The organism is Rhodococcus pseudokoreensis (assembly GCF_017068395.1).
Classification (GTDB): Bacteria; Actinomycetota; Actinomycetes; order Mycobacteriales; family Mycobacteriaceae; genus Rhodococcus_F; species Rhodococcus_F pseudokoreensis.
The window spans coordinates 1,485,364-1,543,034 of the sequence record NZ_CP070619.1 but is presented as its reverse complement, the minus strand read 5'-3'; the positions used below and the strand labels follow the sequence as shown (position 1 = coordinate 1,543,034).

Below are 57,671 nucleotides of genomic sequence, written 5' to 3'. Positions count from 1 at the left end.
ACCATCGTCACCCCGGGACGGTTCGCTGCGGAACTGGCCCGGATCCGCGAGCGCGGAGTGGCCTACGACCTCGAGGAATCGCGGGCCGGTGTCGCCTGTGTGGCCAGCCCGGTCTTCGGATTGGGCGGTCAGGTCGTTGCCGGAATATCGGTGTCCGGGTGGCACACTCGCATCAATCTCGATCATTCGGCGGCCGCCGTGCGGACCGCGGCGCTGAGTCTGTCGCGGTATCTGTCGATGCGGTCGGGCTGAACCTCGCTCAGCTGACGGCGGCGACGGTCGGATCGTCACGTTCGGTCTGTAGCACCGGGTCCGCAGAGTTCGCGATCGCCCGGGAGATCTCGGCGCCCGCGGCGACGACCGCGTTCTTGAATTCCGTTTGCGCAGGGACGAACCGGCTCGCCGGCACACTCATGCTCACCGCAGCGACCACCAGTCCCATCTCGTCTCGGACCGGGGCGGCGACACAGTGCACCTCCGGTACCGCCTCGCCGGCATCGAACGCGCACCCGGACCGCAGAACCGACCGCAATTCCTGCGCCAGGGATGCCGGGTTGATGATCGTCGACGGGGTCAGGCGCCGCAACGGCTTGTTGGTGATGTTGCGCTCGACCTCTCCGGGATCACACTGTGCCAGAAGAACCTTGCCGACGGCGCTGCAATGTGGTTCCAGATGGGCGCCCACCCGGGCGCCGGCCACGTTGATGACGTGATTGCCGAGCACCTTGTCCACATACAGCACCCGGTAGCGTTCCATGACGGCCAGATGTGTGGTCTCACCGTACTTGTGCGCAAGATCCTGGAGAACCGAAGCGGCACAGGAACGCACATCGACGGTGCCCTTGAGGGTCTGACTCAACTCGACCACCCGCCAGCCGATCCGGTAGCGGCCACGGGTGCGGCACTGCAACAGCCCCGTCTCGACGAGCGAGGACAGCAATGCGTGAGCACTCGACCGTGGCACGTCGATGGCCACCGCCACCTCGGACGCGCCCCATTCCGGGCGCGAGACGGTGAACAAATCCAGCACGGGTCCGATCTTCTGAACCGTTTGAAGGGGGGCCACACTACTTCCTTTCACTTCACGACGACCTCGGGCGCCATCGCTCCACGAGTATGTGTGGCAGCTCACAGTGTGGTCCACTTGCTCGTGCCGCTGATCGGCACAAATGCGTATCTCGGTTCGGTCACCGGCCGCCCCGGCGTAGTGTCACCCCAGTTCAACTGGCCATTTCGGACCATCGGTGCGGTGACGTCACCTGCTGTGCGTAATGCCGGAACTCGAGCCACTGCAAGGGGTCGACCGCCGCCCAGGGACCGCGGCAGCGGTCGAGCTGCTTCACGATCTGGTCGGCGAGCAAGTGTGGGGTGAGCGCGTGCAGTTCGGCCGCGGAACCTCGCGGCACCGGTCCGAGTACGAGGTCGTGCGGCGATCCCGAGGGACGCCACACTTCATTGGCGACGAACTCCGACGAACTCGCAGGTAGTCCCGCCAGCACTGTGCGGTCGCGAAACAACTCGAACGTGTAGATCACCGCGTCGTAGCGGGCGAGGAGATCCCCTCGACTCACCGACGCGAGATCGGGAACCACGATGGTACGAACGGTCGATCCCGGCACCCCGTCATTGCGTGCACCGCAGTCACCAGAGGCTTCCTCCAACACATCCACCGACATGTTTGCGCCGCATCGGCGGGTAAGAGCGTCGAGGAGCCCTACCGCTCCATCACCCCCACCCACCATCGCGACGCGTGCCGGCGTCCGCCGCTGCGAACTGCCCCCACTCATCCGAACTACCGAAGCATGTCCCATGACACACACTCTGTTAACTTCGCTGGCCATCGGTGATCTCCATTCGGCTATCCCGGACAAACCGGGACGTAACCACGCCGCAATGCCGGCAAATCCATCTCAGCGTGCCGGTCACCGGTCTGTGTTCATAGCGTGAGGACCTCCGCGACCCACTCGAGGAGGATCAGCCCGTGGAAGCGCACGATGTTCCCGACCGACTGATTCCCCCGCACTGGTCGCCCGCGCAGGTAATCTGTGCAGCCTTTGCAGCGGCAGCCACCGCGGCGGGGCTGCTGGTCGCGGTTGCGGGCGCGACTGTGGCGGGTCTCGGTCTGGTCGTGACCGGCCTGCTCACCTTCGCGGTGATCCCGGTACAGCGAGTGGTAGGGCCGTACCTGGTCGTCAGCGGTGTGATCGAACTCCAGATCAGTCTTCTCGGCAGGTCGGACGCGCAACCGTTCTGGTCGCACGATCACCTGACGGCGGCGACAATCGCCTACGGCGTCGCCGGAATCGCGGCGGTAGCCGTGGGGTGCGGCTTCTGCCGCATCGCCTCGTCTCGATACCGGCGGTCGTTTTTCGGCGACCAGTGACGTCGACGGTACCTAGAATGGTGTCATCGCAGCGCGAGGAGACCGCATGGGCAAGGACTTGGCAGCCCGCACACGGCGCATCGACGAACCGGTCACGGCGCCGTAGGACCTGCCATGCCGGACGAGGCCACGGAAAGCACGCAACGCCAGATCGACGCCGACATTGTCGCCGAGCTATCGGCCGAAGGTTTCGAAGATGCGCGGATTGCAGGCCGCGGCGGGTTCGGCATCGTCTACCGCTGTCGGCAACCATCGCTCGACCGCCTGGTCGCCGTGAAAGTGCTCAGTCCCGAGCCCGACCACACGGACCGGGCACGGTTTCTGCGGGAACAGCAGGCGATGGGCCGATTGTCCGGGCACCCGAACATCGTGCACGTCCTGCAAGGCGGAATTACTTACACCGGACGTCCCTATATCGTGATGCTGTTCCATCGCCGCGATTCCCTCGAATCCTGGATCGCCAAGCACGGGCGGTTGACGGTCGCCGAGACGTTGGCCGTCGGCGCAAAACTGGCCGGCGCTCTCGAAACTGCGCACCGTGGCGGTGTGCTGCACCGCGACATCAAACCCGCCAACATTCTTCTGACCGAGTACGGCGAACCTCAGCTCACCGACTTCGGTATCGCCCGCATCACCGGCGGTGACGACACCACGCAGGGAGTGGTGGCCTGCTCGCCGGCTTATACCGCCCCGGAACTGCTCACTGGTGCGGCCGCGTCCACCGCCACCGATGTCTACGGCCTCGGCGCGACGCTGTTCACCGCCCTCTCGGGGCGACCTGCGTACGCCCGTCGCCGCGGCGAACAGGTCTTCGCCCAGCTTCTGCGGATCGGCACCGAACCGCTTCCCGACCTCCGAAACGAGGGAATCCCCGACCCGGTGTGCGCCGTCATCGAGACAGCCATGGCCCGAGACTCGGCTGACCGCATCACCACGGCCATCGACCTGGGTTCGGCACTGCAAAGAGCCGGCGAGCAGATCGGTATTACTGTGGCAGACCTTCCGCTGCCGCTGGCCGGTGACGACGAGCGCCCCTTCCACCCGCCGGACGAAGTTCCGACGACCGGATTGCCGGACTACCGCCGCGGCACCACGCTTCTCGACACCCCACCACCGCCGCCCAGTGCATCCACGAAATATCGGCCGCCGGTCACCCCGGGGGCAACGGTGGTCCGCGCCCAACTGCTCGACCGACTCAGCCGAGGCGGTCGTCCGCGCCTTGTACTCATCCACGCACCCGCAGGGTTCGGCAAGAGCACACTCGCCGCCCAGCGGACCGACGCCCTCCGGAGCGAGGGTGTGGCGACCGCGTGGCTGTCGATCGACAACGACGACAACACACTGGTCTGGTTCCTCACCCACGTCGTCGAGGCCATTTCCGTGGCACACCCGGCCATCGGCCGAAAACTGGTTCGTGAACTAGAGATCCACGGTGCGAGACTGGAGAGGTACGTGCTGACCTCGCTCATCGACCATCTGCACGCAGCGGACCAACACGTCGCTCTCGTCATAGACGACTGGCACCGTGTGACGAACGAAGACACGCGGTCGGCGCTGGCATTTCTCCTCGAGCACGGCTGTCACCACTTGCACCTGATCGTCACCAGTAGAACTCGACTCGGGCTACCCCTCAGTGAAATGAGCGTCCACAACGAACTACTCGAAATCGATTCGTCAGCAATGCGTTTCGATGTCCGAGAGTCCATGCAGCTCCTCGTCGACCGCACCGGACTCGATCTGCAGGAACCCGACATCATCGAACTCGAACAGTCGACAGACGGATGGGCAGCGGCTTTACAGTTGGTGTCCCTGGCATTACGCGACCACCCGCACCCACGCGAACTGATCGACCACCTCTCCGGAGGAAATCGCGCGATCGGTGAATACCTGGCCGACAACGTGATCAGCAACCTCGACCCTCGAACACTGGACTTCGTCCTTGCCACCTCCGTGACGGAAAAGACCTGCGGCGCACTGGCATGCGTGCTCACCGGCACCCGACAAGGCCAGGCCGCACTCGAAGACATCGAAGCACGTGATCTATTCCTGCGGCGCCTCGACGACGCAGGGGAGTGGTTCCGCTACCACCACATGTTTGCCGAATTCCTCCAACGCCGCCTCGAACGCGACGACCCCGACCGCGTCGTCGAACTCCAACGACGAGCAGCGCAGTGGTTCGCCGACCGACACCTTCTCAGCCAAGCTGTCGACCACTACCTCCGCGCCAGCGACGACGACGCCGCCGTCGCGCTCGTCGAGAACAATGCGATGGACCTACTCGAACAATCGCAGATGGGAACCCTCCTCGGCCTGGCCGAAAAACTGCCCACCAAGAGAACGACCGCACGGCCTCGTTTACCTATCGCGCTCGCGTGGGCACACGCGCTACTACACCATCCCCGCGAAGCCGACCGCTATCTGAACGTCGCCGAGACACTACTGGGTAATGACGAAGGAGACCTCACCACCGCGGACATGCGCGTCGAGGCCGCCTTCATCCGCGCCACCATCACAGTCTTCGACGACAAGAGCGATGGCCTCGACGAGGCCGTAGAGGGATGCGTGGCGCGCGCGGAAACACTACGGCCCTGGGTACTGTCCGGGGCGGCCGACGTCGCGTCGTTCCACGCGATCTGCCGTTTCGATTACGGCGAGGCCCTGCGGTGGCAGAAATGGGCGCTGCCTTTCCACCAGCGATCCAGTGGACCCTTCAGCGTCATCTATGGATATTGCATGGCCGGGATCGCAGCACGAGAGCAACTCGATCTCCCGGCTGCAGAGGAGAGCTTCCGGCACGCCATGCACCTGGCAGAAGAGGCGGAAGACGATCTCGGCTACGGCTCACGACTGACCGCGGCCCTGCTTGGAGACCTGCTGTACGAACAAGGTCTTCTGGTCGAGGCAGATCGACTTCTCGACCGCAGCCATACTCTGGGGGCGGAGGGCGGCACCGTCGATTTCATGTTCGCCACCTACGGAACGGGCGCCCGACTGAAAGAACTCCTCGGGCAGTCGGGCGCGGCGAAGGCGCGACTCGACGAGGGGATTCGGTTGGCGCAACGACTAAATTTGCCTCGACTGGCAGCACGGATCACCAACGAACGAATCCGATCCGCTACCGGCTGGGACCCTTCCAGCGCTCTCGATACCACCAACGATGGGTGGACTCATTGCGACCGAGACAACGGACTAGCCGTCATGACCGCAGAACTCGACGAGGACTCCGCGATCCGCACAGCTCTGAAAACGCACGGACCCGACGATGAAGTCGACGCCATCTGCGCGCGGGCGCACACCCTGGTCGCGTCGATCGACCGCAACGCCCGGCCACGAGCATTCCTCCATGCCGCGTTGCTGGAGGTTGAAACCCTCGCCGCCGCAGGACGAGACGACGATGCTTCGACTGCGCTGGTGCCCCTCGCCGCCCAGTGCGCTCGACTCGGCCTCATCCGACCGATCCTTGACGCCGGTCCTGCGGTGAATCGTCTGGTAGATCGTCTTCGAACACAGGTACCGGGTCACGCGGGCGCGACCACTTTCGCCGGCATGGCCGAATACCTGGCTCAACTCGCGACGCAGCCCACCTGAGGAACCAAACGCTCAACGGAGCGACGTCGCCTTCACCATCTGCAATGCGTACGTGGCGATGTCGAGAAGAGAATTTTTCACCGAGGCGCGGTCACGTGCGTCGAGAGTGATGATGGGTACCTCCGCCGTCACCGCCAAGGCGTCACGAAGTTCCTCGACCGGGTACCGCGGCGCATCATCGAACTCGTCCACGGCCGCGAAGCTGTCGTCGAGGCGTCGGGTGTCGATGAGAACTATCGCGCCGATCGCTCCGCGCACGAGGTCGTCCCACATGAACCAGAACCGTTGCTGGCCCGGTGTTCCGAAGAGGTAGAGGATCAAATCGTCTGCCAGCGTGAGGCGCCCGAAATCCATTGCGACGGTGGTGGTCACCTTCTGCGGGGTTGCCCTGACGCTGTCCACGTCGGTGCTGGCGTCGGTGACCATCGCTTCGGTCCGCAACGGAACGATTTCGGACACCGACCCGACCAGGGTGGTCTTCCCGACACCGAACCCGCCCGCGATGACGATCTTGGCCGACGTGACCCGGTCGTCCGAGAAGTTCGTCCCTTCGGGGCGGGCCGAACGTAACCCTGACGGAATCATGACCGAACTGCCGAACGAGGCATGGCCTCGATTTCGGATCCGACCCGTTCGACCAAAATTGCCATCTCGTAACCAACCTGCCCGATGTCACACTCGGCTGAAGTCAGAGCGGCAAGCTGCGAGCCGTCCCCGACACTCATCAACAGCAGATAACCGTGCTGCATCTCGACGACCGACTGCAAGACACCACCGCCCTCGAACAGCGTCGAAACGCCGGCCGAGAGGCTGGCAAGGCCCGATGTCACCGCGGCGAGCTGTTCGGCCCGATCGAGTGGCAAATGCGCGCTCGCGGCCATCAGCAGGCCATCGGCCGAGACCAGCACGGCATGCGTCACGCGGGGGACGTCGCTGGCGAAATTCGACACCAACCAGTCCAGCGTGCCACGACTCGTCACGACGATTCCTCCTGTTGCCATTGATCCAACGATCCAAGGACTGGACGTGTGCCGGTCCTGCCTGCTCGAACACCGCTCTGATGTCGGGTGAGGCGTGCGCGGACCGCCTCGGGTGTGCGGACGCGAATCGATGCCTGGTCGTCGGCGTTGACACCGCCGGGGACCAGGCGTTGCCCGGGCACGCGTTGCGGAAGACCGCTGTCTGTGACCGGCGCCTGGGGGCCCTGCGCAGCGCGCCGCGCGGCCGACCAGCCGGTATCTGCTCGGGTGACCCACCGCTGCGGAGTATTGGTGGCGGTCTTGGTGGGGTCGGTCAGCCACAGGGGAGCGAGACTGGCGAAGATCGGAGTCTGTGTCGTCGGGTCTTCCGATGCGGCATGCTGGAGCAGTCGTGGCTGGAAGAACGATGCCGTCCGCACCGTGTCCAAGCGATGTCGAGGGGCAGGCTCGTCTCTCCCCGGCGGGCTCGCCGGCGGTGTTGGTTCGGCGTGGGGTTGTGGGGAGGTGACGATTCCGGTCGCACCGGGTCGACGGTGGGGTAGAGCGCCGGGTGCGGGCGTCTCCGATCGTCGCGCATTACTGTCTGCGGGAGGTGTCGGTCTCGGGCTTGAAGGGCGATCCTGGACGGTGGCGGCTCCCACTTCGACAAGAACTGCGGCGTTATCGTGGGCCGTGTGATCGCCATACAGACCAGCAGCCTTGGGCGTGGTGGGGATGGCCTGGACTCGAGGCTCGACAGCAGAAGTCAGTACGTCTCCGGGAACGTGGACCGAGGCGGTGATTCCCGCATTGCGCGGCCGGTCCAGCGTCGGCCGGAGGGTGACGCTGATGTCGTGACGCTTGGCCAATTCGCTGACGACGAACAGGCCCATGTGGCGAGCTGTGTCAGGAGTGACCTCTGGTGTCGAGGCGATTCGATCGTTGAGTTCCCGAAGGTCGTTCGGTGACATGCCGATTCCGCGGTCCACGATCTCGATGACGACACCGCCGTCGATGGTGCGCGCGCAGGTGGTCGTCACCGCACTGTCTGGCGGTGAGAAGTGCAACGAGTTGTCCAATAGCTCGGCCAGGACATGCACGAGGTCCCTGCCCGCAGCGCCGGTCAGGGCCACAGGTGGCGCCGCACCGACGTGAACGCGCTGGTAGTGCTCCACCTCGGAAATGGACGCACGCACCGCATCGCCCAGTTGGATCGGAGTCGGTCGACCGCGGCGGTTGCTGTTGCCTGCCAGGATCAGCAGGTTGTCGCCATTTCGGCGCATCCGTGTGGCGAGGTGGTCGAGCCGGAAGAGATTGTCGAGGCGCTTGGGGTCGCGTTCTTCGAACTCGAGTTGTTCGATCATCTCCAGTTGCAGGTCGATCAGGGACCTGCTGCGGCGAGCGAGCGTTTCGAAGACATTGTTCATCTGCAGCCTCAGGTGCGCCTGTTCGCCGGCGAGCAGGAGGGCTTGGTTGTGGATGTCATCAATGGCGCGGGCGACCTGACCAATCTCTTCGTGGGTGTGGACGTCGATGGGGTCGACTTCCAGCGTTGCAATGTCCGTCCCGGACTTGAGTCGTTCGACTGCGTCCGGAAGGTCTGCGTGAGCCACTTGGAGAGCACCGTGCCGCAGTCGTCGTAGCGGCATGAGCAACGATCGAGCCACGACCACGGCGAGCAGAATCGCGGCGAGCAGCAGCAAGGTCACAACAGTCAGGTCCCGCCACGCGCTGGTCCGCAACGTATCCGATTTGGCCGCAACCGCATCACTGAGACCAGCGGACGCCGTGGCGACTGCGCTGGAGTAATCGTCGATACTGTCGAACAGCGAGTACTTGAGACCGGCCAGGGCCTGATCGGCACTCTCGCGTCGAGTGGCATTCTGCAACAATGCGGTTCGATCGTTGATGCCTCTCCGTAGTGCCGCAACGGTCGGGTCATCGGGCGAATACCTTTGCGCGACCTGGTCGAGAAGTGCGGATTCGGTCCTCAAGTGTGCGAGCAGGTTGGCGCCCTCGGCCTCGAGAGTTCCAGCGGATTCACCGGCAAGAACTGCCGAGGAGGCGACGACAGACAGTCCCTCAGCGGAGATCAGCTTCTGGGCCGACCACAGGTCCTCGATACGCCCGGTCTCGACGACGACCTCGGGGTCGGCGATCGGCTCAGTGATGGCGGACACCACCCTCGACAAGGCAGCGCGGATTGAGGCGAGCTGTTCGGTGAGAGCCGCCGTCGATGTCGATCCCTGCTTGGCCTGCGCGCTCAATGCACGTGCATCGGAGAGGGCGGTCCCGACGTCCGCGGCCGTACCCTCGTCGAGCCCGGCCTCCGGACCTACCTGTTCCACCACTTCGATCGACCTGTCGAGACTGTCGATCATCGCTGGGGTAATCGTGCGCTGTGCCAGCGTTCCCATAACGACGGACGCGTCTCCGTCCAACTCGACCAGAAGCGGGAGCATCTTGACCCGATCGGCGACGGTTGTGAAGTTTGCTGCCGTACGCAGGCTCTGGTCAACGCGAAGACCACCGAGCGCAGCCGCAACAGTGAGTGGAACGATCAACACAACGGCCATCTTCCACCGCAGCGGCCATCCTGCGATCCCCCGTGACCGCCGCCGCTCGTGACGCCGCCGGAAGCCGCCAACGACGGCGGTTGTGCGACTCATCGTGTGCCTCTCGGGTTATGCGCCTTCGGGTACGAGAATGGGGCGCGGGGAAGTGTCGAGGCGCCGGACTGGAGTGCCCAAACAAGTCCTCGGCAGTTGGCCGGAGACTATGCGCGACCGAGTCGAGGGCGGGAACGTTGCCAGGATGTCGGGATACCACCGGCAGTGGGTACGAATGCGTCCGGAAATCCGGGACGGCAAGCGAGTCGAATGGATACGACATCGGTCCCGCCGCCCCAGGTCAGGTGTGCACGTCCTTGGATCGACAGCAAGCGGTCGGTGGGATCTCGCGGGTGTACACGGACGGTTCCGTTTGCTCAGCCTGACGTGGTGCCGGGGGCGGAGACGAGGAGCCGTTTTCCGCTGGTGTCGTTGTCTTCGGCGGCGTCGAGCATGGCTGCGGCCACGGTGGCGCGGGAGATCTTGGGCAGGCCTGACACCTTCGTGACTGTCGCCATGGGTCGGACGGTGGCGTGGGGGTTGAGTGGACCGTCGTCGAGGATGACCGGAAGTAGGCGGGTGACGTCGAGTTCGGTTTTCGGTAGTGCGGTTTCGGAGATTTGTTTGTCCCGGTATGCGGAGGCGACCACGGTTTTGTAGGCGAGCCGAGCCAGGGGTGAGGCGGTGCGCGCGGAGTTGCCGACGCCGTATGCCGACAGCAGTATCAACCGGTCGACGTGGGCGTCTCGCATGGCGGTGGTGATGAGCGGCAGGTTGTCTTGCATCACGGTGACGCCGAACATGCCGGCGAGTCCGCTTCTGGGGCCGAGCGCACACAGAACGGCGTCGGCGCCGGACAGCGCCGAGACGAGGGCGTCGTGGTCGTCGAGGTGGCCGCCGACAATGGTGAGTCCGGGTCGTGGGGTCAGGGCGTCGGGGCGGCGGCAGTAGGCCATGACGTGGTGGCCGCGGTCGATTGCGTGGTCGATGATCTGGAGTCCGGTGCCACCGGTGGCGCCGATCAGTGCGAGTTTCATCGGGAAGGGTTCTTTCGGTTGCGTTGCTGGGCTTCGCGCAGCAGGAACGGGTCGTGGGCGTTGACGAGTAGCAGGTCGGGTTCGGCGGCGGCCCACAGTTCGGTGAGCCGCTGATGGTTGGCTTGGACCTTGGCCCAGTCGTGGGCGATGAGGCGTTCCATTGCGAGGAGCCCTTTGGGTGCCGTGGTGGTGCCGTCGATCTGGCCGTGGTGGTAGAAGGAGTCGCCGACGTGCAGGATCCAAGTCTCGCCCGCGTCGACCGCGACGGCGGCGTGGCCGCGGCTGTGGCCGGGCAGGTCGATCATGACGATGCCGGGGGCGATGTCGGTGAGTTCCTGGGCGCCGGGGAAGCCGCGCCACGTTTCCGATGTGGAGGGGGTGTGTTCGACGAGTACGGGGTTGTGGTCACGTTCGCCGGGTAGGTACCGCTGCTTCTCCGTCAGGGTCCGGGGGTGCAGTGCCGCGAACGCTTCGGCGGCGGTCAGGTGAATCCGTGCCCAGGGGAAGTCGGCCAGGCCGCCGACGTGATCGGCGTCGAAGTGGGTGAGCACGATGTGCCGAACGTCCTTGGGGTCGAACCCGAGTCGGGTGATCTGGCGGGTGGCGGTCTCGTCGGGGTCGTAGGTGGGCCGGACGTAGAATCGGGCCGGGCCGAACCGGTTCGCTCGGTCGTGGGGATCGCGCAGGCCGAGGCCGGAGTCGACCAGGACGAGCCCGGCGTCGGTTTCGAGGAGCAGGACGTGACACACCAGTCCGTCCGGCGTGCCGGGTGGTCGCATCGTGCCGCAGTTGAGGTGGTGAATTCGCATCAGCGGGCTTCGAGCATTGCGGGGTCGATGACCTGAACGGGGTGGGTGCCGTCCCAGTTCTTGGCGGCCAGCTCGACGTATTCGAAGAGTTTCGCCTTCGCGCCGCCGAGGTCGGAGATCTCGATGCAGGTGCCGGGGTGGTGTTCGGTCTGCAGGTATGCGAAGCGTCCGGTGGGGCCGCCGAGTTGTCCTTCCTGGCCGACGGTGAATCCTGCTGCGAGCGCCCGGTCGTACAGGTCCTGGTAGTCGGTGGACCAGTAGGCGAAGTGCTGCAGGCCTTCGTGGCCGGCGTCGAGGAAGTCCCGGTACATCGACGGTTCGTCGTTGACGGGGGTGATGATCTCGATCTGGATGTTGCCGCTGTTGGCGACCGCGACGTCCATGGCCATCCTCGAGGGCTGGCCTCGGTAGGTGAAGTTCTCGGGTTGCACGTTGCGTAGCAGGAACCACGGCCCGATGCCGCACTTGACGAATCCCTCGATGGAGGCGTCGATGTCGTGGACGACGTAGCCGAGCTGGGTGATGCTGCCGAAGAAGTTGGCGACGGGCGCCCGGTCGTCGGGTTCCTCGGCGGGGCCGTCGGCGAACGACAGCAGGATCTTGCCGAGCGCCTCGTTGGAGCGCAGTCGCTCGGCGGCATCGATCGCCTGCTCGAACGGGAAGATTTTGTCGATGCGGGGGCGGATCGTGCCCTCGGCGAGGGCGGGGAGGACGGCGGCGTGTAGTGCGCCGCAGACTTCGCCGAGTTCGTCGGGGGTGCGCACGCTGAAGGTGGTGCCGAGCAGCCGCTGTCGCCGGAACGCCAGCTGGTCGAGGTCGAGGCTGGTGCCGGGTCCGGCGAGGCGGCCGATGTTGACGATGACGCCGCCGACCCGGGTGGCGGCGGGGAGTTGGGCGAAGAGTGCGCCCCCGATGTGGTCGAGGGTGACGTCGACGCCCTGACCGTCGGTCGCGGCGAGGACGGCGGCGGCCAGGTCTTCGGTGGTGGTGTCGATCGTGACGTCGGCGCCGGCGTCGATCAGGGCCTGCTGTTTGTCGGCGCTGGTGGTGGTCGCGATGACCGTGCCTGCGCCGAGTGCCTTGGCCAGTTGAATGGCGATGAGGCCGATGGAGGTGGTGCCCCCGACGATCAGGACCCGGTCACCGGAGGTGAATCCGGCTTGGGTGAGGGCGTCGTTCTCGGTGGCCAGGGCGACGGGCAGGGTGGCGGCCTCCTCGAACGACATGTTCTGAGGGATCGGCAGGACCATGCGCGGGTCGCACAGTGCGTAGTCGGCGAACGCGCCCATGGTGACGCCCATGACCCGGGTGCCGACCGGGTACTGCGGGGCCAGCGGGCTCGAGGTCTCCACGACGCCGGCGAACTCCATGCCCGCGGGGTAGACGTCGCCGGGCTTGAGGTTCGGGCTGTAGGTGCCCTCGAGCATGTAGAGGTCGGCCCGGTTGAGGGCCGCGGCGATGACCCGCACGCGCAGGGCGCCGAGTTTCATGGCGGGTATCTCGGTGTCGTTCTGGGCGACCCAGTCCGGTTCGAGGCCGCCGATGAGTGCACGCATGATGGTTCTCCTTGCCGAGCGAGGGTCAGTGGGTCAGGTCGGGGGCGGTGGTGTCGAGCAGTCGGGGATCGGGTTCGCGGCCGGTCATGGCCAGCAATCCGACGACGGCGCGGCCGAGGGTGAGCAGGTCGCGCGGATTCTTCTTGTCGAGGCTGCCGAGCAGTTGCGAGAGGATCGTGAGCTGGTCGAAGTAGATCCGTTCGGTGACGAGGTTTTCGTCTTCGTCGAAGATGAAGTAGGCGGTCATCCGGGTGCGATGCCGGCCTCCGGTCGGCGGGATCTTGCCGAGGAGGCCGAGATGGGTTCCCATGAGCCAGAATTCGACGATCACCGCGTCGGCGCTGTGGCGTAGCGCGATGATCTCGTGGTCCTGGTCGGGAAAGGCGACCCGGGTGTCGTGGTAGTACCCGCGGACGGGGCCGTCGCCGTCGTGGACGGTCATGCTGGCGATGAGTTCGTAGTGCGGGTGGGGGAATGTGTGGAGGACGTCGTCCCAGTCCTGGCGGACTTCGTCGTGGAAGTGGTCGAGCACGAGCTTCTCCCGTGCCCGCAGGACGTCCTCGGTGGGGATGGTGTGGCGCGACATGGTGGTCTCCTCGGGTGCGGCGCTCAGGACTGGTGGGTGATGGCGTGGTGGCTGAAGGTGGGCCGGGTGCCCGGGTTGGTCCACATCGGCGTCAGCTCGCTGGACGGGAAGAATTGCAGGAACCGTGAGTCGGTCTGGCTGCGGTCGGCGATCGTCTTCTCGAGAACGACCGAATTGTATTGGTCGGCAGTAGTTTCGATCGTGTTCGCATTGAGCACGACTTCCTGTTGCCAGGAGGACGACCATCGGGTCAGGCCGGGCAGTGTGGAGTGTTCCGGTGTGAGGCATTCGGCGGCGATGACATTTTCACTGCTCACCCAGATTCCGGTCGAGGTGTTGAGCACCAGGCTCTGGTTGCCGAACACGTGCCCGGGTGTCTTGATCACGGCGATACCGGGGCCGAGAAGGACGGAGCCGTCGATCGGTGCAAACACCTCGACGGGGATGTCGCGATACGTCTGGGGTTGATACCACGGGGTTTGTAGCGGATGAAGGTCCGACATCCCGATCAGCTCATCCCGCTGGACGATCACCTTCGCGTTCGGGAACACCGCGGTCGGCTGCTCACCCAGGTCCGGCTGGTAGGCCGTCGTCCCGACCCAGTGGCGCAGGTCCTGCGTGTGCAGGTGGTCGAAGACGAGGTAGTCCACATCGGCCGGTGCGATACCCAGGCCTGCGAGGTGGCCCAGCACGCTGCCGTGCTCGATGACCATTCGCTTGATGATGGGCGCCGGTGTGCGGCGGGCGAGTTCGGCGAAGTACGGGGTGTTACGCCCGAGTCCGACGTCGCTCGGTTCGAAAAGCAGCACCCGCTGCCTGCCGTCGACGTCGGTCCAGCGGATCACCAGCATTCGGTTGGTGATGGAGAGGAACGGCGCGATGGCCCGCGATGCACGGAACAGTCCGAATCGCGTCGGGTACGGCAGGGTGACGAGGTCGCACGTGTCGATCCGCTGCGGCATCCCGGTCGCGGCGAACTCCCGGCGGAAGTCTGCACCGGCGGACCGTGCGGCGCGCAGCCGGTCACCCGGTCCTCCCGTGCACTCGCGTTCGAGCACGTCGATGCCGTTTCCGACACTGCTCAGGTCGGACAGATCCTCGGCCGTCCACCGCAACACCATGACGGGTCCCTTCTCTCGGACTAAAACCACACTGTGGATTTATCCATTAATCCACGGTGTGGATTACTGTGTCAAGACATGCGAGGATGGACGTCATGACAGATGCGGTACAGACGAGCACGCGCCGTGGCCGCCCGCCCGCCGGACAGTCCGTGCTGTCCCGCGACGCGATCCTGGAGGCGGCGATGTCCGTCATCGACGACGACGGCGTCGAGACGCTGAGCATGCGCACCGTCGCACGTCGACTTGGGGTCGACCCCAAGAGCCTGTACAACCACGTCGCGAACAAGGACGCTCTGCTCGACGGAATCGCCGGGCTCATCCTGTCCCGGATGGTGGTTCCGGAACCTCTCGGCAGCCTCCGGGAAGACATCACCGCGATCGCGTGGGCGTTCCGGGACGCCGCGCTGGCCGGGCACCCGCGCGCCGCGCGGCTCGTGCTGACCCGTCCCGTCGAATCACTGCTGACCCTCGCGCCCCTCGAGGCGGCGCTCGCCACGTTCATCCGGGCAGGCGCCGCACCCGAGTTTGCCGTTCACGGGCTGCGCACGGTGCTGGCGTTCATCACAGGCACGTTGCTGCGCGAGGTGGAAACCGCGTTGACCTTCGCCCAGAGCGATCCGGCCGAGGCGACGGCACGGCAGCAGGCACTCGAATCCGTCGACCTGCCCTGCGTGAACGAGGCCGCAACGTACCTCGCCACGTGCGACCACGAGCAGGAGTTCGAATTCGGGCTCACGCTCCTCGCCGATGCCTTCGAGCATCGAGTGTGCACGGAACGGAGACGCTGACCAACTTGTTCCCCAGCCGGAGAATTGGTGTGGGGAGTCAGCGCCGATTGGAGCTGCAGAGAAGGACACCGTACCCCGGATTGGTTGCGCAGGAGATGTGCGATGGCGTAGTGGGTGCGGAGGGATCGCGAGATCGTATCGGAATCAACCCGACATCTGGGTGAGTTTCGCGGGTGGGATCGTGGGCCAGCGTCCGCGGACGCTGGCCCACGGCGGTCCGGCGGCGCCGCCACGTTCTCGGAGGAATCGAATCACGCTGTAGGGGGCCTACTTCCGCCAAGCTTCGCGGTGACAGTGTCGGCTGCGGTAAGCAAACGATCTCGACACCGTTCGACCTCCGCGCCGGATAATTGACTGGGAAGCTGATAAAGACTCAACAGGAGCTCCGGCTGAGCGTCTGCACCGAATACCGGTGCACTGATGATTCGGACATCGTATGTGGCAGTACGGTCGATCTCGGCCGGTTCATATCCTTCGAGGCTGAGCGCGCGGGCGGCTGCGGTGACGTCCCCTGCCAGATCGCCCGTAGCGCCGGTCAGCGGAAGCCGGGCAACAGCCCCTTCGAATCGAACCTGAGCATCGCTGCGAAGTACGAGCGACCAGCCACGGTCACGGACGCGGGAGGTTGCATGCATGAGTAGGTCTCGATCGAGGGCCTGTCCGCCGCGTCCGATCCACTTCTCGAATTCGCGTCCTTCAGCCCACGCCACCAGTGGCAGTGCGAGCGGCGGTACGAAGGGCATCCGTTGACCGAGACGAATGTGGGGGGACGTCGGGAGAGTGCTTGCCATGCTGCTCCCTACGAGGACCAATTGGTCCCTGATCGCGACGGAGGCGCAGCATTCGACACCCAGCTCGCGGGCGACGGCTTCCATCTCGGAGCGTGCCTGATCGACGATGCTGAGGGGGCGTAGCAGGTCAGCCTCTCCCGGGGCGGTGAGAGACGTCGACGAGAAGCAGCCGTAGCCGCCCTGGAAGAAGATGAGCGGTGAGGTGGCATCATCGACCTCGAGTGATGCGACACGCCCTATGACCACGAAATGGTCACCGGCCTCGTGGATGGTATCGATTACGCAGTCGATCCACGCGATGGAGTCGTGGATACGCGGATTGCCGTGCTGTGTCGGTGTCCAGTCGATCGACGCGAACTTGTCAGAACCCTTGAGCGCCAGACTTCGGCAGATGTCCTGCTGGCCGGCGCCGAGCACGTTCACGCAGAAACGGCCGCTTTCGCGGATCTTTGGGAAGGTACTGGAGCTCTTGTCTGGAAGGAAGGCGACCAACGCTGGATCGAGCGAGACCGACGTGAAGGAGCCGACGGCCATGCCGACCGGCAGTCCTGCCGAATCGGTCGAGGTAATCGCCACGACGCCGGTCGGGAAGTGGCCGAGAACGGTGCGAAAATGCCCCGGGTCGATCACTGTGCTTGTCTCGGTGAGTGTCATCGGGTCATCCTTCTCGGCGTCAGGGCGCGGGTGCCTGTTCGTCCTCGGTGAACGCTGGTACGGCTCGGGCCGTTTATGCGTTGCCTCCACCGAATTCCGAGCGCCGCCCGACCGCCACGATCCGCCTGAGGTGGAACTGCGTATGTCTACATCACGGTCACGCATGTGACGTGCGTCGCTCTCAAGAGATGGTCGCACCGATCACGAGACTCGTCAACTCTAACGTTGAATTAAATCTACAAGTTCGTTGACAATGGAGCGACGTTCTCAGTCGGTGGATGCCTTGTGAAGTGCTGAGACTGCCCGGATTGGAGGATGTGGCGAGTCGGGATTTGACCGCCCACACATCTACATAACTGCCAATTGTTGATGGAACGTGTCGGTAGTTCGTCGGAGTCCGAGTAACCCGTTCGCCGACCTTGCAGCGGCGATCCCGACCAGGCGCGACCCTGTGAGGGTCCAATGCGCCGCGGCCGGTGTCGCGCTCGATCCCGGACGTGATCGAGCGCGACTCGACCGGGGCTACTACGACCGCGACATCGCTCGCTTCAACGTAAGCCCACCATGTGTCAGCGGACAGCAGCGAAGCCGCCGTCCACAGGTAGGAGCTGGCCTGTGATGAAGTGCGAAGCATCGCTTGCCAGGAAAACCAAGACCGGCGCAAGGTCTTTCTCGGCATCGCCGAATGTTCCTCCGAGAGGGATATCTTTGCGTAGCTGTGCTTGGTATGCCGCCAGCTCATCCGCTCCCAGCGAGCTGGTGTATTTGTCGAACATTGGCGTATTGACATAGGGAAGAACGGCATTGACTCGAATTCCCGACGGCCCCCATTCCCGTGCAACGGTCCGGGTCCACGTGTGTACGGCGCCTTTCGACGAGCCGTACGTCGAGTTGGAGAGCTCACCGGTGAAACCGGACATGGATCCGAAGTTGATGATGGCACCGGTACCAGCATCTTTCATGATCCGGAATGCTGATTGATTCGTGTGGATTGTGCCGAGCACGTTGACGCGGTAGATACTGTTGAACAGCTCGTCGGTGATGTCCTCGGCCATTGCGGATCGCTGGAGACCTGCGATGTTGACGAGGACGTCGACACCTCCTAGATCTTGTGCCGCGTTTCGGAAGAGTGAGTCTGTTGCGGTTCCGTCCGTAATGTCTAGTCTATTGAAGGTGGCGGATCCAGGGCCCGTTTCTGTGGCTTCACTCGCAACGGTCAATCCGTCCTCTTCGTTCAGGTCGAACGAGTAGACCTTTGCGCCTTCTGATACGTAGGCCTTGACTATTGCAGCACCGATGCCTTGGGCGCCGCCGGTGACCAGAATTCGTTTGCCTTCGAGTAACATTCGTTGCTTCCTTCGACTATGTGGTGTGAGCGCGAACATCGCTGATCTGTTTGTGCGGTGTGGTCAGGGAACGGTGAGGACGAGCTTGCCGATCACCTCTCGGGTGTGGATGGCCTTCAACGCTTCGGCGACAGCGTGCATGGGGAACGTGTTCGACACCAGTGGCTGCAGTTTGCCTGCGGCGAAAAGGCGCGCGAGTTCTCTCGAGTTGCGTGCCTTCTCTTCGGTATTCGACTGAACGAAGGTGTTCCAGTAGACACCGACTACGGAGTAGCCCTTCAAGAGCAGAAGGTTGACCGCGACACTGGGGATCGATCCACTTGCAAATCCCACAACCAGAAGTCGCCCCCCTTGCGCCATCTCACGAGAAGCTGCATGAAAGGCGTCTCCGCCGACGGCGTCGACGCAGACATCGACGCCTTTCCCGCGTGTCGCGTCACGGATTGCCTCTCGTAGATCCTGCTTGCGGTAGTCGATCAGTTCGTCCGCGCCGTGCGCTTTCGCCATCGCGAGCTTGTCCGGGCCGCCGGCTGCCGCAATGACATGAGCTCCAAGTGCCTTTCCGATCTCGATTGACGCCAGGCCGATCCCGCCCGCGGCACCGAGTACGAGCAGAGTTTCGCCTGCACGTAGCTGGCCTCGCTGAACGAGAGCATGGAAACTTGTCCCATAGCAGGAGTAGAACGCCGTTGCAGTCGTGTAGTCCATTCCTTCGGGGATCAACTCGGCGGTGTGTTGGTCGGTAACGGCCTCTTCAGCGAATCCGCCGTAGCCCGCGCCGAGCAGGGCCATCACTTTCTGTCCGACCTCGTATTCGGTTACGCCAGAGCCGACCTCCGATACAACTCCGGCGACTTCGAATCCCGGAGTGAAGGGTAGCTCCGGCTGTACCTGGTACTTGCCCTCGACGATCAAGGTGTCGGGAAAGTTCACGCTTGCAGCGCGGACGTCTATGCGAATGTCCGTGTCACCGAGACGGGGCCGGGGCACGTCTTCGATCTTGAGGCTTTCCGGAGAGCCGTGTGATGTGCACAGTACCGCTCGCACTATCGGCTCGATTCTGTCGAGCGGAGGAGGCTGTAGAGGGGGTCGTTGGTGCGGGCTCCCTGTTTGAATCCGTCGAGCGCCATGGGTGGATTGGACGCTCCCCACTGTTCGCACTTGTGCCAGTCCAGCACTACTGTTCTCTCAGCGATCCGCCAGAGGTCTTGTTTGCGGGTGAACACGTCCAGGTAGCGTGCGCCCATCAGGTCTACGGTCTGTGGCCCGTCCCCTTTTCGGATCAGTGTCACCATGACCTGGCTCTCTGCGTGTGCAGTCTCGTCGTCGAGTAGGTCGATGAGTGTGTTGGTGACCGAGTGGGTGGTCGCCGAGTTCGCCTCCGCAAGTCGACCGGCCACGAAGGTGGCGAACTCCTGCCCGTTTCCTTTCCAATAGCCGTGATCGTCGTAGGAGTCCGAGTGGTACACCGATTTGAGGATCTCGACGTCACACCGATCGACTCCGCGGCAGTACCGATGGATGACCTCTGTGATGGCCTGCTTGTCCAGCAGGTTGTTCAGGTCCTCGTTCATGTCCAGCCTGTCTGCAATCGTTGGGCGAGTTCGATCGACGGACGCGTCACAGCTCGAGTTCTTCACGGTGCTGATTTCGCTGCGTTCCTCGAATGGTCAGCAAGGCAACGGCACTGATGGCTGCGCAACCGAGGGTGTAGTAGGCGGCCGAGAGGGGGTCGCCAGTCGCAGAGGCCAACCATGTGATGATGTACGGTGCAGTACCGCCGAAGATCGCCACGGACAGTGCGTAGGTCACCGAGACCCCGGTTGCACGATTGCGAGTGCGGAAGCGCTCGGACAAGAAGGCCGGCATGGGTCCTCCGACGACGCCGATCAGAATTCCCGCGATGATGAGCGCCACCAGGCCTCCACCGAATCCCAGCTTCAGCATGTAGTACAGCGGGTAGGACAGCACAACCACGGCGATGGAGCCGAACAGCAGGACCGGTCGTCGACCGATTCGGTCGGACACGGCGCCGAACAGAGGCATCGTCAGCCCCGCAATCAGTCCAGTCACCAGCGCCAGGAAGTACGAGCGCTCGAACGACATGTTGTAGCTGGTGGACAGAAAGGTGGGCATGCCGACCATGAACGTGTTTCCGACTGCGTTGTAGACCACCACGACGCCCAGGGTGGTCAGCAGGTATGTCAGCGGACGGCGTCCTGCATTTGCGGGTGAGGGGAGTTCTCCGGTCTCGGCCTCGACTTTGACCTGCTTGAAGTGTGGTGTCTCGTCGACCTTCAATCTCAGGTACAACACAACGATGCCCATGGGGGCGGCCAGCAGAAATCCGATTCGCCACCCCCAGGAAGCCATTGCGTCCTCCGAGAGGAGGACTGCGAGCAGTGTGGCAACTCCGCCACCGAGGACGAAGCCGAGTGTCGTTCCCACGAAAGACCAGGATCCGTACACGCCGCGCTTGTTCGCGGGTGCGGATTCGACCATCAGTGATACTGCACCACCCATTTCGCCACCCGCCGAGATACCTTGAGCGATTCGGCACAGCGTCAGAAGCAACGGTGCGAGTACCCCGATTGCTTCGTGCGTTGGCAGGAGGCCGATGCAGGTCGTCGCAACGGACATCAGGGCAATGATGAGCGCCAAAACTGGCTTGCGTCCGATGCGGTCGGTCATCCGCCCGAAGATGAGCGCTCCGATGGGGCGAAGGAAGAACGCCAGAGCGAAGAGCAGGAATGTCGAGAGAATGGAGGCCGTCGGATTCTCGGAGGGAAAGAACAACGGTGCGATGATCGGAGCCATATAAGCGTAGATGGCAAACTCGTACCACTCGACGAGATTCCCGAGAGAGCCTGCTACCAGCGCTTTTCTTGACTTGTTGACATCCAGCACCAGCTCGGTGCCTGGGGTTGAACTCGTCGTGTTCGACATGGTTTCGTCCGTTTCAGGATGTGCTCCACCCATCGGGCGAGGTGGATGCAGCAGGGAAGACTGGTTGCTGTGACTCGAGCCACATCAACGTCAACGTGAATGTTGCCTTCGTCGGTTCGGAATGTCAACGCGTACGTGGATGAGGCGGCAAAAATCAACTTCGACGTTGACAAATTCAGGTGCCCCCTGCCACGATAGGGGAGCGACTCGTCAACGCGCGCGTTGAAGAGTGAGGGTGATCTGGGCGAGGAGCGCTTGCCTCCGGTAGCCACATCGACACGAGAGGTACTCGAATGAAGACAGTGCAAGGTGAGTTCACGGGCCCGGATGGTGCAACCGAGGTGGGCTTCAATCCCGACAGGCTGACCGAAGCCGAGGTCCGAACGGCGATTGGGCGCGCAAACATTCCCTCGCTGCTGATGGTCGTATTTCAAACCACTGGGGACGAGAAGTGGCTCGAGGCACCGTATCGACCCACGCGAGGAAAGGGGCTCGGCGATCACGACTCCGGTGGTCTCGACGAGGCGGTGCAAAACGAGATTCGCGAAGCTGCTGTCTCCGCCATACTCGACCTGCAGAACGGCGCCCGACCGGCCATCGAGGCACCGTCCCCCGAGCTCACCGTACGCATGATGAGCGTGTGCATGGGTGAACCCGTCGGTGCGGAGTACGGACCGATGCTCTCGCTCGAGCTGGCTCGTCGGGCGGCTCCGGAGTCGGCGCATCTTGCCCTCGATCCGATCGAGGCCCCCGAGGGCTTCTCGGTCATCGTCATCGGCACGGGCGTCGCGGGCATCGCCGCCGCTCAGCAGCTCGAAGAGATGGGGCTGAACTACGTCATCCTGGAGAAGCAGCCCGAGGCCGGCGGGAACTGGTGGCAGAACACTTATCCAGGTGCCGGTGTCGATACGCCCAGCCATCTGTACTCTTTCTCGTTCGCCAAGAATGACTGGACTACGCATTTCGAGCTCCGCAACGAGCTGCAGGGCTACTTTGCCCGGGTCCTGAAGGACCTCGGCGCGGGAGAACGTGTTCGGTACGGAACCGAGGTGCGTTCGGCGACCTATGACGAATCTGCAGCTCAGTGGACCGTCGAGGTGCGAAACCCGGACGGTTCTTACTCGACCTTGCGGTCCGACGTGGTGATCAGCGCCGTGGGCGTGTTGAATCGACCGAAGATGCCCACCCTTCCTGGCATGGACCAGTTCGAGGGAATCAGCTTCCATTCGGCTGACTGGCCGGAGAACCTCGAACTCGACGGCAAGCGCGTTGCGATCGTCGGTACGGGTGCGAGCTCGATGCAGATTGCCCCGGCTATTGCCGATCAGGTAGAGCAGTTGACGATCTTCCAGCGTTCGCCCCAGTGGGTGGCTCCGTTCGAGAAGTTCCGGATGCCTATCCCCATGGAGCTGCGGCGGCTCATGCAGACGTGCCCGATCTACCACAGCTGGTACTGGATTCGACTGTTCTGGCAGTTCGGTGACAAGGTCATCGAATCGTTGCGAGTCGATCCGGAATGGGATCACCCCGAGCGTTCGGTGAACGCCCGCAACGACGCGCACCGGGAGTACTTCACCCGGTACATCACCGCGCAGGTCGGTGACCGGGAAGACCTGCTCGACAAGGTCATGCCGGACTACCCTCCGTTCGGAAAGCGAATTCTGCTCGATAACGGGTGGTACTCGACGTTGCGCAAGGACAACGTCGACTTGATCGACAGATCTGTCGCGGGTGTACGGGCAGAGGGATTGGTCGACGATCAGGGCACGGAAACCGACGTCGATGTGATCGTGTGGGCTACCGGGTTCGAGGCCGCACGGTTCATCAGTTCGATGGATGTGCGCGGAGTCGGCGGACTCTCGCTCCGCGAGGCCTGGAACGACGACGACCCCAAGGCATATCTGGGGGTGTCCGTACCCGAATTTCCAAACTTCTTCATGCTGGGCGGGCCGAACTCGTTCCCCGGCAGCGGTAGCTTCATGTTCTTCATGGAGGTCCAGATGCGGTACATCCGAGGCCTTCTCACCGAGATGTTCCGCAACGGAATCAAAGCCCTCGACGCGACACCGGAGGCGAACCGTGAGTACAACGAGCTCGTCGACTCGACGCATGCTCGTACGGTCTGGACCCACCGCGGAATGTCGACCTACTACCGAAACTCACACGGGAGGGTGGTGTTCGTCATGCCGTTCTTGAATGTCGAATACTGGCAGATGACCCAGCGCCCCGACCTCGAGAACTACACCGCACGCTGATCCACCGACGAATAATGCCCCGGCGCCGCACACGGCGCCGGGGCATTATTCGTCGGTGGAAGGACCTAACGCGCGGCTACCAGGTATCGATTCGCCGCCGCACGCTGGACGGGCGGTCCGGCCTCGGCGTGCTGATCACCGAGACGATCCAAGATCTCGTCGTTATCGGATCGATGACGTCATCGATCTCGAACACCGACGCAGCATTGATCGCCTTACCCTGCTGTTCGTACTGCTCGAGGTGAGCTCGATAAGTTTGGTCCCGTTCGTCGTCGTCCTCGATGGCCTCGAGCTCACGGCGGAAACCGAGCTTCACGGCACCTTCCGGGCCCATCGCACCGAGTTCGCCGGTCGGCCATGCCACGATTGCGTCGGGAACACGAAAACTGCCGCCGGCCATCGCCTGGCCTCCGAGTCCGTACGCCTTACGCACGATCACGGTGCAGAACGGCACCGTGAGGGATGGTGCGATGACGAACAGGCGGCTGACGTGCCGAACCGATGCCGTGTGTTCCGCGTCGGGTCCGACCAGGAAGCCCGCCGTGTCGCAGAGCGACACGATCGGTATCGCGTAGGCTTCGCAAAGCTGCAGGAAGCGCGCCATCTTGTCGGCTTCGGCGCTTCCGATGGTCCCACCGGCACGGCTTCCGTCGTTGGCGACCACACCAGTGGGCCGGCCTTCGATCCGTACCAGCGCGGTGATGATTCCCGATGCGAATTCGCGGCGAAGCTCCAGAACCGAGTCGTCGTCTGCGATCGTGTCGATGACGGTGCGCATATCGAAGGGGCGGCTGCGTCGCTCGGGCACGATGTGCCGCAGCCACCGCTGATCGGGCGCGCTCCACGTCGTCGTGGACCCACGGAAATAGCCCAAGTAGCGTCGTGCGACGGCTACTGCTTCGGCCTCGTCATCGACGAGCACGTCGATGACACCATTTGGGCCCTGAACCGATACGGGCCCGATCTCGTCTGCTGCGAAGGATCCGAGACCACCCCCCTCGATCATCGCCGGACCGCCGAGGCCGATTGTCGAGTCTTGCGTGGCGATGACGACGTCGCACGCTCCGACCAGGGCAGCGTTGCCTGCAAAGCATCGTCCTGACGCGATCCCGACCGTCGGCACCACGCCATTGAGGCGGCCGAGTGCAACGAACGTTCCCAGATCCATCCGTGTTGCGCGAGACATGTCGTCCGTGTCGCCCGGCCTGCCGCCGCCACCCTCGGCGAACACGACGACGGGGGTTCCTCGCCTGCCGGCGAGGTCGAACATCCGCTCGGCCTTCTTGTGGCTCTGGAGGCCTTGCGTCCCCGCCAGCACGGTGTAGTCGTAGGCCAATGCGGCAGTCGGATGACCGTCGACAGTTCCGAATCCGGAGACGAGACCGTCTGCAGGCGTGGAGCCTTCGAGTTCCGCAAGTGATCTACGCCGGCGCTGTGCTGCGACCACGAGTGATCCGTACTCGTGGAACGGTTCGGAATCGAACAGGTCCTGCAGGTTTTCCCTCGCGGTGCGCTTACCTCGCTCATGGCGACGTTCGACGGCGCCCGCGCGGGCTTCGTCGAGGGTTCGTCGGTGTCGAGCCGAGATGTCGTCGAGGTCGGATCGCGTCGCGGTGAGGTCGATCCGGTCGATCACAGCCGCTTCCTCGGGCTGATGCCTGTCCGGTTCGATGACGGCAAGCAGTGTGCGGGCTGAGATCGACTGCCCGATCTCCACGTCGACTGCGATGACGGAACCGGTAACCGGCGAGCGTACGTCGGTTTCCATCTTCATCGCTTCGACGGTGACCAGGACGTCGCCGCGCTCGACGGTGGAACCTGCTTTCACAGACAGCGCGACGACGGTCCCGGTCAGTGGAGTCCGAACGTCGATCGATGCCTCATCCGACACCGCCTCGCTCGCCGGTGCCGCCTTCACCAGGTGATCGTCGATCGTCCGAGTCGTGGTTCGACCGCAGCGAAACGCGTCGCTGCCGAGGAACCATTGGAGTGTGGCGATGTCGGTGTCGAGGTCATCGAGACGAACCTCATCGAGGGATGAATTCAACTCTGCAGCGGCAGTAGCGAAGTCACCATCCTCCCGGTGAACTATCACCTTTGCGAGCAAGGGATCGTAACCGGTGCCGACTCGCATTCCGGTCTGCATGTGGGACTCGACTCGAAGGTGCTGTCCGGTAGGAAACCGCACATCATTGAGTAGGTCCGAACCGTCCGGTTTGGGTCCTCCGGTGATCCTGGCCTCGATGGCAACCCCGCGGGGAGTACCGAGGGCATCGGGGGAGAGGTTCAGGTCCGGGAGAGCCCGGTGTTGCGCAAGGTCGATCTGGAGACTTACCAGGTCCAGGCCGGTAATCTGCTCGGTGATACCGTGTTCGACTTGCAACCGGGGGTTGGCCTCGATGAAATACCACTGGTCGAGGTTGTCGGCGTCCACTAGGAATTCGAACGTCGCCAAGCCTCGCAGTGATACTGCGGAGGCGAGTGACAACGCGGCGGTGAACAATGCCTCACGCGTTGTGTCGGGCAAGGACTGCGCCGGCGCTATCTCGACCATCTTCTGATGGCGACGCTGTCCAGTGCAGTCGCGGTCGAACAGGTGCATGGGGAGTTTGCCACCGTCTCCGGCCACCTGAACTTCGATATGGCGGGCACGGGGGAGGTATGCCTCGACGTAGACATCGGGGTTGCCGAAGCTACGTTCGGCTTCGGAACGGCACCTGTCGATGGCTTGATCGAGTTCCTCGAGATCGTCGACTATGCGCATGCCGCGCCCGCCGCCACCGGCGGCGGCCTTGACTATGACCGCGGTCGTTCCGAGCGACTCGGCGAAGTCGCGGGCCGCTGTCTTGGTCGTCGGACCAGGTGTGGCGGGCAGGACCGGAACAGAGCATCGGGTGGCCAGCGCTCGGGTGGTGGACTTGTCCCCGAGCAGACGCAGGGTCGGACCGTCCGGGCCCACGAACGTCAGCCCGGCCGCGGCGCATGCTTCGGCCAGCTCCGCACTTTCGCTGAGGAACCCGTACCCGGGGTGCACGATAGTAGTCCGGGTCGAGGACGCCGCTTCGCAGATGTTGGCCACGTCCAGGTACGCCGACGGTCCGAACCCCGCGAGTGGAATCGACTCGTCCGCATGCGTCACGTGCGGAGAATCAGGCTCGTCCTCGCTGTACACGGCAATGGTGCGCAGACCCCGTGCGGCCGCAGTGCGCATGATTCGGAGCGCAACCTCGCCGCGATTGGCGATCAGCAACCCCGTCATGTGGCGGTGTCCGTGGCGGCGAAGCCGCCGTAGCCGCCCTGGAAGAAGATCAGGGGAGACTCGGGGGTATCGAGTTCGAGATGATGGACCCGTCCCACAACGATGTAGTGGTCGCCGGCGTGGTGCACGGCGTCGATCTCGCAGTCGATCCACGCCAAGGAACCCAGAATACGAGGCGTACCCGACGGTGTGGGTGTCCAATCGACATCTGCGAACTTGTCGTCGCCTTTTCGGGACAAGCTTCGGCACACCTGCTGTTGATCGTCCCCGAGTACGTTCGCGCAGAACCTTTGCGCCGCAAGAATCTTGGGAAAGGTCGTCGACGACTTGTCGGGAAGGAATGCCACGAGGGGCGGTTCCAGCGAGACGGAGGTGAATGATCCTACCGCCATGCCGACCGGCCGACCGTCGGCGCCTATTGCAGTTACCGCGACTACGCCTGTGGGGAAATGCCCCAATATGTTGCGGAACAGGCGTGGGTCGATCACCCGATCGTCGTCGACTACCAACGATCCCTCGGCGACTCCTGAGTCCTGGGTGCCGATCATTTGATCGTCAACCCTGCGTCGACGGGCAGCATCACGCCCGTTACGTACCTGGACTCATCGGAAACGAGCCAGGCCACAGCATTGCTGATCTCCTCGGGTTCGAGGATGTCGATCGGTAGCAGGTTGCTGATCGAGTTACCCATATTGGTCGGATCGGCCAACGCCTCCGCCAGAGCAGTGTTTCCCACCACCATCGGGGTACTGACCCCGGTCGGGTGTACCGCGTTGACGCGAATGTTGTGCTCGGCCAGCAGCACGGCGTACTGGCGCATCAGACCGACTACCCCGTGCTTGCTCGCGGTGTAGCCGATTCCCGCGCCGGAGCTTCCCCCCACAGCCTTGATTCCGGCCGTCGAACTCGTCATCACGATCGACCCACCGCGTCCCTGCGCGATCATGCGCTCCCGTGCGACCTCGACGGTATTGAACACGCCGACCAGGTTGACGCCAATCACATCGGCGAAGACTGCATCGCGATCTCGTTCGTGTGCTTGCTGCGGCGCGATGCCTGCGTTGGCCACGACGATGTCGACCCCGCCGAGTTCAGTGGCGCCGGCCTCGAGTGCGGCCGACAACGCCTTCTTGTCTCGCACGTCAGCTGTTCGGGCAACGATTCGGCGATCAAGTTTCTCCACAAGCGCGACTGTCTCGGCGAGATCATCCTCCGTCGCCAGTGGATACGGCACAGTCTCGATCGAGCGGCAGATATCGACGGCGATGATGTCGGCCCCCTCTTCCGCGAGGCGGATGGCGTGGCTGCGCCCCTGCCCGCGGGCCGCACCGGTGATGAATGCAACCTTGCCTTCTAGCGTGCCGCTCATAGGAAATCTCTTTCTCGAAGTGGACCCCGGCCGGGCATCGAAGAGACATGGCGCCCAGCCCGAAATTCTGTGCTTCTCACGACTCCGCCCACGGCGGACAGCCGTCAACCTGCGCCACAGCTCGTCGTGTCGCTACCACACCGAACTGTGACGTGCATCGCTCTCTCGAAAGCGTGCCTTCACGGGCCCATTCTGTCAACTTTGTCGTTGATTGAATCCACAGACGCGTAGATTTCGGGACTGTGTGCACGACGTTAGAGGTTGACATCTGTGGCACGGCGCACAATGATCGGACGTACGATCTACGCTGACGTTGATCGCGGCGCGTACCGACGACAACGGATGCGCACAACGAGCTCGCCCCGAGGGAGTAGACATGACCGACATCGAGGCCAGGGTGCGACGGCTCGAAGACCGAGCCGAGCTTCACGACCTGGCGGTTCGATACTTCTTGGCGTCAGACTTCGACGACTTCGACGCCATCGCCGACGCCTTCGCGCCCGAGGGCACCTTCTCCGCTGGAGGTTTCCCCGGTGCAACCGGCGGAAACGGGATCTCCGACATGATCCGGCAAGCGCGCACGGCATTCGGTACCACGATCCACACGCCCAACTATGTACTCGTCGATTTCGTCGACGACGATCACGCCACGGGTATCGTCGGCGCCCACCTCGAGATCGCGACGGGCGGCACGACCGTGTTCGGCGCCGTGCGCTACGAAGACGAGTACGTTCGAGTCGACGGCCGCTGGCGATTCGCTTCCCGCAACATGCGCACCGTCCATGTGGGCCCTTGGGACGACGTCGCATCGTCCTTGACGGCGGAGTTGCCGGTCCGCTGGCCGGGCGCCGACGCCGCAGCGTCCGACTATCCCGTCAACGCCTGACCCTTACGGCGCGCCGGACCAGAGGCGTAGTCGACTGCGGGAGTCACCCGCAACAAAATTCCAACGTCTTCCGTGAATCCACGGAGACGTTGACAAAATCAGACTGGAAAATCCAGTTCGCCGGATCGAACCGGTCGCAAAATCGTAACTCGAAGGAGATCCTCATGACTGCCACCCGCGAGGTGTCCACGCGCGAGCTGACCGAGCTCGTCGAAAAGGGAAAGATCGAACGGGTTCTGTTCGACTACGCCCACAACCTGGACATGAACCTTCCCGACCAACTCGCCGAGCTCTTCACGGAGGATTGCTACGTCGCCTACGGGCCCGACTTCGGCGCCGAAGGACGCGCCGCCTACCGCGAGACACTCGACGGAATCGGCACCTTCTTCACGGCCACCAGTCACCACGTCTCGAACGTTGTCGTCGACTTCTCCGAGGATCTGACCTCGGCCAAGGTCCGTTCGGTCCTCTACGCGTGGCATCAGTACACCAAGGAAGGCAAGGCCGACGGCTACTTCTTCGGCCAGTACCACGATGACTTCGTGTACGACGACGAGAACGGCTGGCGCTTCTCCCGGCGCGAACTGCGTGCGTCCGGTGTCGTCGACTTCCACGTCAAGAAGCAGATTCCGATCGGACGGGCATGACAGCGGTCGCCGAGACCAAACCGGACGCTCAGTTCGAGAACCTGCGGATCGAGCATCGGGGTCCCATCAGTTGGATCGTCCTGAACCGACCGGACAAGGCCAATTCTCTGTCGAACGAGCTGCTGGATGAGTTCAGTGCGGCGTTGGCCGCGCTGGCCACCTCCGGAGGTCCGGTCATCGGAATCCGCGGCGCCGGCAAGGGCTTCTCGGCCGGCTACGACATCGGCCAGGTCGGCAAAGTGGTAGCGGATCCGGATCCCGTGGCTGACCGAGAGCGCCTGGCTCGCAACGTCAACCGATTCCTCGCGATCTGGGATCATCCGAAACCGGTGATCGCCGCCGTGCACGGCTACTGCATCGCGGGAGCAACTCAGCTGTGCGTATTCACTGATGTCACCTACGTGGCACGCGACGCGAAGATCGGTGAACCCGCGATCCCGCTCGGTGGCGGGTACATCGCGCCTCTGTGGGCCCCCCTGGTCGGCCCCAAGCGGGCCAAAGAACTGGCGTTCGTGCCCGGTAACTCGATCGACGGCACTACCGCGGTCGAGTGGGGCTGGGCCAATCACGCAGTGGACGAGCAAGACCTGATCGGCGAAGTCGAAGCGCTTGCCGCTCGAATCGCACGCACGCCGTCGGACATCCTGCGGATCAAGAAGCTGTCCATCAACAGGACGATGGAAGCAATGGGCGTGCGCACCGCCGCCCAGGGCGGCGCGGAAATGGATGCCCTGCTCCATCTGTCGCCGTCGGTGGCCGAGGTCCGCAGGTTCGTGGCCGAGGTGGGCCTGAAGGACGCTATCGCCGCCTACCGCGAACCCGTAGAACTGACCGATCGACCTATGGCAGAGAAATAATGAGGAAGGACTTACCGTGAGCAGCGGAATTTTGTTCGAGCTGGACAATCACGTCGCACGAGTGACACTCGATCGCCCCAAGGCGCTGAACTCCATCGATCCCGAAATGGATTCGGCGTTGTTCGAGGCATGGACCGAGATCAACTCGAATCCCGACATCTGGGTCGCCGTGCTCGGTGCGACGGGGGAGAAGGCATTCTGCGCCGGCGCCAACGTCAGCGGAGGGACTGAAGGCGATGGCCGCAGGATGGCACTCGGTGGTGGACTCACCGGCGTCGGTGGACCCATGCTCACGCTGCGTAAGCCTCTCGTCGCGGCCGTTCAGGGCTATGCGATCGGCGGCGGTTTCGAACTCGCCATGTGTGCCGACATCATCGTCGCAGCGGACAACGCCCAGTTCGGCATTCCCGAGACCAAGGTGGGCATCATCGGCGAGGCAGGCATCATGCACCGTGCGATTCGGCAGCTGCCGCATCACATCGCAATGGCCTTGATTCTCACCGGCGAGCGCATCGATGCACAGCAAGCCGAGCGGTACGGACTCGTCAACGAGGTCGTACCGTTCGAGAAACTGCTCGAAACCGCGACATCGTGGGCAGAGCGAATCGCCTCGGCGTCGCCCCTCGCCGTTCAGGCAGCGAAGGACGCTGTTCTGTCGCGCGCGGGTTGGCCGCTCGACGTCGCGCTGGCAACCCGGTACGAGCCGATCGAGGCCTACGCGAACAGCGCCGACAGGCTCGAAGGCAGGGCAGCGTTCGCCGAGAAGCGTGCAGCCCAATGGACCGGTCGCTGACCGCACCTACGTGACGTGAGCTGGGTCGGAATAATCGTTGCCTGACCCAGCCCACAGGGCTTGGCATCCACTTTGCGCGCCATCGCCCTACCCCACGACGTTGTGTCCAACTGCACCCGAGTCATGCCCTCCTGGATGTACAGGTAGACAAAGGGGTAGTTCCTCTCGTATGAGCTCATCTGTTGCTCGACGAGGCGGCGCAGTGTTCTCCGTCGCCACCGATGATCTGCTCGGCAAACGCAATGCTCTTTTCTCGAGCACACCGACCGGAATGTCATGGAAAAGGGCCTGAAGCAGCTCTGTTCGTCGCGCTCTGGCCTGGTCGAGAGCGGGCCGCCGGCGAGTTCCGACTTCGGATATCTCATGTTGACAGAATCAACTCCGACGTTGACAGCGCGAGGCGAGTCGCTTAGCGTGAACCTCACCGAGATCTTCTACGCGCAGCACGCGAACTCTGTGCCATTCATACAGGCAATTCGTCGGCGATATCGCTTACGACGATCGACAAATTAGGACGACATGACTGACTTCGGCGACTGGTGCTCCGTCACTCCGCTCGGCGATCTGTTGGTGCGTGGAGCACACGCCCATCCTGACCGCGACCTAATCGTGTTCCCTGAGGAGCGATTCACCTACGCCGAGGTCCTCGAGCGTGCAGTAGCGGTTGCACGTGGGCTCTTGGCTGTGGGAGTTCAGTCCGGCGACCACGTAGCGCTCCTGGCGCCGAACGGTATCGAATTCGTCGAGGGATTCTTCGGATCGGCTTTGATCGGGGCAGTCGTCGTACCGCTCAATGCACGGCACAAGGCCAAGGAACTGGGCTACATCGTCGAGAATGCAGATATCACCGCGCTACTGACAGTGTCCAGTCCAGACGCCTATGTTGATTTTGTCGAGGTTCTCCACGAAGCGCTGCCGTCGTTGGCGACTGCCGACGGCCACGCCGACCTCGACCTCGACCTACCAGAAGCGCCGCGTCTGCGTCGTGCGCTACTGCTCCGAGGCGCGAACAAGCCCGGATTCACTTCCAGGGAAGACCTGGATGCCGCAGCAGAGGCCGTCGATGTATCGCTCGTTCATCGACATCGCCGACGAGTCAGGACGCGCGATATCGCCGCGATCCTGTACACGTCGGGGACGACCGCCAACCCGCGTGGCTGCCTGCTCACCCACGAATCGATGACCCGTGGCCCGGTGGAGCGGGCGACCGGTCGCCTGTCGGCAGGAGAGCGCCACATCAGTTGGGCGGGCGGGCCGTTGTTCCATATTGCCGCGCTGGCTCCGCTGATCGGTGCGATCGGTGCCGGGGGAACGTTCCTGACCGACGAGTTCTTCGAACCTGGCCGCGCCATCGAACTGATCAGGGCCGAGCGACCGACGTGCGTCTGGCCGTGGTTCCCCGCGCCGATGCAGATGATCATGTCGCATCCGAAGTTTGACGCAGCGGAGTTCGACTCGATTCGATACCTGTTCCTGATCGGGCCCCGTGTGCTCATCGAGGAGGTTCAGAATCTGTTCCCTTCGGCCGAGCTCATGGCGGCTTGCGGAATGACGGAAACGACCGGAATCTATGCCCTCAGCGAGCCGGATGAATCGTTCGAGGACCGGAGCAGTGCGCAAGGAAAGGCCGTGCCGGGAGTTGAAATTCGTATCGTCGATCCGTTCGACGGCAGGGAACAACCGGTGGGGGTTCCCGGCGAGATTCTGATTCGTGGCTACTGCGTGACCGAGGGCTACTACAAGGATCCCGTAAAGACCGCCGAGACGATCGATTCCGACGGCTGGCTGCGGACCGGCGACCTGTACAGTCGCACAGAGTCGGGGTGCCTGGTGTTCCACGGCCGGCTCAAGGACATGTTGAAGGTCGGTGGAGAAAATGTCGCGGCCATCGAAATCGAGTCCTTCCTGTGCTCGCATCCTGCCGTTCTGACTGCAGCTGTCATCGGCCGGCCAGACAACAGGCTCGACGAGGTGCCAGTGGCGTTCGTCGAGGTCCGAGAAGGCCACCAACTCACAGAAGAAGAGCTGATCGCATTTTGTGACGGCCAGATCGGCCGGTACAAGATCCCGCGCGCAGTGTTCTTCGTCGACCCCGGACGGTGGCCGATGTCGGCCACGAAGATCAACAAGCGGGGGCTCAAAGCGCAACTGACAACGCCTGCTGACGCGCTGAGCACAGCCGGATGAACTCCATGACAGTCGAATTCGATATCCAAGATCTTCGTGTGTTGGCCGAAGAGATTTTGGACGGAGTGGACGAGGGACCGGCCCTCGATCAGCAGACACGTGTGCTCACACACATCGCGGTGTGCTCGGTAGCAACGACGATGGATGTCGCGGGTACCGGCCGCTACATCGAGGAAGCACTCGACCTGGGCCTTGACGCTGCACAAATTCAGGAAGCGTTGACAGTGGTATCGGGACTCGGTGTGCACACATTGTTCGAGTCGTCCAGGCAGTTGTCGAGTGCAGTTCGTCGCAGAAGCGGGGGCGAGGTCGAACCGCTCGACGAGACACGGCAGGCCTTATGGGATCGTCACATCGGTACCGATCCGTACTGGCAGCGCATGGAGGACGAGCTTCCAGGCTTCTTCGACGCACTGCTCAGGATGTCACCAGAAACGTTCGTAGCGTTCTTCGACTACTGCGCGGTTCCGTGGAAAAATCGGGCATTACGGGCAGTGACGAAGGAATTGATATCTCTCGCGGCTGATTCCACTCCAACCCACCGGTACAAGCCCGGGTTTGTGCTGCACCTGAAGAACGCGCTCGACCTCGGTGCCGGTGCCCGCAGTATTCGCGAAGTTCTCGATATCGCGGCAGCAGCTCCCGAACACCGCGGTGTCGGCTGACATCAGGCCTCTCCGGCCTGCCCCGGCTCTGGTTGACACCTGACGCGTGAGGGATCTGCCCTCGCGGTGGAAGGCTGACTCGGCCGAGTCATGGACGGGGACGCGATCGCGGACGGTTCCGCATGTGGCGACATGCGACGTGGAATCGTTCTACCCGCCGCTGCAACGCAACGTCCTCGATCCGCGTTCACTCCCGTCGGGCCCTGGTGGCCGCGAGCGCAGCAGCGACCTGATAGCGGCGGGTTATCTCCAGCTTTCGGAGCACGTGTGCGACATGCCCCTCGACGGTTCTGACCGACAGGACCAGCCGGTCCGCAATCTCCTTGTTGGTGAGCCCGTCCTCGACATATCGTGCAATGTCGATCTCACGAGGTGAGAGTCCGGCAATCGGGTCCGACGACGATACAGGGGCGTCGGTTAGCTTTTCGTCCAGTGCGTAAGCGATGAGTTCGGCCATCGACATGGTGGAGCCGTGACGGTGGGATGCGGAGTAGAGCGTGTCGCCGAGCGCGGTGCGCGCGCGGGATTCGTACACCTCCCGTCGTTGGACCCAGTGCTGAGATCCGTATAGTTGCATGCCGAATGAATCCCACATGGACGATGCTGCACCGAGAAGTACGGCTGCACGTTCGCCGGAGCCAGCAGCTGCTTCGGCCCACGCGAGAAGGTCTGTGACCAGTGTGGCGCCGACCGTGTCGTCGAAGGCGCGTTTGAGTGCGAGGGCGTCGATCGCAAGGGTGATCGCCTCGTCGTGACGGCCGCGGACCAGCGCCACCAAGCCCAGTCCGTATACGGCATAGGACAACATCCACTTCTCTCCAGCGGCCGACGCGTGAGTGTGAACGAATGCGAAGTGTTCGGCAGCGCGGTCGTTCTGTCCGTTCGAGCTCCACAGCATTCCCATTTCGATGTGGGCGGTCCACATGAGATCGGTGATGCCGGGGAGGCGTTCGTAGAGCGCCAACGCGTCCGACAGGTGGCGTGCGCCGGCCTCGAAATCGCCGCCGAGGTAGGTGTTGAGGCCTTGCGTCTGCAGAGCGAACGCGAGTGCCGCATCGTCACCGAGTTCGCGTGCGCGCTGCGCGGCGGTGTCGAGGGTTCGGACGGCCTCGGATCGGTCGCCCTGCATCGTCTGTAGCAGTCCCAGAGTGGCGTAGAGCCTGGGTGCGACGTCTTCGGTCAGATCGCCGAGCGGAAGGAACTCGGTAACCCACATCCGGTGTTCGCGTACCGAGAATGCCGACGACCACAGGAACCAGGTCGCGACGAGACCGGATGCAAGGTGCAGCGTCTCGGGACTGCGGTCGGTCAGCGCAGTCTGCAGTGCCGACCGCAGGTTGGCGCGGTTCTCCCGAAGCCGGGTGCTCGCGCGCTCCTGCTCGGCCCCTGTCCATGACCGGCGGGCGGCGTGTACCAGCTCAGCGCACCAACGCAGGTGGGCCAGCCGCAACGCCGTCTTCTCGTCGTCGGACAGTTTGCCGGCGCCGAAGTGCCGGATCGTTTCGAGCATCTTGAACCGGACACGACCTTCGCTGGTGGTGCGTTGTAACACCGACTTGCCGATCAGACCGGTGATCGTATCCAGAATGCTCGCGGCGTCGACAGGAACACCAGCACAGATGCTCTCGGCCATGGCGAGATCGAATCCTTCGGAAAATACGGATAATCTGGCCCAGAGCGCCTGCTCCCGAGTGGTGCAGAGGTCGTAGCTCCACTCGACCGTCGCATGCAGGCTTCGATGCCTGCTCGGCCCGCCACGGTTACCGGTCGTCAACAACGCCAGCCGATCGTCGAGACGTTCTGCGAGATCCTCGACGGACAGCGCAGTCAAGCGCGCACACGCCAGTTCGATGGCCAGTGGCATACCGTCCAGTTGCGTGCACACCCGGCGTGCAGCGTCCCGGCTCGAATCCGTCACGGAAAATCCGGACAACGCGGCCGATGCGCGGTTCTCGAACAACTCGATGGCGGCACCCGGCCTGTCCGGGTCACGGTGGTCCGTCATGGACAGTGGCTCCAGGACGTGCACGTGCTCGTCCGGAATTGACAGCACTTCACGACTGGTGGCCAGGATCTTCACGTGTTCTGTGCTCCGCAATAGTATCGAGATCAACTCGGCGCACGCGCTGACGAGATGCTCGCAATTGTCCAGCACCAGCAACAGGTGCTTGTTGCGGATCGATTCGAGGATCGATTCGGTTGCACTTCGTTCCGGTGTATCTCGCTCGTCGAACCCCAGGGCGTCCAGAATTGTCTGGGGGAGTAGCGATTCGCTCCGAAGGGACGCGAGTTCCACGAAGCGGACTCCATCGGGAAAAGCCCGCCGGTACGCCGCGGAGGCCTCGGCTGCGAGTCGGGTCTTGCCGATACCACCCGGGCCGGCGACGGTGACCAGGCGGCTCTCGCCGAGCAGTACCCGGATTCCGTGGAGTTCTTCGTCGCGACCGACGAAACTTGTCGAGAAGAGTGGAATATCGGATGCAGTCGACGAGCGGATGCTCGATGGGCGGATTCCGGTTGCTCGTGGCGAACGCTCCTCCTTGACGCGGCGAACCGCGCTCGCCAAAGTATTTCGCGATCCGCTCCATTCGAGCTCGCGGTGCAACTGTGCAACCGTGACATCCGGGTCTGCGTCGAGCGCCGCGGCAATCCGGGGTCGGAGGGCATCGGCCGACGACCCCGACCGTGGCCGATGGTCGTGGGGCGGTGCCTCGAATTCCAGGGCGCGGCGCACCGTGTTGCGCGAGATCTTCAATCGCGTCGCGATACCCGAGATCGATCCACCGGCCCGGCGAAGCTCGACTATCTCGCGCCACTCATCAGCGTTCACTCTGTTCTTTCGTCCGCATTCGTTGATTTGTGGTGAGGATCACCGGTTGATCATGTCCCTACTGAGCCGCGTGGTCAAGATCTGACAACACACACATTGACTTGGTTTGCGTCGTTCACGACCGACAGAATTGGGTTCTGAACTGCATCAAGCGTGCCGCGCCGCGACAGGTGGCGTTCCGAGTGCAACTACGGTTTCGCGAACGACCCACTCGGGTGAACAGTGATGCAAGTCATAGCAAAACGGAATGGAGCATCCATGGGCACCCCGGAACAGAACATCGACTTGGCCAACAACTTCGCAAAGGTCTTCTCCACGGGCGACGTGGAGCAGATTCTCGACACTCTCCATCCGGAGGCGACCTATTGGGTATCGGGAGGAATCGGCGGGATGTCCGGGAGCTATGACAGGGAAGGCCTCGGAGCGCTGCTCAGCGGAGTCACTTCCGTGTACGAGAACGGAGCTCTCGAGGTCACCCCCAACTCGGCAATCGCCCAAGGCGACAAGGTGGCCGTCGAGGCGACGTCGTACGCGAAGTTGAAGAACGGCAAAGTTTATCAGAACCAGTACCACTTCCTGTTCGAGATCCGTGACGGAAAGATCCTGTCCGTCAAGGAGTACATGGATACCAAGCACGCATACGACATCTTCTTTGCCTGACAAAGGGTTCCGTACCAGCACTGGGCAATCGACCACAGTTTCGTAGAAAGGCACTCACGATGGCAATGGAAACCGGGCTCATCGTCCACCCGTACATGCGTCCCGAGCGGACCGCGCGCCAGACGTTCGATTGGTGCGTACAACAGGCCATCGAGGCCGACAAGATCGGCTTCGACTCGATCATGTTTTCCGAGCATGCCTCTCAGCGTTGGGAGAATATCCCCAACCCCGAGTTGATCATCGCAGCGGCAGCACGCCAGACCGAGCAGATCAAGTTCGCGCCGATGGCTCACATCCTTCCCCACCACAATCCGGCGAAGCTCGCGATCATGGTCGGCTGGCTCTCCCAGATCCTCGAAGGCCGGTATTTCCTCGGCGTCGGTGCCGGCGCATATCCGGACGCCTCGTACATTCACGGCATCAAGAGCGGTGAAGACACGCAGTTCACCAACGAGATGGTCCGCGAGTCCCTCGACATCATGGAACGCATCTGGAAGCGCGAGCCGTTCTTCTACGAGGGACGTTTTTGGAACGCGGGCTACCCGGAAGAGAAGCACGGCGACGAGGGCGACGACCAGCACAAGCTGGCCGACCTCAGTCCGTGGGGTGGGGCACCGGAGATCGCCGTGACGGGATTCAGTGCCAAGTCGCCGTCGATGCAGTTTGCGGGTGAGCGCGGATTCCGACCGATGTCGATCTTCTCCGGTCTGGACGCTCTGAAGATGCACTGGGACATCTACTCTACCGCCGCGGAGGCCAATGGGCACGTCGCTGATCGCTCGCGCTACCACGTGTCCCAGACGGTGTTCGTCGCGGACACGGACAAGGAGGCGAAGCGGCTCGTGATGGACGGGCCGATCGGATACTGCTTCGAGCGCTACCTCATTCCGATCTGGTGGCGATTCGGCATGATGGACGGATTCATCAAGGACGCCGGCGCGGACCGGGCCGACGTCGACCTCGAGTGGGTCGTCGACAACGTGTTCTGCGTGGGTTCACCGGACACCGTCGTGGAGAAGATCAATACGTTGTTCGAGGCCAGCGGCGGATGGGGCACCCTGCAGATCGAATCCCACGACTATTCCGACGATCCGGCGCCCTGGTTCAATTCGCTGGCAATGATTCAGAAGGAAGTGGCTCCCAAGATCTCGCTTCCCACAGCGGTGACGGTGTAGTGCTCGGGCAGAAATGACGTAGCGGTGATGAGGGCAATTCGCCCTCATCACCGCTAAGTCTCAGAACAGCGCATCATCTCCGACGAGACATGCTTCGTCGAGAGACGAAGGAAATCGACGTCAGTTCACTGCGACCGTCTCGTGCGTGCCCTCGACGTGCACGTTCGGTACGACCTCCGTCGCGAACAGGCGCAGTGACTCCACCCACGGTGCCGGGTCATCCAGAGCGTCATGGGTGTTGACGGCCAGCTGACCGTACCGGAAACCCGCCAGCTCGAAGGTCTTCTCGATCTTGGCAATGACGGTTTCGGGGCTACCGCACAGCCAGACGTGGTCGGCCAGGTAGTCCAGGTCGACATCGTCGATGTCGACCTTCTTGTCTGCATCGTCGATGAAGCCCTGAAGGATCCGGTACTTCTGGTAGACCGGCATGAGGTACTTCTTCCATGCATGGCCCAGGGCGCCGTTCTTGGCCTGTTCCTTGGCTTCCTCGTCGGTCTTTGCAACGTACACGTCGCGGGCGATCTTGAAGTTTGCACCCTGCGGCGTTCCGCCGATGGATCGGACGGCCTCGGAGTACGTATCCCACTGCGACTTCAGTAGTGCAGAACCTCCGTAGAAGGAGATGGGGGTCCATCCGCGTTCGCCGGCGAGTCGGTGCGAGGGGGAGTTCTTGCTCAGGCCGGTGACAGCAATTTCGAGACCGTCTGCGCCGCCGTGCGGCGAGTGATCTGCAGTCAGATGGTATTCCTCACCCTCCTTGACCTTGAACTCGCCATGCGATGCGACGCTGCCGGGATCGATCTGGCTGTCGAGGCGGGCGGCCTTGTAGTACTTGCCTTCGAAGTCGAAGGGTTCCTGGCGCCACACCTTGTCCATCACTTCGAGCCCCTCCATCAAGCGAGGGTGTGCTTCGGACAGGTCGCCGGGCTGGCCACGCAGTACCGCTTCGTTCTCCCAGGAACCGGCCCCGACGCCGAGGAAGTAGCGGTCCTCGAGCAGCTGCGATGTGTACCCGACCTGGATCGCGAGGGTCGACGGGTTGTGGAGAGGCACGATGTGCGCCATCGGTGCGAATCGCATGCGTTCGGTGATCTGCGCGGCCGCGACGATCAGCAGTTCAGGGTTGGGGATATTTTCCCACGCCTGCATGCCGTGCTCCCCGATCATGAAGTCGCGATAGCCGAACTTGTCGGCGGCCGCAGCAAGGAGCAGCGAGTACTCGAACGTCTCCTTGTCCTTGCGCCCGGGGCGCATGTACGGAGTGTGAAAAATTCCGCATTCCATTTTTGGATCTCCCAATCTGTTGTCTTCGTCGAGGTATCGATTTCGGTCGTGGTGACAGTGCCGTGCATTCCGGTCGGATCACATTCTGGAATGAGCCTCCAAGTCGCTCGGGTTTGCTCGTTGCGGAATTGCATCATTCATGCGAATCCGTATGTGTTCGTGATATTCCCGATGGCCGGCAGGGCTCGAGCGCAATGGCATCGAACGCGGGCTCTTTGCATGCATTCGCCAACTTGCGGCGTGTCGTCGGTAGGTGCGGGCCGATCACCGCACCACACAGATTAATGGTGATCGCGATCACTGTCAACTGCCACGTTGACGTTGATTCGCGCGTCATCCGACGGCGCTCACCAATGATCGAGTTCGTACCACGTCAGCCGAGAGTGCCGCGATCAGTTCTTCCTTCGATGCGAAGGCTGCCTGTCCACGCATCCAATGCTCCAGCTGCACAGTGATCGTGAGTCCGTAGAGGTCGCCCGAGAAGTCGAGCAGGTGAGCCTCGAGAAGCCTCGCCCCCGACCGCCCGTAGAATGTGGGTCGCCGGCCGATCGAAATGGCGGCGGTGAAATCCGAGCCGTCCGGTAGGAGGCACCTACCGGCCCACACTCCGTCAGCAATCGAGTTGGAATCCTCCAGCTGGAGGTTTGCCGTCCGGAATCCAAGCTCCCGGCCGCGCTGATCGCCTCGCACAACCACCCCGACCACGTGGGTGGACTCCGCGTCATTTTCCGCCATGGATTGTGAGCTGGGCTGGAGGCTGTCGGGCGAGACGGAGTCGAACGGCCCGCTACTTATGCTCATGCCGAAATGCCACATCATCGTACGAGCCTCAGGTGAGAAGTTGAGCAGAATCGGCGAGCGATATCCGCATTCCCGCACCACCTCGACTAGGTCTGCACTGACGTCGGCCAACCTCGCTGCATCGTGGTTGTGGCGGGCCACAACCACTGTGCCGTAGCCGTGTTCGGCTATCGTGGCCAGGGCGGCAGTGGCGATGTCAGGTGTCAGGTGCGGCGCTGGGTCGACTTCGCTTTCCAGACACACGACGGGCGTGCCGAGGCGCGGGGCGGAGTCGAGGGAGTATGCGACATATTCGGAGTCGGTGATGTCGCTGCGATATCCGACGCAACGGACCTGTCCGAATGCCGACTGCCGCATGAGCGTGAACTGTGTGTGGAGATGCGATTCGGCCATTCGCCGGTAGGTGACTACGTCCTCGATCGAGACAAAACTCAGTCCGTGGGCGGCGGCGAACCGCTGTGCCTCCTCGGAGCCGGAGATGCGGGTGGGATCATCCTCGGAGACCAGGGCAGTGAAGGTTCCGGCCTGGCGGAGGCCTGCCACGCTGACCAGGTCGACTGCGGCTTCCGCTGCGGCTCGACGCGCCAGGACCCCGGCAGGATCCGTCCGCACCGGCAGCACGTGCCCCGGCCTGGTGAATGCGTCGGCGCCGCTGGACCCGTCCGACAGCATGCGTAGCGTTCGGGCCCTGTCGGCGGCCGATATTCCGGTGCCCGGCCCAACGGCGTCGACGCTGACGGTGTACTCGATTCCGGAATGGTCTCGGTCCTCCCCAACCATCCTGGTGAGCTGAAGACGGTCGCACTCGATGGCAGGGAGCGCGGCGCACACCAGACCGGAGCCGAACCTCACCAGGAATGCTATCGACTCGACTGTCGACTTCTCCGCCGCGAGAAGAATGTGGGCGTCATCTGCCGGATTCGCACCTGTCAGCACGACGGGTCGTCCGGCGCTGAGATCGGACACGGCACGTTGCACCCGAGTGGTCGGACAGTCCATCGTCGGCCTCGATTCTTTCAGGGTGATTGCCAAAGCGCTGTGACGAGCGTCGCAAAGATAGTCGCGGGTGTCAACATCAACGTGGACATTGAAAGATTTCGAGGATCGACGCGCCGCGGCCGTACAGGCGATGTGTCCGTTTCGTACGCCCGAGCGAGTACAGGCCTGGTCGTGCACCGGGTGTGCGGGCGTCGCCGGACGTGATGAACCGGTCTGCGTCGATAAATCTTCTTTGAGTTGCTCAGACAAACCGACCGTTTTGTCGAGGTCGATCGGGACTGTTCTGCTGTATCCGCGTTTCGCGGACCGACCCGAGCATCGGATCTGATAAGACGGCAACCCACGGGCACGCATTTTGCACGGCCCGTGGGTTGCCAACACTCCGGTTACAGGACCGCGATCAGCCTCGCATCCGTTGCACCTTGCTCCAGGCGATGCAACCCTTCGGGGATGTCGTCGAAGGCGATCTGCTCGGTGTTCGGCCGAACTGATCCTTGCGCGACAAGTTCAAGTATCGCGCGCGCTTCCGCCTTCGTTCCATTGGACGCGCCTACGATGCGGACTTCTTTCATCGTGATGTTGGGAATCGACACCGACGATGTCGCGACGCCCAGCCCCACCTCGACGATGCGGCCACTGTGGCGAATGGCATCAACGGCGGAACTCAGAGTTCCGTCGGCGCCCGCGAAGTCGATGATCAAGTCCAATTGTTCGGACTCGAAATCGCGGATGTCCTTCGAACACCCCTTCGCGCCCAGCTCGCGCGCGAGTGGCCACCTCGACTCGTTGAGTTCGGATACGAATACGATGGCCCCTGCCGCCAGAGCAATCTGGACACCGAAGTAGCCGAGACCGCCGAAGCCGATGATGCCCACTTTCATTCCGGATTCGACCTGTCCAGCGGTATGTACTGCCCGGTACGCCGTCCGTCCGGAGCAGGTCGCCGGCGCGGCATCGCGGAATGAGAGTCCGTCGGGCAGGTGGACCGGGAGATTGGCCGGGACCTTGACTTTCTGCGCGTACCCACCGTTCAACGCGGTTCCTGGCCCATCGGTAGTGGCAGGCACTCCGACACGGTCACCTTTCGCGAACTCGGTGACGTCAGACCCGACTGCGGACACGGTACCGACGATCTCGTGCCCGAGGATGATGGGTACGTGGCCCAGCAGTGCCGTGATGGTCCCGTCCATGAAGCCGATATCCGAATGGCACAACCCGACGGCCCCGGTATCGATGATGATGTCGGCGGGTCCGGGCTCCGGGTCAGCCACGTCGACCTTGTGGAGTGGCTCGTCTATCGCTGTGAATTGCCATGCCTTCATCTGCTCAGAAGCCTTTCGATGTCGATGTGTGCGAGGACTTCACCACTGGAGCGGCAAGCTGACAACGGCGCCGACGATTCCAGATCGGTGTTCGATCTTCTCTCCGGGAACGATCTCGAAATCGGGAATACGGGCGAGCCACTCCTTCAGTGTCGTCGTGATCTCCTTCCGAGCCAGGTAGGAGCCCGCACAGTGATGCACTCCGTGGCCGAAAGTGAAGTGTTCTGGATCCTTTCGATGCAGGTCAACGTCCATGGGGCACCCTGTCACCTGCGGATCCAGTCCGAAGAGCATCGTCGGCACGGCGACCATGTCGCCGTCGAGGAGCGTGGCTCCGTCCATCTCGCTGTCGCCATTGATGATTCGAGCGTCGGCAACCAATCCGTATCGACGCAACAACTCCTCGGCCGCGTTGTCGATGAGTTCCGGATTGTCGACGAGTGTCTTTCGATCGGAGGGGTTCTCGGCAAGATGTTGCATCATGAAGCTGAGGAAGTTGACGACAGTGTCCAGTCCTGCAAGCAGAAGCAACCCACAGATTCGCAGGCATTCATCCTGTGTCAGCGGACGTCCCTCGACGGTGCTCGTGACGACTGCACTGATCGCGTCCGGACCGGGGTTCTCGCGTCGTTCGTTGATGACGGGCCCAAGGTAGTCGAAGAAGAGGTTCGTCGCCTCGGTCATCGTCATCGTACCGTCGGGCCGCGTCATCTGGTCCGCGATGAACTTCAAGCGTGCCGAATCCGAGCTCGGCAGGTCGACGAGACGCAAGAACACCTCGACCGGGAAGATCTCGGCGAACGCCTTCGTGAAGTCGCACTTACCTTCGGCAACAATCGACTCGATCAGACCAGCCGCGATTCCTTCGATTTCATTTTCGATGCGGCGAATCGATCCCGGGCCAACGGCCGCGTTGAGCACTTTCCGGTACGGGCGGTGCTCGGGCGGGTCGAGGGAGGTGGGTATGAAACTGTATTGCTCGCCCGCTTCTTTCGGCAAGAAGGGACACTTGCTCGAGAAGGTCTCGTGGTTCTCGAATACTTCCTTGATGAGGTTGCCGCGCACCGCGATCCAGTGACCACCGTTGCGTGGCGTCCACACCAGGCCGTGGCCGTTTTCCTGCAACCCGGCCCACGCAGCCTGTAGGCCGTTGCTGATGTCCCCCGGCGCGAACATGTCGAAATCGACCACACGCTCCGGCGGCACATTGCTGGGAAGGTTCTGGGTCTCGATGCTTGTCGTCATGGCATGTCCTTCTGGTTGATGTGAGCGATTTCGGTAGTCACCACTGTTCGGGCGCGACACGAACGACCAGTGAGGCCAGGTCGTCGCGCATGACCAGCTGGCAACCGAGGCGGCTGTTGGGTAGGACCTCGGACGCTGCGTCACCGAGCATCTCGTCCTCGTTGGAGCTCTTGGGGGGCAGCTTTTCGAGGTGGCTCTCCACGTACACGTGGCAGGTGGCGCACGACGCGCTTCCCCCGCAATCACCGACGATCGATTCGATGCCGTGGGATACAGCGGCTTTCATGATTGAGGTTCCCACCGGTACCTCGACTTCTTCCAACTCCCCGTCGGGGCAGATGTAGGTGACGGTTGGCATGGTTGTCCTTTCGTAGCGCTTCGAATGATTGATCGCTCAGGCGTGAATCGTCTCCACAATTCGCCGTTTACCGGACTGGAACGCGGCAGCATGGTTGATGGCATCTACTGCGATGAGTCGACCGTCTCTGAGATACTCGACTGCGAAGGAGGTGCCCGCTGAGTCGTCGATGACTCGTGTCTCGTCATATCCGGTGGAGAGCCCAACGATCTTCAGGCTGTGCTCGTACTGATTCGACCAAAACCACGGAACCTGCCAGGGTTTCGGATCTCCACCGGTCAACGTGATCGCAGCGCGGCGGGCATGTTCCACAGCATTGGCGACCGATTCGATTCTGACGCGGCGGTCGTAGAATCCACTGTGGAAGTCCACGCAGTCCCCTAAAGCGAGGATGTTCGGGTCGCTCGTCCTCATCGAATCGTCGACCACGATTCCGTTGCCGATCTCCAGACCAGCATCGTTGGCAAGTTCGATGTTGGGCTCCAACCCAACTCCTACGACCAGATTGTCGACCTGGTATTCAGCCCCGTCGGACGTCGCGACACGATCTACTCGTCCGTCGGCACCGAACGACAGGTTGTCGATGGTCGTGGAGGTCAAGATCTCCACCCCTCGTTTGGCATGTTCCCGCTCGAAGAACTGTGAGACCACCGGTGCCGTCACCCTCGCGAGAACGCGGGGCGCTGCTTCGAGCAGGATCACCCTCTGGCCGGCCTTCACTGCGGCTGCGGCCACTTCGAGGCCGATGTAGCCGGCGCCCACGATCATCAAGACGCGCCCAGTTTGGAAACAGGAACGCAGTCGCGCGCAGTCGTCGAGGGTGCGCAGCTCGTGGACGTTGGTGGGTCGTGTTTCGAGTTGAGCAATGAGCGGGAGCTGGCGGGCGCGCCCTCCGACGGCCAAGACCAGGCGATCGTAGGAGAGGGAGTGATTCGCGTTCATGCTCAGGGTTCGAGCAGTCGCATCGATGCCGTCGACGCGACTGTCCAAGCGAAGCTCGATGTTCTTCTTGGCGTATAGCGGTGCGCCTTTCAACGGATCAGGATCAGCGAAGACGGCGTCCATCTTCAAGAGGTCCTTCGACAGCGGCGGCCGGTGGTACGGCGCATAAGCCTCATCGCTCAGGACGATGATTTCACCTGTCCAGCCCGCGCTTCGGGAAGCGAAGGCTACCTCGGCGCCGGCGGTTCCACCGCCCACGACGACAAGTCGCCCCCCCAGGGCGGTCTGATTTTCGCTGGTCACAAGTCACACTCCATCTCGGTAGCGGTTCCTCGAGCGTCCTCGGCCCACCCGTTCAGCGGTTGGGGCGGATAGCGCTTACATCCCGTTGCTTGTCCAGAGCGCGCTGATTGTTGTTCTGCGTTCTGCGTTCGTGGTGCCGCAATGGCGCGCGCGTTGTCCGTTTCCGTCAACGGTGGAGTCCAGGAGTCTTGGCGCACTCGATGGTTTGGTGTTCGGGAACGGATTCGGTGCAGGGCCGGCTGTTTCCGAATCGATGTCGATCTGTTCGGGCTACTACCAACCTAGGTGTGCAGGTCGTCGATTACATCGGGCGCTCACCACACAGTTGACGCGAGGTTTTGGTCTGTGCGCCCAGTCACAGTCTGCACGCAGTGTGGAGTTGGTCATATGAGACGGCTACGCATCACGTGGCGCGCGTCCTCGCCTGGACAGCGGAGGACCCCCGTCGATTCGTGCGCAGGCTCAATCTTGCGTCAGTACGGCCGATCCAAGCCAAAAGGCCAACTCCAACGCGATCTCGAGATTCAACCGGTGGTCCCGCACGGAGCGCCCGAGCTGGTCTTCGATCTTCTTGAGCCGGTATGCGACAGAGTTCTTGTGCATGTGCAACGCATCGGCGGCGGCAGCGTAGCTGCCGCCCGTTCGTAGGAACTCGCGCAGTGTCGCGCGCAGCTGAGCGGCCGCAGAGTCGTCGATTCCGAGCGGGCCCAGGATGTCGGTCACCCACGCCCGGGTTGCGCTCAAGTCGTTGCACATCAACATCACCGCTCCCAGGTCGCTGGCGCACACGATCCCTGGACCAGGCGATTCCGACGCCTGCACGACGACTCTGGCCAGATCGGCCTCGGTGTGAGTACGTACGAACCCCTCGACACCTTCGCGAGGCTGCCCGATTGCGACGATGACAGGACTGTCCCAACGGCGCTTGACAGCGCTCAGGCGTTCACTGTCGACTGTGTCCGCGTCACCCAGTGGCACCCATGCGCGTGCCATGTGCTCATCTCGTGCCTCGAAGAGGGGAGGCGCGCTTGTGCCGAGTTGGCATGCAAGTGCAGTTGCGGCCGATTCAAGATGCGCTAACCCCACTTCGGGGCTCTGGGCGCGGTCCGTCCACATGACGATGCCGAGGTGATACTGGCCCAAGTGGTATCCCAGAATCCTCTCGGTCGGTTCGACTTCGACATGCCGATTCGCAAGAAGATCGTTGATTCGTGCCGACCTGGATGCGCTTCGACGCAATCGCCAAGCGTCTCGCTCGAACTCGTAGGTAGACAACAACTGTTGGGCGATCAGGTTCACGTGGGCGGAAACCAGGGTCGTGATCTCGAGGGCTGCGCCAGCGGTGACCGTTGCGCTTTCGCTCCGAAGGGCCAGTTCCTGCAAACACCAACGCACAACGCTGTCTTGGTACAACCGGTATGCATGCTCGAGAGCTGTAATCGGGATGTCGCGCTGCGCGAGCAATCGAGCTAGCTCGGTGGCGGGCGCCGACGGCCCGACCGCCTCGATTTCAATATCGTGCCGCAAGATCGCCATCGTGATGGCGAAGTTATCGGCTGCACCAGCATTCAACTGATCGAGGATCGGTTGATCAGTGGCGAAATACTCGATCTCACCGACCAGGCGCGTGACGATAGCACCAGCGATCTCCGTGAGGCGGGCGTCAGCAACGGCCGTGATCGCCGAGACGATTTCTCTGACTTGCGAATCAGCATGGTCCGGCTGGCCGCCTTCGGCACGCTCAGGCAATTCCGCCACCCTTGGTCTGCCGTTCCGATTCGGAATCTGTGCGTTCGGAGGTCAATCGCTCGAGGGGGCAATAATGGCTTACATTCATCGCAGAGTGTGGGCGAGCACCGTGCAGAGCGCGCGTTCTCGATTGAGCCCGCCATTCGGCGGTGTCAAGCTCGTACGGCATTGCGACGGTGTTGCCACAAGCTGTTGGCCTCGCCCGATGCTGCGCGATGCGCTCGGGCGTGTTTCTGCTGAGTTGCGCATGCAGCGAAACCGGCATCTTGACCTTCGCCTGCGATTCTAAAATCGACAATCCCCTCTTCTTCGGACGTGACGGGCGCCACAGGTGATCACTGTAGGCTTTTTGGTCCGCAACCGTCAACGTCAGGGTTGATTTGGCTCTTGTCAGCGTGCATTCGGGGTGACTCGGAGGTTGCCTCTGACGCTTACGCAGCGTGGCGTTGTTCAGGCCGGCGGCTGTTCCTTCGACGCACGGCGACTCTGTGTGGTGACACCGAATGCGCGCCGCGGGCCCGAGCCCCGGGCGATCACCAGGCCCACGATCGGGGCGCTGGGGCTGCTCGAACGGGTTCTGCAACACGCCTGCCAAGGTGGGGAGGTCTCAACCCTGTCAACCCGCGCGCCGCAGCGGCCCAGGAGCGGTCGGAGGGTCGTAGGCTGTCCGCCCGCCGGAGCGGACACGCGGTCATCATGCAGGCTGTCCAAGGGTGTTGGAGTGCATTCGAGTCCGCTTTCGAGTAGCACGCTGTGCGTGCGGTCGGCCTAAGCGTCGGGCTTCAAGGCGCCCTCGAAGAAGAGGCTGCAGAAGGCGTCGATAGTCTGTTTGGCATTGACCTTGCGCGGCCCCGGCTTCAACCACCGGTGGGTCCAGTTGATCATCCCGAATAGCGCCTTGGCCATCAGCGGCGTAGGGATGTCACCGCGGAAGGTTCCCTCGGCGACAAGGTCGTCGAGCAAATCGGAAACGATCTTCTCGAACCGCTTGGTCTTCCGGAGCATGTCCTTGGCCCACGGCGTCGACTGGAACTCGAGCTTCGCCATGTCCTCCTGGATGTACAGGTACACGTACGGATAGTTGTTCTCGTACGACAGCAGCTGGAGTTCGACCAGGCGGCGGAGTTTCTCCGCGGTGGATAGATCGAGTGCCAGCACGGCCTCCGCGGCCGTGATGTTCTCATCGAGCACGCCGCTGACCACATCGTGGAAGAGCGCCTGAAAGAGCTCTTTCTTGCTGGCGAAGTAGTAGTAGATGGAAGCGCGGTCGGTGCCGAACCGTTCTGCGATGTCGTTCAACGTCGCGGCTTCGTAGCCCTTTTCCTGGAACACGATGGCGGCATCCCGCAACAACTCGCGGCGTTTTGCCTGGTAGTTGGGACTACTTTCGTTCTGTGCGCTCCGCCGGCGCCGACTCATCCCGCTGCTGGTAGTCACTGTGGTTCTGGGCACCCATGGGATGGTACGCGTTTCCGGCCCGGACTGCCATCAACGTTGACGTCAATCAACTTCAACGTTGACAGATTGTGCTTCGTTGCATAACGTCGGTGCAACCACCGCTTGGCTGCTGTAGCTCCACACTAGTTCCGCGAGTGAGGGTCCATGACGTACAACGGCGACTGGTGTGAGGTGACACCCGTCGGAGACCTGTTGGTCCGCGGTGCCCACCGTCATCCCGATCAGGACCTTATCGTCTTTCCCGACAACCGCTACACCTATAAAGAGGTCCTCGACCGCGCCGCCGGTGTTGCCAGGGGCCTGCTCGCGCTCGGGGTGCAGCTCGGTGACCACGTCGGACTCCTCGCCCCGAATGGCATCGAATTCGTGGAGGGCTTCTTCGGTGCCGCCTTGATCGGCAGTGTCGTGGTTCCGCTCAACGCCCGGCACAAGGCAGCCGAGCTCGCGTACATCATCGAGGATGCCGATCTCGAGGTACTTCTCACGCTGGCTGACGCCGACGAGTACGTCGACTTCGTCGCCCTGATCCACGACGCTGTCCCGTCTTTGTCGGAGGCGGCGTCTACGTCACGGCTCGCGCTCCCCGAGGCCCCGATGTTGCGGGGCGCCGTGCTCTTGCGAGGTGAGGACAAGGCCGGCTTCATCGGGCGATCAGAGTTCGACGGCCTGGCCAGTCGCCAGACCTGCGATGACGTGCATCAACAGCGGCTGCGTGTGCGCGTCCGTGACACCGCGGCGATCCTTTATACATCCGGGACGACAGCACATCCCAAGGGCTGCATGCTCTCGCACGAGGCGCTGACTCGCGGGCCGGTCGATCGTGCCGCGAAGCGGCTGGCGACCGAGGGGCGTCATATCAGCTGGGCGGCTGGACCGCTCTTCCACATAGCAGCTCTCGCACCCTTGTTGGGAGCCATCGGGGCGGGTGGTACGTACCTGACCGACATCTATTTCGAGCCTGGGCGGGCACTCGAGCTGATTGCACGCGAACGCCCCACGACCGCCTGGCCGTGGTTCCCTGCCTCGATTCAGGCTCTGATGGATCATCCGAGGTTCGATGCCGGGGATTTCGCCTCCTTACGCTATTTGTTTCTGATCGGGCCGCGCGTTCTCATCGAGCAGGTGCAGCGGATGTTCCCGGCCGCCGAGTTGGTGGCGGCCTGCGGGATGACGGAAACCGCGGGCATCTACGCCCTGAGCGAGCGTTCGGAGACCGTTGCCGACCGATCTGGAGCACAGGGAAAGCCGGCGCCGGGGATCGAGGTACGCATCATCGATCCGGATACCGGCGCCGAGCAGCCCATCGACGTGCCCGGGGAGATCCTGGTGCGTGGCTATTGTGTCACCGATGGCTACTACAAGGATCCGGTCAAGACCGCCGAGGCACTCGATGCAGGCCGATGGCTCCACACCGGCGACCTGTACAGCCGCAGGGAGTCCGGCTGTCTGGTCTTCCACGGACGCCTCAAGGATATGCTCAAAGTAGGTGGAGAGAACGTCGCCGCCATCGAGATCGAAGCGTTCCTCTGCGAGCATCCTGCCGTGAGAACCGCCGCTGTCATCGGACGCTCCGATGAGCGGCTCGACGAGGTTCCAGTGGCATTTGTCGAGATCCGTGCTGGTCACACCCTGCAAGCGGATGACCTGATCGAGTTCTGTCGGGGAAGGATCAGTAACTTCAAGATTCCCCGCGCTGTGTACATCGTCGGCCCCGATGAGTGGCCGATGTCCGCAACCAAGATCAACAAGCGTCAACTGCAGGACCGTCTCGCGGAACTGACAACCGACATGGACGCACGGTAGTGGGACCTGCGTCAATCCTCGCTATCTTGCGAAGTGGCTTCGCAACACAGGCTGCCATCGGCCCTCGGTTGCCTCGACGAAGGGTGGTGTGGTGCGGTGCTCGTGTGTTCATTCCCGCAGTCGCACCGCACACACACTTCTGATCGCTGCGCGCGTCTTCTCGGACGTGACGGATCGGTCGGCGTCGAGTATTCGTGCGAGTCTGCTGAAGTAGGTTGGTGCATCCAGACCGAACTCCTCGAAAATCAGTCTGCGCGAGCCTCCGCCGTAAGGATGCCAGCGCAGCGCGAATCCCAGCATCTGGCGTTCGAAACGGTCATTGGTGTCTGCGAGCACGTGCGATCTCCGATCCTTCGCGTTGCATTCTGTATTCGGCGATGTCTACCCGGGAACGGCGTTTTCGTCTGGCGGGGCAGAGGATTGAAGTTCCGGCGAGCGAGCGGCCCGTGTCAGCGCTCGGACATTGTGCACGTCGCCGTCGAGCGCTGCGATCAGCTCTTCTTTCGACGCGAAGGTGGCCTGGCCACGGATCCAGTGATCCAGCTGCACGGTGATCTCACGACCGTACAGATCTTCCTCGAAGTCGAGTAGGTGCGCCTCCAGTAGTCGTGGTCCCACGCGCCCATAGAACGTGGACCGTCGCCCGATCGACACGGCCGATATCACGGATCGTCCGTCGGGGAGTGCACAACGACCAGCCCACACTCCGTCGACGAGTCCCGTGTAGACGTCGTCGTCGACCGTCAGATTGGCCGTCGGGAAGCCCAACTCGCGGCCGCGCTGATCACCATGTGCGACAACGCCGCGCACGGAACGGATCGACGTCGAGGTCGATCCGATTGGCGATTTCGTTGTGGGCGCCGCCGCAGGATCGCCGGCAGGTTCCAGCACGGCAGCGATCCCGAGGTCGCACAGCGCGACGTGGAGCTCTGCTGGTGCCGCGAGCAGGCGGGGCGCAGTAATGCCCAGTTCGCGATGGATCTGAGCGATATCGGCATTTCGGCCGGCTCGCTTGCAAGCACGTTCCTCCGGCGTGAGGGTGAAGGAGTCGATGTCGTTCATGTTCCGCTCGACAAGAATTGCGCCGCCACCGTGGCCGGCAACGAACGCGAACATGTCTTGCAGGCCCTGGTCGACGGGGGATGCGTGGGGCGCGTAGTTGGACTCTCGGTACACGTGAACCAGCGGGGTGTCGATGGTGTGCGGTTCACCGATTCGGTAGGCGACATAGTCGGACCCGGTGGCATCGCTGTGGAAGCCGGACGTGCGGAGATCGCCGTACGGTCCGGGGTTGGTCACCGTGAAGGTGGTACGAACATGCAGTTCAACGGCTCGACGATAGAGAATGAGATCGTCGGCGGTCACCCAGTTCAGTTCGTGGGTCTCGGCGAACTGACGGCACTCGTGTGCGCGCGCATTCTGGGTGGGGTCCTCGACTGAGACCAACGCCGCGAATGCGCCCACCTGCCGAAGTCCCGCCGCCCGATTGAGGTCGGTGATCACCTCGGCTGGGCCCGGATTGGCAAGTACACCACCTTCGGCTACGCAATGCGGAACGATATGGCCTGGTCGGGTGAATTGGCGGGCCGTACTCGCGGCTGGCCAGCTGCCGCAGGGTGTGCGCTCGATCTGATGCCGAGATTCCGGTGCTGACGCCCTCGATTGCGTCAACCGCCACCGTATGCCAGCCACCGGATTGCCGACGGTCCGTTCCCGTCATGGGTGGGAGGTCGAGACGGGTGCATTCACGCCGTGTGACGCCGGCGCAGATGAAGCCAGAGCTGTGCTTGACGAGGAACGCGACGGAAGCCGGCGATGCCTTCTCCGCGGCAAGGAGTAGATATCCATCGCGATCACCGGGCGGGCCGGGCGCAAGTACGACGGGCCTGCCGGCAGCGAGGTCGGAGAGGCTCTGTTGTACCCGCGACATCGAACTATCCATATCGGTGGATCTCCATTCTGTTGCTGCCTGCGGTAGACGGAAATATCGGAGACTGTGCCACTGCCGAAGTAGTGCGCGGATTTCCTTCTGTGACAAGGATCGCAACTTTTCGGAATTGAGTCAACATCAACGTAGATGTTTAGATTGCGGTAGCGGGTTGCGAGTCGTATGGCGAGTCCGAGCTGCCGATCAGAAGAGGGTGCGTGCTCGCCGCATAAGTAGGTAGTAGGGGTGCTCCGCACAGGCGGGGCGCTTCAGCATGAGGTGACCCACGGAGGTCGCCGGAAACGAAGGATGCGAACTGTGGAAATTCAGGGAACCGCCGCACTGGTCACCGGAGCAGCGTCGGGCCTCGGTGCCGCCACCGCCAAGCGTCTCGCCGACGCCGGAGCCACCGTGTTCGGACTCGACCTGCCCCAGTCCATCGAACGCGCCGGCGACAACGTCCCCGACGGCGTCACCCTCCTTCCCACCGACGTCACCAGCGGCGACGAGGTCCAGGCCGCGATCGAGAAGATCGTCGAGTCGGGTCTGCCGCTGCGCATCGTCGTCAACTGCGCCGGCGTCGGCTGGGCCGGCCGCATCCTGTCGAAGAAGGGCCCCCACGACCTCGAACTGTTCCGCACCGTCATCACCGTCAACCTGCTCGGCACGTTCAACGTCATGCGCCTGGCCGCCGACGCCATCGCCAAGACCGACACCGTCGACGAGTCCGGGCAGCGCGGCGTCGTCATCAACACCGCCTCCGTCGCCGCCTTCGAGGGCCAGATCGGCCAGATCGCCTACTCCGCATCCAAGGGCGGCGTGCACGGCATGACCGTCCCCGCCGCCCGCGACCTCGCCCAGTTCGGCATCCGCGTCAACACCATCGCCCCCGGCATCATCGACACCCCCATGCTCGCCGGCGTCACCGACGAATACCGCAAGGGCCTCGAAGCCGGAGTCCCGTTCCCCTCCCGCCTCGGACAACCCGCCGAATACGCACAACTCGCCCAGATGATCGTCGAACACGACTACCTCAACGGTGAGACCATTCGTATGGACGGCGCCCTGCGCATGGCGCCACGGTAGTGCGAACGTCGTTGCCTGGCTGTGGTTTCCGGATCATCCATGCTTACTCTGGGCATGTTCTGCAACCCATGCCGCGATCTGAGTCCTCGACGTGAAACCGAGTTTGGTGAGGATGTTTTCCACGTGGCCTTGCGCGGTTCGCAGGGATATTACGAGTTGGGTCGCGATGGCCTTGTTGGTCAGGCCTTGGGAGACCAGGTCGGCGACTTGACGCTCGCGCTTTGTCAAGCTCGTCGTGTCGTGGTCGGCGCGCGGCGACGCGGGCGAGGTGTGTTCGCCCAGGGCAAAGGCCACGGCTTCTTCGAAGTTCATGGTCGTCCCCTTCCGGTATGCCGCTTCAATCGCTTGTGCGCCGAGTGCCGCGTGGATCTGCCGTTCGCTGTGCTCATGATGGGGGAGCAGGTTGTCGAACAGCATCGGGGAACTCCCGACGGATCGTCCCAGTGCCTCGGCTGCGGCCAGGAGGACCGCTGCACGTTGTGTGTTGCCCTCGCCGGCAGCGATCCATGCCTGCGTCTCGAGGGCCACGGCGGCAGCGAGAGGTTCGTCCAGAAGTCGGGTCAGGCGAATGCACTGCTTCAGCAATCGATCTGCTCGACCGGGTTCGCCCTGCTGGAAGACGGCAACCGCCATGGCCCACAGCGAATACGACCGTAGGACTGATTCGCCATGGGCTTCGGTGGTGTCGAGCACCTGCTGTTGGCAGGCGATGGCACGGGGAACGTCGCCCTGCAATTCGTACGCCAGACCGAGCATCAAGCGGATCCATACCTGATCTGCTAGGTTGCTGCGGTCGCCGAAACCCTCGAGGGCTTCCTCCAGGCGGGTGCAGGCACGGGGTACATCGCCGCTGTAGAGGGCCAGGAGTCCGTCTGCGTGGGCGACGCGCGCGTGGACTACGGGGTCCGCTATTTGCTCGGCCAGGGCGTGCGCCTCATCGACTCGCGCTACTCCGGCGGAGATTTCGCCCTGCAGTTCGGCCAGGATGCTGTCGGCGTACAGCGCGTCGACCCGTGCGGCGGTCGGCTGCTCCGGCAGGCAAGCAAGGGCGCGGCTCAGCCAATGCCGCCCCTCGCTGAGAAGGCTGCGCGAGAGCCAAAACTGGAACAGGGAGGCGGCGATTCGCAGTCCTGCCGTGTCACCGCCGGGGTCGGACATCCGACATTCTGACAGGGAGTACTCCATCGCGCCACGCAGATTCGCCTGTTCCCGCTCGAGGCGTCCGATCCACTCCCGTTGGCGCGGGCTGATCCACTCAGCCTCTGCCTGCAACACCAACTGCTGGTACCAATCCCGGTGACGGCGGCGCAATTCGGGATGCTCCCCGGACTGCTCGGACTTCTCCCGGCCGTAGTCTCGCAAAGTCTCGAGCATCCGGAACCGCACCACCGCGACCGCGTCTTCGCGGATCAGGATCGACTTGTCGACCAGCGAGGTCACCGCATCGAGCAAATCACCCGCGGCGAGATCCGTGGCGCACACGTCCTCGGCCGCATCGAGTTCGAAGCTGCCTGCAAACACCGACAGTCGGGCCCACAGCTGCTGTTCCCGCGGCGTGCACAGGTCGTGACTCCAGTCGATGGACAGTCGTAGCGTCTGCTGGCGTGATGGTGCGCCGCGACTGCCGCGTGTGAGCAGCGTGTAGCGGTCGGTGAGCCGCTCGAGGATCTGCTCGGGCGACATCGCCCGTAATCGTGCCGCCGCCAACTCGATCGACAGGGGCAGGCCGTCTAGTTGTTGGCAGATCAGGGACACCGCGCCGCGATTGTCCTCGGTGAGTTCGAACCCTGGTACCGCGGCGGAGGCCCGATCCACGAACAAAGTCACCGCATCGTACTGAGGGAGCCCGCGCAGGGTCGGCGTCCGTTCGGAGGCGGGGACCGCCAGTGGCGGCACGCGGAGCACCGCCTCGCCACCGAGGGCGAGGGCTTCGCGGCTGGTGGTCAGAACCCGCAGCTCTGGGCAGGTGTGCAGCAGCCTCTCGGTCAGGGCGGCGGCCGCATCCACTACGTGCTCGCAGTTGTCGAGAATGAGCAGCAGGTGCTTCGGAGTGAGGAACTCCGCCACGACGTCATCGAGTCGGCGGGCGGACCGATCCCGCACCCCGAGTGCGGCGGCCACCACACCCACGACCAACGACTCATCCTGCAACTCACCCAGCTCGACCCACCGCACCCCGTCGGCAAACCCTTTCCGGGCATCAGCGGCCACCCGTAGGGCGAGACGTGTCTTGCCGACCCCACCGATGCCGGTCAACGTCACCAAACGAGACGCCGACAGCATGCTCTTCGCCTCGGCCAGCTCGTTACGGCGACCAACGAAATTGGTGAGCGCGAGAGGCAGGTCTCCCACCGAGGCTCGGGCGGCGGGCGACGATGTGCGGTGAGCCGGCCTGGACTCGGCAGGTTGAGGGGCAGTACTCGCCAAGTCCAGATCGTGGCCCGCGGCGCCGGCGTCGCCGGACAAGGCCATCTCGTCGACAGGGAACCCGTAGACGTTCTGAATCCGGCGCAGTTCGTCACCGAATGCGGCGGCAGTAGGGGGGCGGATCTCCGGGTCTGCAGCCATCGCGCGCTCGATGACCTCGCTCACCTCGTCTGGGATGCCCTGCTCACGTAGGTCCGGTACCGGCTGGGTGGTGATCCGCAGAAACTGGGCGATAACCTGCTCACCACTTCGGCGCTCAAATGCCGCATGCCCGGTGATGGCGCTGAACACGGTGGCACCGAGGCTGTAGACGTCCGAGGATTCGGTAGGGGGGTCGCCGCTGAGAACCTCGGGTGCGGTGAAGGCCGGCGAGCCGGTCACGGTGCCCGTGGCGGTCTGGAATCCGCCGGAAACGTGGGCAATGCCAAAATCGGTCAGCGCCGGCTCGTCGAAATTGGTGAGCAGGATGTTCGCGGGTTTCACGTCCCGGTGCAGGATGCCCTCGCGGTGCGCGGACTCCACCGCCGCTGCTATTTTCACCCCTAGCCGGAGAGCGTCCTCCAGCGGGAGCGGGCCATTGCGGCGAATCCGTGCCTCGAGGGAGTCCTTTGGGTGGTACGGCATCACGATGTAGGGACGGCCACTGCCCGTGACGCCGACGTGCAGGGCCGTAACAATGTTCGGGTGACCGGTCAGGCGGCCCATTGCTCGTTGTTCACGGAAGAACCGGGCCCGATTCTCCTCGTCCAGGTCGGCTTCGAGGATCTTGACTGCCACGGTGCGGTCCAGCGACGGCTGCAGGCATCGATAGACGACACCGAAGCCGCCCCGTCCGATTTCGTGAGCATCTTCGAAGCCGGCCGCGATCAACTCCTCCGTCACCGACAGAGTCACTGCTCTCTCCGTCTCGAAGGGATCATCAGCGGCCACGAGAGAGTCCTCTCACCGTCCGGGACAGCGTCGAGCGCAAAACCTGATCGGTATAGGTCTCGTGGACTCCAACACGCTACTCATCTCATAAGGTTGTTCCTTCAGGATATCGACTCTCGGGGGTCGCGATAGTCATCTCGAAGAAAGCGTGTTGGAGACCGACCGGTCAGTTCGGCCACGGCGTGCTGTTGATGCCTCGGTTCTCCCCAGTGTTTTGTGGCAAGGAGCTGCGATTGGTGGCACGCGTCGATGTGACCGGGTCGCGGGCGAACCGA

General features: G+C 63.1%; 46 protein-coding genes and 1 pseudogene (1 of these 47 running past the window's edge). 16 read left to right on the top strand and 31 right to left on the bottom strand.

Annotation, left to right across the window (positions count from 1 at the left end; translation table 11 throughout):
* Nucleotides 1-252 carry the 3' portion of an IclR family transcriptional regulator gene (locus tag JWS13_RS12540; RefSeq protein WP_206005812.1) on the top strand. It extends 543 nt beyond the left edge of the window, so only the last 252 of its 795 coding nucleotides appear in the window; its start codon lies off the left edge, out of view; its stop codon occupies nucleotides 250-252.
* A 7-nt stretch (nucleotides 253-259) separates the two neighbouring features.
* Here JWS13_RS12540 and JWS13_RS12535 read toward each other — a convergent pair whose 3' ends face one another.
* Complete coding sequence (locus tag JWS13_RS12535) at nucleotides 260-1,066, bottom strand: IclR family transcriptional regulator (RefSeq protein ID WP_206005811.1); 807 nt, start codon at nucleotides 1,064-1,066, stop codon at nucleotides 260-262.
* A gap of 154 nt (nucleotides 1,067-1,220) precedes the next feature.
* Entirely contained in the window at nucleotides 1,221-1,592 is a 372-nt protein-coding gene (locus JWS13_RS12530; RefSeq protein WP_206005810.1) for a hypothetical protein, read from the bottom strand.
* A gap of 389 nt (nucleotides 1,593-1,981) precedes the next feature.
* Here JWS13_RS12530 and JWS13_RS12525 point away from each other — a divergent pair, with 389 nt between their 5' ends.
* Together JWS13_RS12525 and JWS13_RS12520 are read left to right on the top strand one after the other, a co-directional pair.
* Entirely contained in the window at nucleotides 1,982-2,383 is a 402-nt protein-coding gene (locus JWS13_RS12525; protein WP_206005809.1) for a hypothetical protein, read from the top strand.
* Between the two features lie 114 nt (nucleotides 2,384-2,497).
* On the top strand, nucleotides 2,498-5,971 hold the full coding sequence (locus tag JWS13_RS12520) for a serine/threonine-protein kinase (RefSeq protein WP_206005808.1): 3,474 nt from the start codon (nucleotides 2,498-2,500) through the stop codon (nucleotides 5,969-5,971).
* Nucleotides 5,972-5,983: 12 nt separating this feature from the next.
* Here the strand turns inward: JWS13_RS12520 and JWS13_RS12515 are convergent, their stop codons facing one another.
* The 8 genes from JWS13_RS12515 to JWS13_RS12480 all read right to left on the bottom strand — a co-directional run bounded on the left by JWS13_RS12515 (nucleotide 5,984) and on the right by JWS13_RS12480 (nucleotide 14,648).
* A complete protein-coding gene (locus JWS13_RS12515; protein ID WP_206005807.1) occupies nucleotides 5,984-6,556 on the bottom strand; it encodes a GTP-binding protein in 573 nt (190 codons plus the stop codon).
* Nucleotides 6,553-6,972: a roadblock/LC7 domain-containing protein gene (locus tag JWS13_RS12510; RefSeq protein ID WP_087561704.1), complete on the bottom strand. Its 420-nt coding sequence runs from the start codon at nucleotides 6,970-6,972 to the stop codon at nucleotides 6,553-6,555. Before JWS13_RS12510 ends, JWS13_RS12515 begins: the two co-directional genes overlap by 4 nt.
* Nucleotides 6,948-9,311, bottom strand: a complete 2,364-nt coding sequence (locus tag JWS13_RS12505; protein ID WP_241032167.1) for a sensor histidine kinase — start codon at nucleotides 9,309-9,311, stop codon at nucleotides 6,948-6,950. The genes JWS13_RS12510 and JWS13_RS12505 overlap by 25 nt, the downstream gene beginning before the upstream one ends.
* Nucleotides 9,312-9,916: 605 nt before the next feature.
* Nucleotides 9,917-10,576 carry an NAD(P)-dependent oxidoreductase gene (locus JWS13_RS12500; protein ID WP_206005805.1) on the bottom strand — a complete coding sequence of 220 codons (660 nt, stop codon included), beginning with the start codon at nucleotides 10,574-10,576 and terminating at the stop codon, nucleotides 9,917-9,919.
* Entirely contained in the window at nucleotides 10,573-11,385 is an 813-nt protein-coding gene (locus JWS13_RS12495) for an MBL fold metallo-hydrolase (protein ID WP_206005804.1), read from the bottom strand. The genes JWS13_RS12500 and JWS13_RS12495 overlap by 4 nt, the downstream gene beginning before the upstream one ends.
* Nucleotides 11,385-12,941 (bottom strand): zinc-binding dehydrogenase, encoded by a 1,557-nt coding sequence (locus JWS13_RS12490; protein ID WP_206005803.1) that lies wholly within the window; start codon nucleotides 12,939-12,941, stop codon nucleotides 11,385-11,387. The genes JWS13_RS12495 and JWS13_RS12490 overlap by 1 nt, the downstream gene beginning before the upstream one ends.
* A gap of 25 nt (nucleotides 12,942-12,966) precedes the next feature.
* Entirely contained in the window at nucleotides 12,967-13,527 is a 561-nt protein-coding gene (locus tag JWS13_RS12485; RefSeq protein ID WP_206005802.1) for an ester cyclase, read from the bottom strand.
* Between the two features lie 23 nt (nucleotides 13,528-13,550).
* A complete protein-coding gene (locus JWS13_RS12480) occupies nucleotides 13,551-14,648 on the bottom strand; it encodes an MBL fold metallo-hydrolase (protein ID WP_206005801.1) in 1,098 nt (365 codons plus the stop codon).
* 95 nt (nucleotides 14,649-14,743) lie between these two features.
* On the opposite strand from JWS13_RS12480, the gene JWS13_RS12475 reads away from it, so the two are divergent.
* Nucleotides 14,744-15,439 carry a TetR/AcrR family transcriptional regulator C-terminal domain-containing protein gene (locus tag JWS13_RS12475; RefSeq protein WP_206005800.1) on the top strand — a complete coding sequence of 232 codons (696 nt, stop codon included), beginning with the start codon at nucleotides 14,744-14,746 and terminating at the stop codon, nucleotides 15,437-15,439.
* Nucleotides 15,440-15,690: 251 nt separating this feature from the next.
* On the opposite strand, the gene JWS13_RS12470 is transcribed toward JWS13_RS12475, so the two are convergent.
* The 5 genes from JWS13_RS12470 to JWS13_RS12450 all read right to left on the bottom strand — a co-directional run bounded on the left by JWS13_RS12470 (nucleotide 15,691) and on the right by JWS13_RS12450 (nucleotide 21,176).
* A complete protein-coding gene (locus JWS13_RS12470; protein WP_206005799.1) occupies nucleotides 15,691-16,884 on the bottom strand; it encodes a flavin reductase in 1,194 nt (397 codons plus the stop codon).
* A 569-nt stretch (nucleotides 16,885-17,453) separates the two neighbouring features.
* Nucleotides 17,454-18,230 (bottom strand): SDR family NAD(P)-dependent oxidoreductase, encoded by a 777-nt coding sequence (locus JWS13_RS12465; RefSeq protein ID WP_206005798.1) that lies wholly within the window; start codon nucleotides 18,228-18,230, stop codon nucleotides 17,454-17,456.
* Between the two features lie 63 nt (nucleotides 18,231-18,293).
* Entirely contained in the window at nucleotides 18,294-19,220 is a 927-nt protein-coding gene (locus JWS13_RS12460) for an NADPH:quinone oxidoreductase family protein (protein WP_259375221.1), read from the bottom strand.
* A 56-nt stretch (nucleotides 19,221-19,276) separates the two neighbouring features.
* Nucleotides 19,277-19,804, bottom strand: a complete 528-nt coding sequence (locus JWS13_RS12455) for a nuclear transport factor 2 family protein (RefSeq protein ID WP_206005796.1) — start codon at nucleotides 19,802-19,804, stop codon at nucleotides 19,277-19,279.
* A 46-nt stretch (nucleotides 19,805-19,850) separates the two neighbouring features.
* Nucleotides 19,851-21,176 (bottom strand): MFS transporter, encoded by a 1,326-nt coding sequence (locus JWS13_RS12450; RefSeq protein WP_206005795.1) that lies wholly within the window; start codon nucleotides 21,174-21,176, stop codon nucleotides 19,851-19,853.
* A 293-nt stretch (nucleotides 21,177-21,469) separates the two neighbouring features.
* Here JWS13_RS12450 and JWS13_RS12445 point away from each other — a divergent pair, with 293 nt between their 5' ends.
* A complete protein-coding gene (locus tag JWS13_RS12445; protein ID WP_241032165.1) occupies nucleotides 21,470-23,431 on the top strand; it encodes a flavin-containing monooxygenase in 1,962 nt (653 codons plus the stop codon).
* 76 nt (nucleotides 23,432-23,507) lie between these two features.
* Here JWS13_RS12445 and JWS13_RS12440 read toward each other — a convergent pair whose 3' ends face one another.
* The 3 genes from JWS13_RS12440 to JWS13_RS12430 are packed head-to-tail and all read right to left on the bottom strand — an operon-like array spanning nucleotide 23,508 to nucleotide 28,059.
* Nucleotides 23,508-26,690 carry an acetyl-CoA carboxylase family protein gene (locus JWS13_RS12440; protein WP_206005794.1) on the bottom strand — a complete coding sequence of 1,061 codons (3,183 nt, stop codon included), beginning with the start codon at nucleotides 26,688-26,690 and terminating at the stop codon, nucleotides 23,508-23,510.
* Complete coding sequence (locus JWS13_RS12435; protein ID WP_206005793.1) at nucleotides 26,687-27,238, bottom strand: flavin reductase family protein; 552 nt, start codon at nucleotides 27,236-27,238, stop codon at nucleotides 26,687-26,689. Before JWS13_RS12435 ends, JWS13_RS12440 begins: the two co-directional genes overlap by 4 nt.
* Nucleotides 27,235-28,059 carry a mycofactocin-coupled SDR family oxidoreductase gene (locus tag JWS13_RS12430; RefSeq protein WP_206005792.1) on the bottom strand — a complete coding sequence of 275 codons (825 nt, stop codon included), beginning with the start codon at nucleotides 28,057-28,059 and terminating at the stop codon, nucleotides 27,235-27,237. The genes JWS13_RS12435 and JWS13_RS12430 overlap by 4 nt, the downstream gene beginning before the upstream one ends.
* Before the next feature lie 376 nt (nucleotides 28,060-28,435).
* Between JWS13_RS12430 and JWS13_RS12425 the strand changes: the two genes are divergently transcribed.
* From JWS13_RS12425 to JWS13_RS12400, 6 genes are all read left to right on the top strand, one after another.
* The gene (locus tag JWS13_RS12425; protein WP_087561693.1) at nucleotides 28,436-28,945 is read left to right on the top strand and encodes a nuclear transport factor 2 family protein; all 510 of its coding nucleotides are present in this window, start codon (nucleotides 28,436-28,438) and stop codon (nucleotides 28,943-28,945) included.
* Nucleotides 28,946-29,109: 164 nt separating this feature from the next.
* A complete protein-coding gene (locus JWS13_RS12420; protein WP_087561692.1) occupies nucleotides 29,110-29,592 on the top strand; it encodes a nuclear transport factor 2 family protein in 483 nt (160 codons plus the stop codon).
* Nucleotides 29,589-30,449 carry an enoyl-CoA hydratase-related protein gene (locus JWS13_RS12415; protein ID WP_206005791.1) on the top strand — a complete coding sequence of 287 codons (861 nt, stop codon included), beginning with the start codon at nucleotides 29,589-29,591 and terminating at the stop codon, nucleotides 30,447-30,449. Before JWS13_RS12420 ends, JWS13_RS12415 begins: the two co-directional genes overlap by 4 nt.
* A gap of 16 nt (nucleotides 30,450-30,465) precedes the next feature.
* The gene (locus tag JWS13_RS12410; RefSeq protein ID WP_206005790.1) at nucleotides 30,466-31,242 is read left to right on the top strand and encodes an enoyl-CoA hydratase/isomerase family protein; all 777 of its coding nucleotides are present in this window, start codon (nucleotides 30,466-30,468) and stop codon (nucleotides 31,240-31,242) included.
* A gap of 519 nt (nucleotides 31,243-31,761) precedes the next feature.
* Nucleotides 31,762-33,429 carry a class I adenylate-forming enzyme family protein gene (locus JWS13_RS12405; RefSeq protein ID WP_206005789.1) on the top strand — a complete coding sequence of 556 codons (1,668 nt, stop codon included), beginning with the start codon at nucleotides 31,762-31,764 and terminating at the stop codon, nucleotides 33,427-33,429.
* 5 nt (nucleotides 33,430-33,434) lie between these two features.
* A complete protein-coding gene (locus JWS13_RS12400) occupies nucleotides 33,435-34,094 on the top strand; it encodes a carboxymuconolactone decarboxylase family protein (protein WP_241032164.1) in 660 nt (219 codons plus the stop codon).
* Between the two features lie 187 nt (nucleotides 34,095-34,281).
* On the opposite strand, the gene JWS13_RS12395 is transcribed toward JWS13_RS12400, so the two are convergent.
* Complete coding sequence (locus tag JWS13_RS12395; protein ID WP_206011577.1) at nucleotides 34,282-36,951, bottom strand: LuxR C-terminal-related transcriptional regulator; 2,670 nt, start codon at nucleotides 36,949-36,951, stop codon at nucleotides 34,282-34,284.
* Between the two features lie 231 nt (nucleotides 36,952-37,182).
* On the opposite strand from JWS13_RS12395, the gene JWS13_RS12390 reads away from it, so the two are divergent.
* Nucleotides 37,183-37,584 carry a nuclear transport factor 2 family protein gene (locus tag JWS13_RS12390; protein WP_206005787.1) on the top strand — a complete coding sequence of 134 codons (402 nt, stop codon included), beginning with the start codon at nucleotides 37,183-37,185 and terminating at the stop codon, nucleotides 37,582-37,584.
* Between the two features lie 59 nt (nucleotides 37,585-37,643).
* The gene (locus JWS13_RS12385) at nucleotides 37,644-38,759 is read left to right on the top strand and encodes an LLM class flavin-dependent oxidoreductase (RefSeq protein ID WP_241032162.1); all 1,116 of its coding nucleotides are present in this window, start codon (nucleotides 37,644-37,646) and stop codon (nucleotides 38,757-38,759) included.
* A gap of 120 nt (nucleotides 38,760-38,879) precedes the next feature.
* On the opposite strand, the gene JWS13_RS12380 is transcribed toward JWS13_RS12385, so the two are convergent.
* The 8 genes from JWS13_RS12380 to JWS13_RS12345 all read right to left on the bottom strand — a co-directional run bounded on the left by JWS13_RS12380 (nucleotide 38,880) and on the right by JWS13_RS12345 (nucleotide 49,202).
* Nucleotides 38,880-40,046 (bottom strand): LLM class flavin-dependent oxidoreductase, encoded by a 1,167-nt coding sequence (locus JWS13_RS12380; protein WP_206005786.1) that lies wholly within the window; start codon nucleotides 40,044-40,046, stop codon nucleotides 38,880-38,882.
* A 333-nt stretch (nucleotides 40,047-40,379) separates the two neighbouring features.
* Complete coding sequence (locus JWS13_RS12375; RefSeq protein WP_241032160.1) at nucleotides 40,380-42,095, bottom strand: 3,4-dihydroxy-2-butanone-4-phosphate synthase; 1,716 nt, start codon at nucleotides 42,093-42,095, stop codon at nucleotides 40,380-40,382.
* A gap of 137 nt (nucleotides 42,096-42,232) precedes the next feature.
* Nucleotides 42,233-43,168 carry an alcohol dehydrogenase catalytic domain-containing protein gene (locus JWS13_RS12370; protein WP_206005785.1) on the bottom strand — a complete coding sequence of 312 codons (936 nt, stop codon included), beginning with the start codon at nucleotides 43,166-43,168 and terminating at the stop codon, nucleotides 42,233-42,235.
* A 39-nt stretch (nucleotides 43,169-43,207) separates the two neighbouring features.
* Nucleotides 43,208-44,413 (bottom strand): cytochrome P450, encoded by a 1,206-nt coding sequence (locus JWS13_RS12365; protein ID WP_206005784.1) that lies wholly within the window; start codon nucleotides 44,411-44,413, stop codon nucleotides 43,208-43,210.
* A 37-nt stretch (nucleotides 44,414-44,450) separates the two neighbouring features.
* Nucleotides 44,451-44,771: a 2Fe-2S iron-sulfur cluster-binding protein gene (locus tag JWS13_RS12360; RefSeq protein WP_206005783.1), complete on the bottom strand. Its 321-nt coding sequence runs from the start codon at nucleotides 44,769-44,771 to the stop codon at nucleotides 44,451-44,453.
* Nucleotides 44,772-44,807: 36 nt separating this feature from the next.
* On the bottom strand, nucleotides 44,808-46,016 hold the full coding sequence (locus JWS13_RS12355) for an NAD(P)/FAD-dependent oxidoreductase (RefSeq protein ID WP_206005782.1): 1,209 nt from the start codon (nucleotides 46,014-46,016) through the stop codon (nucleotides 44,808-44,810).
* A gap of 462 nt (nucleotides 46,017-46,478) precedes the next feature.
* Nucleotides 46,479-47,765 (bottom strand): PucR family transcriptional regulator, encoded by a 1,287-nt coding sequence (locus JWS13_RS12350; RefSeq protein ID WP_206005781.1) that lies wholly within the window; start codon nucleotides 47,763-47,765, stop codon nucleotides 46,479-46,481.
* Between the two features lie 768 nt (nucleotides 47,766-48,533).
* Entirely contained in the window at nucleotides 48,534-49,202 is a 669-nt protein-coding gene (locus JWS13_RS12345; RefSeq protein ID WP_241032158.1) for a TetR/AcrR family transcriptional regulator, read from the bottom strand.
* Between the two features lie 165 nt (nucleotides 49,203-49,367).
* On the opposite strand from JWS13_RS12345, the gene JWS13_RS12340 reads away from it, so the two are divergent.
* Nucleotides 49,368-51,026: a class I adenylate-forming enzyme family protein gene (locus JWS13_RS12340; protein ID WP_206005780.1), complete on the top strand. Its 1,659-nt coding sequence runs from the start codon at nucleotides 49,368-49,370 to the stop codon at nucleotides 51,024-51,026.
* Nucleotides 51,027-51,134: 108 nt separating this feature from the next.
* On the opposite strand, the gene JWS13_RS12335 is transcribed toward JWS13_RS12340, so the two are convergent.
* Nucleotides 51,135-51,362: a DUF3263 domain-containing protein gene (locus tag JWS13_RS12335; protein WP_206005779.1), complete on the bottom strand. Its 228-nt coding sequence runs from the start codon at nucleotides 51,360-51,362 to the stop codon at nucleotides 51,135-51,137.
* A 45-nt stretch (nucleotides 51,363-51,407) separates the two neighbouring features.
* Entirely contained in the window at nucleotides 51,408-52,088 is a 681-nt protein-coding gene (locus tag JWS13_RS12330) for a riboflavin kinase (protein WP_206005778.1), read from the bottom strand.
* A 30-nt stretch (nucleotides 52,089-52,118) separates the two neighbouring features.
* Between JWS13_RS12330 and JWS13_RS12325 the strand changes: the two genes are divergently transcribed.
* Entirely contained in the window at nucleotides 52,119-52,466 is a 348-nt protein-coding gene (locus JWS13_RS12325; RefSeq protein WP_206011964.1) for a hypothetical protein, read from the top strand.
* On the opposite strand, the pseudogene JWS13_RS46430 reads toward JWS13_RS12325, so the two are convergent.
* Nucleotides 52,425-52,956 (bottom strand): annotated as a pseudogene (locus JWS13_RS46430) (3,4-dihydroxy-2-butanone-4-phosphate synthase); the annotation flags it as partial. The gene JWS13_RS12325 and the pseudogene JWS13_RS46430 sit on opposite strands and share 42 nt — an antisense overlap.
* A gap of 315 nt (nucleotides 52,957-53,271) precedes the next feature.
* On the opposite strand from JWS13_RS46430, the gene JWS13_RS12315 reads away from it, so the two are divergent.
* Nucleotides 53,272-54,039, top strand: a complete 768-nt coding sequence (locus JWS13_RS12315; protein ID WP_206005776.1) for an SDR family NAD(P)-dependent oxidoreductase — start codon at nucleotides 53,272-53,274, stop codon at nucleotides 54,037-54,039.
* Between the two features lie 33 nt (nucleotides 54,040-54,072).
* Here JWS13_RS12315 and JWS13_RS12310 read toward each other — a convergent pair whose 3' ends face one another.
* On the bottom strand, nucleotides 54,073-57,396 hold the full coding sequence (locus JWS13_RS12310) for a protein kinase domain-containing protein (protein ID WP_206005775.1): 3,324 nt from the start codon (nucleotides 57,394-57,396) through the stop codon (nucleotides 54,073-54,075).
* Between the last annotated feature and the right edge of the window lie 275 nt (nucleotides 57,397-57,671).

Excerpts from the sequence above, each read along its gene's own strand:
- JWS13_RS12520 (WP_206005808.1), top strand. The coding sequence starts at position 2,498 with ATGCCGGACGAGGCCACGGAAAGCACGCAACGCCAGATCGACGCCGAC.
- JWS13_RS12515 (WP_206005807.1), bottom strand. The coding sequence starts at position 6,556 with ATGATTCCGTCAGGGTTACGTTCGGCCCGCCCCGAAGGGACGAACTTC.
- JWS13_RS12510 (WP_087561704.1), bottom strand. The coding sequence starts at position 6,972 with ATGGCAACAGGAGGAATCGTCGTGACGAGTCGTGGCACGCTGGACTGG.
- JWS13_RS12505 (WP_241032167.1), bottom strand. The coding sequence starts at position 9,311 with ATGATCGACAGTCTCGACAGGTCGATCGAAGTGGTGGAACAGGTAGGT.
- JWS13_RS12500 (WP_206005805.1), bottom strand. The coding sequence starts at position 10,576 with ATGAAACTCGCACTGATCGGCGCCACCGGTGGCACCGGACTCCAGATC.
- JWS13_RS12495 (WP_206005804.1), bottom strand. The coding sequence starts at position 11,385 with ATGCGAATTCACCACCTCAACTGCGGCACGATGCGACCACCCGGCACG.
- JWS13_RS12490 (WP_206005803.1), bottom strand. The coding sequence starts at position 12,941 with ATGCGTGCACTCATCGGCGGCCTCGAACCGGACTGGGTCGCCCAGAAC.
- JWS13_RS12485 (WP_206005802.1), bottom strand. The coding sequence starts at position 13,527 with ATGTCGCGCCACACCATCCCCACCGAGGACGTCCTGCGGGCACGGGAG.
- JWS13_RS12480 (WP_206005801.1), bottom strand. The coding sequence starts at position 14,648 with ATGGTGTTGCGGTGGACGGCCGAGGATCTGTCCGACCTGAGCAGTGTC.
- JWS13_RS12475 (WP_206005800.1), top strand. The coding sequence starts at position 14,744 with ATGACAGATGCGGTACAGACGAGCACGCGCCGTGGCCGCCCGCCCGCC.
- JWS13_RS12470 (WP_206005799.1), bottom strand. The coding sequence starts at position 16,884 with ATGACACTCACCGAGACAAGCACAGTGATCGACCCGGGGCATTTTCGC.
- JWS13_RS12465 (WP_206005798.1), bottom strand. The coding sequence starts at position 18,230 with ATGTTACTCGAAGGCAAACGAATTCTGGTCACCGGCGGCGCCCAAGGC.
- JWS13_RS12455 (WP_206005796.1), bottom strand. The coding sequence starts at position 19,804 with ATGAACGAGGACCTGAACAACCTGCTGGACAAGCAGGCCATCACAGAG.
- JWS13_RS12450 (WP_206005795.1), bottom strand. The coding sequence starts at position 21,176 with ATGTCGAACACGACGAGTTCAACCCCAGGCACCGAGCTGGTGCTGGAT.
- JWS13_RS12445 (WP_241032165.1), top strand. The coding sequence starts at position 21,470 with ATGAAGACAGTGCAAGGTGAGTTCACGGGCCCGGATGGTGCAACCGAG.
- JWS13_RS12440 (WP_206005794.1), bottom strand. The coding sequence starts at position 26,690 with ATGACGGGGTTGCTGATCGCCAATCGCGGCGAGGTTGCGCTCCGAATC.
- JWS13_RS12435 (WP_206005793.1), bottom strand. The coding sequence starts at position 27,238 with ATGATCGGCACCCAGGACTCAGGAGTCGCCGAGGGATCGTTGGTAGTC.
- JWS13_RS12430 (WP_206005792.1), bottom strand. The coding sequence starts at position 28,059 with ATGAGCGGCACGCTAGAAGGCAAGGTTGCATTCATCACCGGTGCGGCC.
- JWS13_RS12425 (WP_087561693.1), top strand. The coding sequence starts at position 28,436 with ATGACCGACATCGAGGCCAGGGTGCGACGGCTCGAAGACCGAGCCGAG.
- JWS13_RS12420 (WP_087561692.1), top strand. The coding sequence starts at position 29,110 with ATGACTGCCACCCGCGAGGTGTCCACGCGCGAGCTGACCGAGCTCGTC.
- JWS13_RS12415 (WP_206005791.1), top strand. The coding sequence starts at position 29,589 with ATGACAGCGGTCGCCGAGACCAAACCGGACGCTCAGTTCGAGAACCTG.
- JWS13_RS12405 (WP_206005789.1), top strand. The coding sequence starts at position 31,762 with ATGACTGACTTCGGCGACTGGTGCTCCGTCACTCCGCTCGGCGATCTG.
- JWS13_RS12400 (WP_241032164.1), top strand. The coding sequence starts at position 33,435 with ATGACAGTCGAATTCGATATCCAAGATCTTCGTGTGTTGGCCGAAGAG.
- JWS13_RS12390 (WP_206005787.1), top strand. The coding sequence starts at position 37,183 with ATGGGCACCCCGGAACAGAACATCGACTTGGCCAACAACTTCGCAAAG.
- JWS13_RS12385 (WP_241032162.1), top strand. The coding sequence starts at position 37,644 with ATGGCAATGGAAACCGGGCTCATCGTCCACCCGTACATGCGTCCCGAG.
- JWS13_RS12380 (WP_206005786.1), bottom strand. The coding sequence starts at position 40,046 with ATGGAATGCGGAATTTTTCACACTCCGTACATGCGCCCCGGGCGCAAG.
- JWS13_RS12370 (WP_206005785.1), bottom strand. The coding sequence starts at position 43,168 with ATGAAGGCATGGCAATTCACAGCGATAGACGAGCCACTCCACAAGGTC.
- JWS13_RS12365 (WP_206005784.1), bottom strand. The coding sequence starts at position 44,413 with ATGACGACAAGCATCGAGACCCAGAACCTTCCCAGCAATGTGCCGCCG.
- JWS13_RS12360 (WP_206005783.1), bottom strand. The coding sequence starts at position 44,771 with ATGCCAACCGTCACCTACATCTGCCCCGACGGGGAGTTGGAAGAAGTC.
- JWS13_RS12340 (WP_206005780.1), top strand. The coding sequence starts at position 49,368 with ATGACGTACAACGGCGACTGGTGTGAGGTGACACCCGTCGGAGACCTG.
- JWS13_RS12330 (WP_206005778.1), bottom strand. The coding sequence starts at position 52,088 with ATGAACGACATCGACTCCTTCACCCTCACGCCGGAGGAACGTGCTTGC.